This window comes from Sciscionella sediminilitoris (assembly GCF_000737195.2).
GTDB lineage: Bacteria > Actinomycetota > Actinomycetes > Mycobacteriales > Pseudonocardiaceae > Sciscionella > Sciscionella sediminilitoris.
Window position 1 is genome coordinate 1 of sequence record NZ_JALM01000028.1, and the last position, 56,847, is coordinate 56,847.

The following is a 56,847-nucleotide window of genomic DNA, read 5'->3' on the forward strand; positions in this document are numbered from 1 at the left end:
AGAAGGTACCGGACTTTCTTTTTTCGCCCGCTGTGCCGACGTGACTCAGCCGCAGTGCGAGGGGGTCACATCGGTGATGAGCCACTTGTTCTCGTGCACCACCGACAGCGTGAAGGTCCCCAGCTTCGGCCCCCCGTTGACCGGGAAGGAGCACGAGTCGATGGTGGTGCTGGTGGCCTGGTTCGGGGTTTCCGGCAGCCCCTTCAGGCTGACCTCCCGGTAGCTGTCCGGGTCCGGCACGGTGATCCGGCCGAGCGCCTGCGCGCAGTCCGGCGCCCCGTGCTGCTGGGCGAATTTCCGCGCGGCCTGGTCGTTGAACATCAGGCAGGCGTGCTTGCCGAGCTCGGCGGCCGACCCCGGGGAGGCCGCGGCCATCCCTACCTCGCGGTAAAGCTCGGCAACGGCGTCCTTCGGTGAGTCGACGCCGACCTTGACCTGCTGCTGTGGCCGGGCGAGCGGGAACTTGGCCTGGGGACTGTCCTCTTCTCCGCCCCCGCCGAAGTAGTGGTCGATGGCCCAGCTGGCGATCGCGATCACCACGATGAGCCCGACCACCCAGCGGACCGGGGCGCTGCGCAGGATGCGTTTCCACAGCGGCGGATTGGTGGCCCGTTCGACGCGCTCCTGAGACTGCTGCAGCGCGGTGAGTTGTTCGCGGACCAGGGCGAGCTCGGCCTGCACGCCCGGTTGCCCCGGCTGCTGCCCGGTGAACTGACCGCCCTGGCCCTGCGGCGGGAGCGGAGCGGGGTACCCGGGGTCGTACGGCACCGGGGGCGGTGCCTGCTGCGGCGGGTACTGCTGCTCCTGCCAGGCCTTCCACTGGCGGAACGCGGCGAGCTCGGCCTCGGTCGGCGGTTGCTGCGCCGCAGGCGGCTGCCCTGCCGGATACGGGGCCGAGCCGAACTCTGGGCCGAACTCCGAGCCGGGTTCCTTGTCGGTCACGGCTCCCATGATGCCGCTATCACCAGGGGTGCGCACCAGCCCCCTCGGGCGATGGCGTATCCTTGACTGGTTCCACCAGAGACCGCTGGTTTTCCCCAGGTGGGGAACGAAGGCCCGGAACAGGATCGGGCGGCCCGCGCAGGAGGACGAGGCAGACGCGTTCGTGCTGGATGTCGTTCCGCAGTGCGCGCCGGTTCTGTGCCAGACGCAGAGCTTCAGGCCCCGTGTTTCCGCGCCGGGGCGTTTTCGATTCTTCCTCCTCCGGGTTACTCGTCAGGCCGACACCTGAACCAGTACGGCCAAACCTATGAGAGGAGGCGCCATGGCGAAGCCCGAGAAGGTGGCGGCGGTTGCCGAAATCGCGGGCAAGTTCCGTGACTCGACCGCGGCCGTGATCACCGAGTATCGCGGGCTCTCCATGTCGCAGCTCACCAGCCTTCGCCGGGAACTCGGCGAAGGCGCCAGCTACCGAGTCGCGAAGAACACCCTGGTGAAGTGGGCGGCGGCGGACGCGGGCATCGAGGGTCTCGACGACCTGTTCGTCGGCCCGACCGCGATCGCCTTCATCACCGGGGAACCGGTCGAGGCGGCCAAGGCGATCAAGAAGTTCGCCAAGGCCAACGACGCGCTCTCGATCAAGGGCGGCTACATGGACGGGCGCCCGCTGACCGCGGGTGAAGTCAACGAGCTCGCCGACCTCGAGTCGCGCGAAGTGCTGCTCGGCAAGCTGGCAGGCGCCATGAAGGGCAACCTCACCAAGGCCGCGGGGCTGTTCAACGCCCCGGCCTCGCAGGTCGCCCGCCTTGCCGCCGCGCTGCAGGAGAAAAAGGAAGCCGCTTAAGACCGAACCGGTCGCCAAGCACCAGACCATTTCGGTCGCCAAGTAACAAAGGAGAACGCCATCATGGCGAAGCTGAGCAACGACGAGCTGCTCGACGCGTTCAAGGAGATGACGCTGCTCGAGCTGTCCGAATTCGTCAAGCAGTTCGAAGAGACCTTCGACGTCACCGCGGCCGCCCCGGTTGCCGCCGTGGCCGCCGCCGGCCCGGCCGGTGGTGGTGAGGAAGCCGCCGAGGAGAAGGACGAGTTCGACGTCATCCTCGAAGGCGCCGGCGACAAGAAGATCCAGGTCATCAAGGTCGTCCGGGAGATCGTCTCCGGGCTGGGCCTGAAGGAGGCCAAGGAGCTCGTCGAGGGCGTGCCGAAGCCGCTGCTGGAGAAGGCGAAGAAGGACGACGCCGAGGCTGCCAAGGCCAAGCTGGAAGAGGCCGGCGCGGCTGTCAGCATCAAGTGAGCACTGCGTAGTTCTGCTACGTGCGCGGGGCGGGTATCCACCGGATACCCGCCCCGTTTGTGTATGCATGAGATTACGAACCAGACACGGGCGTGCTTCCGAGCCAACTAGGCAGTAGGGTTCGTGACTCACCAGTAACTTATCCCGAGCCGGCTCGTTGCATCGTTGTGGCGAGGAATGCGGCCTAGGAGGAGGTGCCATGGGCGTTGAGGTACAGGTCGAGGACCTGACCAAGTCGTTCGGGAAGCAGAACATTTGGCGTGACCTGACCTTCACCCTTCCGCCTGGCGAGGTTTCGGCACTCCTCGGGCCTTCGGGTACCGGGAAATCGGTGTTCCTGAAATCGATGATCGGCCTGCTCAAGCCCGAACGCGGGCACTGCATGGTCGCCGGGGTGGACACGGTGCGGTGTTCGGAGCGCGAGCTCTACGAGATCCGCAAGAAGTTCGGCGTGCTCTTCCAGGACGGCGCGCTGTTCGGCTCGATGAACCTCTACGACAACGTGGCCTTCCCGCTGCGCGAGCACACCAGGAAGTCCGAGACCGAGGTCCGGCGGATCGTGCTGGAGAAGCTCGAGATGACCGGTCTGGCCGGGGCGGAGGGCAAACTCCCCGGTGAGATCTCCGGCGGTATGCGCAAACGCGCCGGGCTGGCCCGCGCGCTGGTGCTCGATCCGGAGATCATCCTGGTCGACGAGCCGGACTCGGGTCTCGATCCGGTCCGTACGACCTACATCAGCCAGCTGTTCCTGGACGTGAACGCGCAGATCGACGCGACCTTCCTGATCGTCACGCACAACATCAACCTGGCCCGCACGGTCCCGGACAACATCGGCATGCTGTTCCGTAAGGAGCTGGTCATGTTCGGGCCTCGCGAACTGCTGCTGACCAGCGAGGAACCCGCGGTGAAGCAGTTCCTCAACGGCCGGATGATCGGCCCGATCGGGATGAGCGAGGAAAAGGACTCCGCGACCATGGCCGCCGAACAGGCCATGGTGGACGCCGGGCACCATCCGGGCGGGGTGGAGGACATCTCCGGGGTTCCGCCGCAGATGAAACCCTCTCCTGGGGTTCCGCAGCGCGCGGGCGAGCAGCGGCGCAAGGACCGGGTCATGCAGCTGCTGCACACCCTGCCCGAGCAGGCGCAGCGCTCGATCATCGACAGTCTCAGCGACGAGGAACGCACCCGTTACGGTGTGCGGGAACGGGTGGTCGCGGGAACCGGAGCACGGGGCGGGGACACCAACGAGTTCCCCACCCAGGAACAGGGCACCGTTTCCGGTCAGCTGGCCGAGAACCAGGTCGCGGAGCTGCCGACGAGCCGGTGGCGCCCCACGCCTGGGCGACGCCGCAAGCCACGTCCCGGCCCACCGCAGCAGTGAGCGCTCGCAGGACTACGGGCGGAACGGGGCGGTAACAGGGGTATGGCTACCAAATCGGAAGCGAGGTTTCCTGGCGCGGGCGCACTGCGGCAGACCGGGAGCTTGTTCGCGCTCGGTCTCGATGTGGCGGTGCTGATCTTCAAGCGGCCGTTCCAGTTGCGCGAGTTCGTGCAACAGTGCTGGTTCATCGCGAGCGTGACGATCCTGCCGACCGCGCTGGTCACGATCCCGTTCGGCGCGGTGATCGCGCTGCAGCTCGGCTCGCTGACCCGCCAGCTCGGCGCGCAGTCGTTCACCGGAGCGGCCAGCGTGCTCGCGATCGTGCAGCAGGCCTCTCCCCTGGTCACCGCGCTGCTCGTGGCCGGTGCCGGTGGTTCGGCGATCTGCGCGGACATCGGTGCCCGCACCATCCGCGAGGAGATCGACGCGATGGAGGTGCTCGGCGTCTCCGCGGTGCAGCGGCTCGTGGTGCCACGGGTGCTCGCCTCGATGCTGATCGCGATCCTGCTCAACGGCCTGGTCAGCGTGGTCGGTGTGGCCGGTGGGTACACCTTCAACGTGCTGCTCCAGCACGGCACCCCGGGCGCGTACCTGGCCAGCTTCAACGCGCTGGCCCAGATGCCCGACCTCTACATCGGCGAGTTCAAGGCGCTGCTGTTCGGGTTTATCGCCGGTGTGGTCGCCGCCTACCGTGGCCTGCATCCGCCGCCCGGGCCGAAGGGTGTCGGGGACGCGGTGAACCAGTCGGTCGTGGTGACCTTCCTGCTGCTGTTCCTCGTCAACGGTGTGCTTACGCTTGTGTACCTGCAGATCGTCCCGACGAAGCTGAGTTAGGAGGTGAACAGTCGGTGAGTGCCCTGACCAACTTCGGCCGCAGCGCGCGCAATGCCGCCGGTGCCCCGTTACGGCTGCTCGACTCGCTCGGCGAGCAGATGTCGTTCTACCTGCGCGCGCTGGCCTGGACTCCGCGCGCGCTCAAGCGCTACACCAAGGAAGTGCTCCGGCTGCTCGCCGAGGTCAGCTTCGGTTCCGGTGCGCTCGCGCTGATCGCGGGCACGGTCGGCGTGATGATCGGGCTGACCCTGTTCACCGGTATCGTCGTCGGGCTGCAGGGCTACACCGCGCTGAACCAGATCGGCACCGCGGCCTTCACCGGCTTCATGTCGGCCTACTTCAACACCCGCGAGATCGCTCCGCTCGCCGCCGGGCTCGCGCTCTCGGCCACGGTCGGTGCCGGGTTCACCGCCCAGCTCGGCGCGATGCGCATCTCGGAGGAGGTCGACGCGCTCGAGGTGATGGGTGTTCCCTCGCTGCCTTATCTGGTGACCACCCGTATCCTCGCGGGCTTCGTGGCTGTTATCCCGTTGTACGTGATCGGCCTGATGACCTCGTATATCGCCGCCCGGCTGATCACGATCACCGTGTACGGACAGTCAGGTGGTACCTATGACCACTACTTCAACCTGTTCCTGCCACCGGAGGATGTGCTGTGGTCCTTCGGCAAGGTACTCGTGTTCAGTGTGGTGATCATCTTGACGCACTGTTACTACGGTTACACGGCAAGTGGCGGACCGGCCGGGGTCGGCGTCGCGGTCGGTAAGGCCGTGCGCACCACGATCGTCAACGTCACCCTGCTGGACTTCTTCCTCTCGCTCGCGATCTGGGGCGCGACCACGACCGTGAGGATCGCGAATTGACCGGAGTCCTGGCAAGTGTGCGCAAGAAACTACTCGGGTTGCTGCTCGTCGTGTTGATCTTCGCGTTCTTCGCGCTGACGATCGCGTTCTACAACAAGGCGTTCACCCCGGTGGTCAGTGTCAGCCTGCGCACCGACACCATCGGCAGCCAGATGCAGCCCGAGGCCGACGTGAAGGCGCACGGCACGGTGATCGGCGAGGTCACCTCGATCAAGGCGGACTTCGGCGGCGCCGACCTCGAACTGGCCATCAAACCCGAGTACGCCAAGCAGATCCCGGCCGACGCGACCGCGCAGCTGCTGCCCAAATCGCTGTTCGGGGAGCGGTACGTGAACCTCGGCTACTCCCCGGGGGACAGCGGCCCGGTACTCGCCGACGGGGACCGCATCGCGCAGAACAAGAGCGCCGGGGCGGTCGAGGTCGAGCAGGCGCTGAACAACTTCCTCCCGGTGCTCAAGGCGGTCGAACCGGAGAAACTCTCCGCGACCCTGGCCGCGGTCTCCACCGCCCTGCAGGGCCGCGGTGACCAGCTCGGCCAGACGATCACCCAAATCAACGACTACGTCAAGCAGCTCAATCCGCAGTTGCCCGCGCTCACCGACGACATCAGCAAGCTGGTCAAGGTCTCGAACACGTACAACGACGTGCTCCCGGTGGCCACGGACGCGCTGACCAATCTGCGCACCACCACCAACACCATCGCCCAGCAGCGGGACAACCTGGAGAACCTGTACAGCACGGTCTCGGGCACCTCGGCGAACCTGCAGAACTTCCTCGCGGCCAATCAGCACAACCTGATCGGGGTCGGCAAGAGCCTGCGCCCCACACTCGAGCTCATGCAGAAGTACGCCCCGCAGGTGCCCTGCTTCTTCCGCAGCCTCGCCCGGCTGGTGCCCAAGGCGGACAAGGCCTTCGGTAAGGGCACCGACAAGCCTGGCCTGCATGCGAACCTGCAGATCAACGTGAACCGCGGACCGTACAAGGCGGGCGTAGACACCCCGCGCTACGACGACACCCGCGGGCCGCGCTGCTACGACATCACCCCGAAGCCGAAGCCGTTCCCGCAGGTCTCCCCGGAGGGCGCGATCAAGGACGGTTCCTCGCAGCCGCCCATGCCGCGCACCCAGAGCGATGGCATGCTGCCCCCGGACCAGGCCGCGAAGCTGGTCACCACCCCGCAGTCGGCGCCATCGGACTCCTACGGCCCGCCGAACTCCAAGGCCGAGCAGGACCTGATCACCTCGCTGACCGCGCCCGCGCTCGGGGTGCCCGCCGATCAGGTTCCGCGCTGGTCCACCATGCTGATCGGGCCGCTGATGCGCGGTTCGACCGTCGACTATCCGGGGGCGGGTGCGAAATGAGGGGACTGCTCGCTCCGCTGATCAAGCTGCTCGCGTTCGTGCTCGTCACGGTGCTCGCGACCGGGCTGCTCGCGCTGACCATCGCCAACGCCACCTTCTCCGCCTCGAGCGACTACCGCGCCCGGTTCTCCGATGTCACCTCGCTCAACGCCGGTGACGATGTGCGCATCGCCGGGGTGAAGGTCGGCGAGGTCAGCTCCATCAAGATCGTGGACAAGGACTCCGCCGAGATCGGGTTCAGCGTGGACAAGTCCGTGCGCATCCCGGCCTCGGTGCACGCCGCGGTCCGCTACCGGAACCTGGTCGGGCAGCGCTACGTGGAGCTCGACCAGGGCAGCAACCTGGACAGCGGCGGGGACGCGAACGCCACCCTCAAGCCGGGCGATGTCATCCCGATGGATCGCACCAGCCCCGCGGTCGATCTGACCAAGCTGTTCAACGGGTTCTCCCCGCTGTTCCAGGCGCTCAACCCGCAGGACGTGAACAAGCTGTCCAGCGAGATCGTCTCGGTGCTGCAGGGCGAGGGCAGCACGGTCAACAGCCTGCTGGCCACCACGGCCTCGCTGACCTCCAAGATCGCGGACAAGGACGCGGTGATCGGCAAGGTGATCACCAATCTGAATTCGGCGCTGACCACGCTGAACGCGCACACCCCGCAGTTCACCGACCTGGTGGACACGGTGCAGCAGCTGGTCAGCGGGCTCGCCGAGGACCGCAAACCGATCGGGGACGCCGTGGACACGCTCGGCGGGCTGGCCGACACGGTTTCCGGATTCGTCGGCGATCTGCGCGATCCGGTGAAAAAGGATGTGCAGCAGCTGGGCCGGTTCGCGGACAACCTCAATGCGCACCAGCCGCAGGTGGAACATTTCCTGCAGTACCTCCCGGACAAGGTCGCCACGATTTCCCGCGCGGGCAGTTACGGCTCCTGGTTCCAGTTCTATTCCTGCACCACCAAGCTCGATGTGCGGATTCCCGGCCTGATGCCGAAACCGGCGAGCATTCCGATCGGTGACTCGACCCAAGCGAGGTGCAGGCAGTGAAATCCTTCTCCTCGCGCAATCCCATTCCGATCGGGATCACCAGCCTCGTGGTGATCGTGCTGCTCGTGGCCGCCGCGCTGAACTCGGACAATCTGCCGCTGATCGGTGGCGGCACCACCTACACCGCGAACGTGCGCGAAGCCGCGGGCCTCGCTTCCGGGGCGACCGTGCGCATCGGCGGGGTCAAGGCGGGCAAGGTCTCCGATGTCCGTCTGGACGGGGACCACGTGCGCGTCGATTTCCGGATCAAGGACGCGTTCATCGGGGACAAGAGCGAGGTCGCGATCAAACTGCAGACCCTGCTCGGGCAGAAATACCTCGACGTGGAATCGCGCGGTTCCAAGGCGCGCAGTCCCGGCGATCCCATGGGTGAGAACACCGCCGAGTCGATCTACTACGACGTGCAGGACGCGTTCAACGGGCTCGCCGACCGGGTTTCCGACATCAACACCGATCAGCTGGCGAACAGCCTGGAAACCCTGTCCGACACGTTCAAGGACACCCCGGCCAATGTGCGGTCCTCGCTGGACGGGCTCTCCCGGATCTCCAAGACGATCTCCTCGCGGGACGCCCAGCTGCAGCAACTGCTGAACAACACCAAGCAGATTTCGACCACGCTGGCCAGTCGCAACCAACAGGTGGAGAAGATCCTCGGTGACGGCAGCGCACTGCTCTCCGAGATACAGCAACGCAAGCAGGCGATCGACACCCTGCTGAAGATGGCCCAGCAGCTGTCCAAACAGGTCGACGGGCTGATCGACGAGAACGATGCGCAGCTCAAACCGGTGCTGGACAAGCTCAACCAGTTCACCGGGATGCTCAAGCGCAACCAGGAAAGCCTGGGGCGCGGGATGCAGAACCTCGCCCCCTTCGTCCGGGTGTTCAACAACGCGCTCGGCAACGGCCGCTGGTTCGACGCCTACATCTGCGGGCTGCTGCTTCCGCCGTCCATTCCCGGGGTGAACGGCGCCGACTGTTCCTGGCCGCACGAGGGGGACAAATGACGGCGAGCACGAAACTGCGGCTCGATCTCGCGCGCGGGATCGCGATCGGCTGCGTCGTCGCCCTGCTGCTCACCGCCGCGCTGTGGTGGGCCTTCTCCGCGGCGGCGGGCACCAAGGTCACCGCGTACTTCGCGAACGGGGTCGGCGTCTATCCCGGTGGCACCGTGCGGGTGCTCGGGGTCCCGATCGGCTCGATCGACGAGGTCACCCCGCAGGACAAGCAGGTCAAGGTGGCCATGACCGTGGAGGACGGGGTCACCCTCCCGGCGAACCCGACGGCCGTGGTGATCCTGCCCTCGGTGGTCAGCGACCGCTACATCCAGCTGCCGCCGTACCACGGTGGCGCCAAGGCCGGGAAGAACACGGTCATCGGGCTGGACCGGACCCGCACTCCGACCGAGATCGACGATGCCTACCGCACCCTCGACAAGCTGTCCCAGACGCTGGGTCCCAATGGTGCCAACAAGAAGGGCGCGCTCTCCGATGTGCTCAACACCGGGGCGGCGAACCTCGCGGGCAACGGGCAGAACATCGCGCAGACCCTGCAGGGCCTTTCCAAAGCGGCCGAAACCCTGAACAACAGCAAGGGCGATCTGTTCGGCACGGTCAAGGAACTCGCCAAGTTCACCACCATGCTGCAGAAAAACGATGCTCAGGTGCAGGACTTCTCCAAGCGGGTCACCGATGTCACCGGCTTCCTCGACGATGAGCGCGGGGAACTCACCGCGGCGGTCAAGGATCTCGCGCCGACCCTGGCCAAGGTCAAGGAGTTCGTCGGCAAGAACCGCGGCGGCATCAAGTCCAATGTGGACAACCTGACCAAGGTCAGCAAGACCATCGCGGACAACCGCGGATCCCTGGCCGAGACCATGGATCTGGCCCCGCTCGCGCTGAACAACCTGCTCAACGCCTACAACGCGTCCTCGGGAACCCTGGACGCCCGGCCCGCGCTGCAGGAGCTCACCGATCCGCCGCTGACCATGCTGTGCACGATGATCAAGAACTTCGACCACAGCAAGCTGCCCCAGGATCTCGGCAAGGCCTGCCAGTCGGTCGCGGACATCGTGCAGGGCATCATCCCGCTGCCGCCACTGTCCAGCGTGATCACCGCGCTGCGCCAGGGCAAACTGCCGCAGCTGCCCAAGCCCGCGCTGAACGCCCTGGAATCGGCGAGCCAGAACGAGGCGCCGAAGGGAGGCAAGTGATGACCGCGTCGAACTCTCGCGAAGATCCCCGTAAGGATCCCAGCATCGCGGCCTTCTCCGCCCGGCGTGCCGAACGGGCGCACCGGCACACCGAACGGGTGCGCGCAAGGAACGCGGCGGCCACCTCCGCGGCGCGGCCCGCGCCGAGCCGGAAAGCCAGGCGCACCAAGCGATTCGTCAGCGCCGCCGCGATCGGTGCCTCGGTCAGCCTCGCGCTCACCGGCTGCGGGCTGTCCAACGGCCTCTACGGGGTGCCGCTTCCCGGTGGTGCCGATCTGGGCAGTGATCCGCTCACCCTGCACGTGCGGATGGACAACGTCTACGACCTCGTGCCCCAGGCCGCGGTGAAGATCCACAACGTCACCGTCGGCAAGGTCACCGACATCGCGCTGGCCAACAAGCAGTCCGGCAAATGGCAGGCCGATGTCACCATCGAGACCAACCGCGGGCAGACCAAGCTGCCACGGAACGCGATGGGACAGCTGCGCCAGACCAGCCTGCTCGGCGAGAAGTTCGTCGAACTGGTCGCCCCGCCGGACGGTGCGCAGGGACAGCTCGCGGACAACGCGAAACTGCAGGAGGATCCGAGCTTCAACCACGTCGAGGTCGAGCAGATCTTCGGCGCGCTCTCCCTGCTGCTCAACAACGGCGGGTTGCCGCAGATCCGCACCATCTCCAACGAACTCAGCAACGCGATGAGCGGGCGGGAAGGCGATATCAAGGGCCTGCTGCGCAACCTCACCAAGCTGGTGTCCACTTTGGATAGTCACTCCGGGGACATCCTCAAGGCACTCGACAACGCGCAGAAGCTCTCCGGCACCCTGGATGCGCAGAAGGACCGGCTCACCGGGGCGATCGACAACCTGACGCCCGGCCTGAAAACCGTGCGCGACCAGCGCACCCAGCTGGTGAGCATGCTCAAGGCCATGCAGCGGCTCTCCGGGGTCACCATCGACACCATCGGCAAGACCCGCACCGACATGATCGCCGACCTCAAGGCGCTCGAGCCCAGCCTGCGCAAGCTCGCCGACACCGGGGACAACCTCGCGAACTCGCTGCCGCTGCTGGCCACCATCCCGTTCGGGGACTACGCGGCGCAGACCTTCCGCGGCGACTACGACAACCTGTACGCGAACATCGACCTCGACCTCGGTCACCTCATCCAGAACATGGGCCGCTCCAGGCAGAACTGGATCGGCCAGACCGGCCTGCTGCCACCACAGCTCGGCGGGGTCACCGGCGGAACCCCCGCGCAGCCGGGACAACCGGACGCGGGCACCGGATCCGGGACGTACCCGAACGACCCGAACTACGGCAAGCCACCGCAGCAGGTGCAGGGCCAGCAGCCGCAGCAGGAGGTCGGCCCGAACGCGCCGAGCCAGGGCAGCGGCAGCGGTGGCGGCGGTCTCGGCGGCATCTTCGGAACCCTCTCCGGCGGAGGTGCGTTCTAGATGGCGCGGCGTTGGAACCTTGGTCCAGTAGGACACCCGCCCCGCGGTGCCGGAGAGGTGGGATAGCGCATGATCACCAGAACCACCAAGATCAAACTGATCGTGTTCGTGATCGTGGCCATTCTCGGCGTCGGTTACGCGACCTGGCGCTACGCGGGCGGGGACCGGGTCATCGGGAACACCACCTACACGGTGCCGATGAAGCTCGGGGACACCAGCGGGATCTTCACCAACGCCGAGGTGACCTATCGCGGGGTGAAGGTCGGCAGGGTCGGCGAGGTCCGGCTGACCAAGACCGGGCTCGATGTGGACCTGGTCGTGGACCGCAGTGCGCCGCCCATTCCCGCGGAGGTGACCGGGACGGTCGCGAACCGCTCCGCGGTCGGTGAGCAGTACGTGGACCTGAAACCCAAGCAGGGAGCCAGTTCCACGGGCCGCACCCTGGAGAACGAGCCCGAGGACAAGCGCACCATCGCGGCGGCGGACACCGCGGCCCCGCTGCCCACCCAGGATCTGATCAACGATGTGAACGGGCTGGCCACCTCGGTGCCGCTGGATTCGCTGCGCACCGTCGTCGACGAGGCGTACACGGCGTTCAGCGGGACCGGACCGGATCTGCAGCGGCTGCTGGACGATTCGCAGAAGTTCGTCTCCACCGCGCGGGACAATCTGCCCGCCACCCAGCAGTTGCTGGACACCAGCAGGACCGTGCTCGGCACCCAGATCAAGGAGGGGTCGAACCTCAAGCAGTTCGCCGGGGATCTGCGCGGGCTTTCCGCCTCGCTCAAGGAATCGGATCCCGATATCCGCACGCTGATCGAGAAGACCCCGCCCGCTGCCCAGCAGGTCAACGGTCTGGTCAACGACAACGCGCAGAACTTCACCAGCCTGCTTCCGCAGCTGTGGACCACATCCGAGGTGCTGCGTACCCGGAACAAGGGCCTCGAACAGGTTTTCGTCACCTACCCGATGCTCGCCGGGGCCGGGGACACGATCCTCGATGCGAACGGGAACGCGAACCTCGGACTCGCGTTGAACCTGATGAACCCGGCCCCGTGTGTGCGCGGGTACGAGTCCACCAAGAAGCGCCCCGCCGCGGACACGAATCCCTTGCCGCAGAACAAACAGGCCTACTGCGCCGAGCCGACCGGGAGCCCGATCGACGTGCGCGGCTCGCAGAACGCGCCGTATGCGGGCAAGCCGGTCGAGGTCAAACCGGTGCAGGCGCAGCAGCAGCCCAAGGACTCCCCGGCCGGCCTGTTCGGGATCACCCCGCTCGGGCCGAGCCCGCAGGATCTGCCGAAGGCCCTGGACTTGGATTGACATACGTGCACGTGACAACGGCCGACTAGCATGGAGCGATGATGACGAGCAGTACCGGAATACGGGCACGAGCACGCAATCCGTACCTGATCGGTTCCGTCGTGCTGCTGGTGATCGCGCTCGGCTTTGCCGTCTACTTCGGACTGGCCTGGATCCGGGCGAGCACCAGTCAGGACACGCAGTACGCGACCGCGCGCGAGGACGTGCTCCGGGTCGGCGGGCAGACCGCGATCAACGTGACCACCATCGACTACCGCCGTCTCGACCAGCTCAAGGGTGAACTGGAGAATTCGACCACCGGGGATCTGCACGAGCAGGTCGGCAAGACCATCGACAAATACAAGAAGCAGATGGGCGACACGAAACTCATCACCCGTAGCGATCTGGTGGAAAGCGCGGTGGTCAATCTGGACACCCACGCGAACACCGCCAGCATCCTCGCGGTGGTGAATTCGACGAACGAAACGCAGCAATCGGGCGACAAGAACTCGGACGACAAGAACAAGGCCGCCCCGAAATCCCAGCGGTTGCCCATTACGGTCAATCTGACCCGGGCCGATGGGAATGCGCCGTGGAAAGCCAGTTCGGTCAGCGGCGCACCGGTCATGACCGGGGATTCGGGCAACTGAGCAAGGTCTGACAAGGACAGCGTTCGAGGACCAGTGCTCGGGAAAGGATGAACGTGGCACAACCGCCCCGCCGCCAGCAACCGCAGCCGGGTCCGCGCCGTAAGGTCGCGGGCCGGGCGAACATGCAGTCCCGCGGTTCGTCCTCCTCGACCGGACTGCGCAGGCCCTCGCCGAAACCGCGCCCGGAACCCGAAGAGACCGCGCTCGAGGAGAGCACGCCGGAAGAAACCGCGCCCGAAGCCGCGGCGCCGGTCGAGGCCGAACCGCAAACCGAGCAGACGGAACAGACCGAACAGACCGAGCCGGAGATCGCCGCGCCCATCGAGGAGGCGGGCAAACCGAAACCGGTCGGCAGCAAGGCACGCCGCGGCACCGAGACCATTTCCTACCCGCCGCAATCGGAGATGTCCGGCGCGGAGAAGAAGAATGAGCCCGCGGACCAGGCCGGGAACCAGGACAGGCCGCCGCGGCTGCGCGCCGCGGCCATCATCACCGTGATCGCCGTGCTGCTCGGCGGATTCGCCGTGTTCGCCGGGATCGCGAGCGCCAACGCGGGCGCGAACCTGGACGACAACACCGCGATCGTGGACAACAAGACCACCACCCAGGTCAAGCAGCAGGCCACGAACGCGCTGAACACCATGTTCAGCTTCGACTACAAGAACCCGGACAAAACCAAGAACGAGGCCAAGTCCCTGATCCTCGGCAAGGTCAGCAGCCAGTACGACCAGCTGATGCAGGTACTGCGGGACAACGGCGCGAAGAATCAGCTCTCCCTGTCGTCCGCGGTGCTTTCCATTGGTGTGCAACGGATCGAAGGCAACCGTTCGCGGGTCCTCGCGCTCATGTCGCAGACCTACTCCAAGGGCCAGGGCAAGGGCGGCCAGCAGATCCCGACGCTGGGCATGATCCGCGCGGACCTGGAGTTCACCAACAACGCCTGGAAGATCAGCGGGCTGAAGATGCTGTCCTCCTGAGCCGGTGCTCCCCGAGGAGGCCCGGCACTGGGCGGTCGGCGCACTCGGCGGAGGACGCGCGGTGGTCTCCGCGACGGGACTGCGGGAGGGCGCCAATCCCTGGCTGCTGCGCTTCGAACCGGCGGACCGGCTCGAAGCGGCGGTGCTCCGCCTCGGTGATCCCGCCGATCCCGGAGACCGCCGCCGGTTCGGCACCGAAGTGGCAGCGCTGCGGCTCGCCGGCCGGCACCGGTTACCCGCCGCGCGGCTGATCGCCGTGGATCCGGACGGCAGCTCGGCCGGTGCCCTCGCGATCCTGACCACGGTGCTGCCCGGGCACAGCCGGATTCCGCGGGTCGCCTCCGCCGAGCGGCTGCGCCGGCTGGGTGCCACGGCAGCCGCGCTGAGTGCGATCCCGGTGCGGCCCCGGCCCGAACTCCCCCTGCGGACCCGCTCCATCGCGGACGTCGACTTCGCGGCCCGGCGCCGCGCCCAGGGCAGCACGGCGCTGCTCGATGCCGCCCAGGAACGTCTGGGGCAGCTGGCGGAGCCGGCCGGTCCGACGGTGTTCGTGCACGGCGATCTGTGGCACGGCAATACGCTGTGGTCCGGTGATCGGCTCACCGGCCTCGTCGACTGGGACTGCGCGGGCGCCGGGGCACCGGGAATCGATCTCGGCGGGGTGCGCTTCGATGCGGCCCTGAACTTCGGGCTCCCCGCGGCCGAACAGGTGCTGCACGGGTGGCAGCGGGCCACCGGCGGACAGGCGCACCGGCTCGCCTACTGGGACCTGGTGGCGGCCTGCTGCAGCCTCGCCGATATGGCCTACACTCTCCCCGTCCTCCGCGACCAGGGCCGGGACGATCTCGACGCGGCAACCCTCGGCAGGCGCCGGGACGCGTTCCTCGAAGCCGCCCTGGCCGGGTGCGGCTAAGCGGGCCGCGTGGTGGTCAGGATCAGCTCCGCCGTACGCAGATCGGTGACCAGCCGGTTGAACAGCTTCGCGTGCGCCGCCGCGATGATGCTGCCCACCTTGTCCGCGCCCGCGGCCACCGCGATGGTGCGGGGCACCGCGCGCAACTGCTCGGGGCTGATCCGCACCATCCGATCGCTGCCGGGGAAGACGACCTCCTCCCCCTCGGGGCCGAAGAAGTTCAGGCAGATGTCCCCGACCGCGGTCTGCAGGCTCCCCGCGTCCATCGGGATGGCCGCGGACATCGAGCTGCGCGAGCTCGGCGGCGCACCGATCCCGATCAGCGCGACCTTCGCCCGCCCCCACATCTCGGTGACCTGACAGAACTCGGGATCCTGGGCCAGGGTGGCGCGCATGACCTTGGACGGCATCGCCTGGGCGAACAGGAAATGCGGCCGTGCCCCGGCCTGTTCGGCGATGGCGCGGACGATCTCGTTGGTCTGGTGCCACGGTTCGGGTTCGGAGACCCCGCCGACGGTCGGCGCCACCTCGATACCGGGCAGCGCGGGCAGGGTGGTCCTGCTGAGTTCGTAGACGGTCTGGCCGGAGGACACCAGCAGCACCTCGCCGGGAGACAGCGCGGCCTCGCGCAGCGCGGCGCCGACCGGTTCGGCGAGCGCGCTGATCGGCCCGTGCCCGAACGGGGCCAGCCAGACCCGTTCGATGCCCAGCACCTCGGCGAGCAGTTCCGGGTCCGGTTCCACGGCGGGCGAACCCGGCTCGTGCACGGTGATCCGGACCATGCCGATCCGCCGCGCCTCGGCGAGCAGCCTGCTGACCGTCGGCCGGGAGACCGCGAGCCGCTCGGCGACGCGGGCCTGGCTCAGCTCCTCGAGGTAGTACAGCCGCGCGGCCTGATGCATCAGCCGTAGGTCACGGTGTGTGTGCTGGTCGGAACCCATAGCGCCGTCCTCCCGGCCGTGCCGTGAACATATGTTCAAACCTGAACGGATGTGTTGACGGATGTTCAGACCATGGTGATGCTAGGTGCGGCAGAAGTCCAGAGGGTTCGCACGAGACCAGCGCGACCCGTGCCAATGGAGGTACCAGGTGTCGGACATCCCGGATCGGATGCGAGCGGTCGTGGTGCACGGTCCGCAGGATTACCGCCTCGAGGAGGTGGACGTGCCGCGCCCGAGCGAGGACGACCTGCTGTTGCGGGTCGAAGCCGTCGGCGTGTGCGCGAGCGATCTGAAGTGCTACCACGGAGCGGCGAAATTCTGGGGGGATGAGCACCGCCCGGCGTGGGCGCAGACCGGCCGCACGCCCGGCCACGAGTTCGTGGGAACCGTGGTCGGTGGCAGCGAGCAGGCGAGAAGCAGGCACCGGGTCGAGGTGGGCGACCGCATCGTGTGCGAGCAGATCGTGCCGTGCGAGGAATGCCGTTACTGCCGCACCGGCAAGTACTGGATGTGCGGGCCGCACGACATGTTCGGCTTCCGCAACTACGACGGCGCGATGGCCGAGTACATGCTGGTGCCGCCGAAGGCAAGGGTGCACAAGGTGTCCAAGGACCTGGCCCCGCAGCACGCCGCGTTCGCCGAACCGCTCTCCTGCGCGCTGCACGCGGTCGAGCGGGCGAACATCCAGTTCGGCGATGTGGTCGTGGTCGCGGGATGCGGCCCGATCGGGCTCGGCCTGATCGCCGGTGCCCGGCAGAAGAACCCGCTGACCCTGATCGCGCTCGATCTGGACGACGACAAGCTGGAGCTCGGCCGCAAGTGCGGGGCGGATCTGACGATCAACATCCGTACCGAGGACGCGGTCGCCAAGATCAAGGAACTGACCGAGGGCTACGGCGCCGATGTGTACCTCGAGGGCACCGGGCATCCCTCCGCGGTCGGCCAGGGGCTCGACCTGTTGCGCAAACTGGGCACCTACGTGGAGTACTCGGTGTTCGGCTCGGACGTCAGCGTGGACTGGTCGATCATCTCCGACGACAAGGAACTCGACGTGCTCGGCGCGCACCTTGGCCCGCACTGCTGGCCCGCCGCGATCAAGCTCATCGAGGACGGCAAGATCCCGGTCGAGGACATCTGCACCCACCAGTTCGGGCTCGAGGAATTCCAGCGGGCGCTCGATCTCGTCGGGGACACCGCCGGCTCCTCGGTCAAGGTGAGCATCCTGCCCAATGGAACGGCGGCCCGCTGATGAGCCAGAGCGCAACCCGCGAGACCTTCCTGGACCGCATCGGCATCCCGCACAAGCTGCGCTGGGGATTCCTCGCCGTGCTCGTCTTCATGACCGGGAACGGCACCGAGTCCAACTTCATCTCCCCGCACATCAGCGCGGTGCTGCACAGCCCGGAAGCCACCGTCGCGGTGATCATCTCGATGTACAGCGTCGCGGTGCTGGTCGGCAGTTACCTCTCCGGCGCGCTCGCCGATCTGTGGGGACCGCGGCGGGTGATGGTGCTCGGCTTCGTGATCTGGGTCGTGTTCGAGCTGCTGTTCCTGCTCAGCCTTTCGATCGCGAACTTCCCGCTGGTGTTCATCACCTACTTCCTGCGCGGTTTCGGGTTCCCGTTCTTCGCGTTCGGTTTCCTGGTCTGGGTCAACATCACCACCCCGGTCGCGCGCAACGGCACCGCGGTCGGCTGGTTCTACGTGATGTTCACCGGCGGACTGCCGACGCTGGGCTCGCTGTTCGCGCTGGGCATGATCCCGGCCTTCGGCGGGAGCACCGGCGGCGAGACCGGCGCGATGATCAGCTCCACGGTCCTGGTGCTGATCGGGTTCCTGATCATGTGGTTCGGGGTGCGCGATCCCCGTGGCAGGCAACGGATCGCGCCCGAGAACGAGTCCAGCATGCAGGTCATCACCGCGGGTCTGCGGCTGACCGTGCGCCAGCCCAAGATCCTGATGGGTTTCCTGGTGCGGCTGATCAACACCGCGCCCGAGTTCGGGATGTTCATCATCCTGCCCACCGTGATCGCCGATGAGCTGGGCTGGGGTCAGGCGCGCTGGCTGACCATGACGGTTCTGGTGTATGCCACCAACATTCTGGTGAACGCGGTGTTCGGCGCGGTCGGGGATCGCTGGGGCTGGCGGCGCACCGTGCAGTGGTTCGGGGTGTTCGGTTCCGCGGTCGGGCTGCTGCTGTGGTGGTACGTCCCGCACATGGTTCCGGCCGGATCCACTTGGGGCTTCTGGCTTTCCACCGCCGCGGGCTGTGTGTTCGGCTGCCTGCTCGCCGGGTTCGTGCCGATGGGCGCGATCATGCCCGCGCTCGCCCCGCAGCACAAAGGCGCGGCGATGGCCATGTACACCACGGCGGCGGGCGGGGCGAGCTTCCTCGGTTCCGGTGTGGTCGCACTGGTGCTGGCCATCGGGCTCGGCAACACGGGCGTGGTGTGGGCCTTCGTACTGCTCTACGCCGCGGCCTTCGTGATGGTGTCCTTCCTGAACGTGAAGCCGGACGACACCGCCAAGAGCCCGGCACTGGCAACGAGCGGAAAGGACTGAGTACGCGATGTTCGATCTGAGTGGCCGGGTCGCGCTGGTGACCGGTGCCGCGTCCGGCATCGGCCGCCAGATCGCGGAAACCCTCGCCGAACGCGGGGCCACCGTGGCCGGTGCGGACCTGAAAGCCGATTTCCCGGCCGTTTGCGCTTCCACGCATCGCCTCGAGGTGACCGATCCGGAATCGGTGCGCGCGGTGACCGCGGAGGTGCTGGCGCGGCACGGCGCGATCGACATCCTGGTCAACTCGGCGGGCGTGGCACGGCTCGCGCCCGCGGCCGAGGTCACCACCGCGGACTGGGACCTGACCATCGCGGTGAACCTCACCGGCACTTTCCTGATGTGCCAGGCGGTCGGCGCGGCGATGGCGGAGCGCGGCTACGGGCGGATCGTGAACCTGGCCTCCCAGGCGGCGAGCGTGGCGCTGGACAAACACGTCGCCTACTGCGCGAGCAAGGCGGGGGTGAACGGGATGACCCGCACGCTGGCCCTCGAATGGGGGCCGAGCGGGATCACCGTGAACACCGTCTCGCCGACCGTGGTGCTCACCGAACTCGGCCGCGCCGCCTGGGACAACCCGGCGGGCGAGGCGCATCGCGCGGAGATCCCGACCGGGCGGTTCGCCGAACCGGAGGAGATCGCCGCCGCGGTGACCTACCTCATCTCGGCGGAGGCGGCGATGGTCAACGGCACCGAACTGCGAGTGGACGGCGGGTTCACGATCCGCTGAGCCGCACCGGAATCAGCCGGTTGTGCCTCAGCACTTGCCCAGGGTGCCCTCGAGGGCCTTTTTCTCCTCGGCCTTCACGGTCAGCTTGTACTTGTGCTTGATCGCCACGAAGCTGGCCGCGTAGTCGCAGCGGTAATCGGCGTTCGAGGGCATCCACTCGTCCGGGGTCTTGTCGCTCTTCTCCTCGTTCGAGCTCCCGGAGACCGCGATCAGCTGCGGGTCCTTGAGGTCGTTCGCGAAGGCCTGGCGCTGGTCCTGGGACCACTTCGCGGCCCCGGTGCGCCAGGCGTCGGCGAGCGGGACGATGTGGTCGATCTGCACCTCGGAGGCCTTGCTCTCCTTCTGCCCGTCGTAGGCGCTCGTCCAGGTACCCGAGGTCGGGTAGCAGTCGTTGCCCACCTTGACGTTCTCCCCGTCGCGCTTGAGCACGTCCTCGCGGGTGTTGCAGTTGCCCTCCTGCGCGATCCAGTGCGGGAACTTCTCCCGGGAGTAGCCGTCCATGGAGCCGTCCGCGGCCACGGTGAGCGAACCGAGGTAACCGCGGGCGGTCGCGGCATCCGGGATCCCGGGCGGGGTGGCCGATGCGGGAACGGCGAGCCCGAAAAGGCTGATGCCCGCCGCTGCGGTTAGTGAAATGGTGGCGGTACGTAAGCTAAGTTTCGTCATCTTTTGACGATCGCGCATGGATGTGACGCGCGCAATACTTTCGGGTGACTCACCGACGAACGTAGGGGGTCATCACGCGGTCACCAGCCGTAGATCCTCGGTGTGCCGATACCAGGACCAGCGCTCGAGCGGCCGCGGGTGCGGCTGACCGTCGGTGACCGGCTGACACGGGGCGCAACCGAACTGCACGGCTCGCCCGGTCGCGGTGCGGGTCCTGCGGAACCGCCTGCGCACGGTGACTTCCACGCCTGCACCGCCGGGGCGCACCAGCACGGTGCCCGCCTCCCGGTAGAGCACGGCGGTGCTGTCGCAGTACACCGTGGCTCCGGTCACCTGCGCGCTCGCCGCGCCGACCACGACCCCGCCGTGATCGTCGCGGATCAGCGGAATGCTGGTCACCGCAGCGGTGCGCACCGTGTCCGGATGGGCGCGAACCGCGACCTCGGATTCGCCGGACGGCAGGTAGGCGACCGCGATGTGCTGGAGCTTTCCCTTGCGCAGCAGGCGGATCGCGACCGCGGCGAGATCGGCGTCGGTGCCGTGCACCACGAGACGCTCCACGTCCAGTGCTGGATCGATGTCCGCTTTTCCGGACAGTGGCCCGGACAGTTCCGCCGTTCGCATCATTGACACGAGAAGAGAGGGTACGCTTGTCGACCGGTACAGCTTGTTTTCGCAAACCGATCAATATCAATGGGAGTTTGACATGCCTGCCATCGTGCTCATCGGCGCCCAGTGGGGCGACGAAGGTAAGGGCAAGGCCACCGACCTGCTCGGCGACCAGGTGCAGTGGGTCGTGCGCTATCAGGGCGGCAACAACGCAGGGCACACGGTCGTGCTCCCGGACGGTCAGGACTTCGCGCTCAAGCTGATCCCCTCGGGCATTCTCACCGAGGGGGTGACGAACGTGATCGGCAACGGTGTGGTCGTGGATCCGGGCGCGCTGCTCGACGAGCTGCGCGGTCTCCAGGAGAAGGGCGTGGACACGAGCAGGCTGCTCATCTCCGCGGACGCGCACCTGATCATGCCGTACCACATCGCCATCGACAAAGTCACCGAGCGTTATCTGGGCAGCCGCAAGATCGGCACCACGGGCCGCGGGATCGGGCCCTGTTACCAGGACAAGGTCGCCCGCGTCGGGGTGCGCGTGCAGGACCTGCTGGACGAGAAGATCCTGCGCCAGAAGGTGGAATCGGCGCTGGAGGTGAAGAACCAGATCCTGGTCAAGGTGTACAACCGCAAGGCACTGGATCCGGCCCAGGTCGCCGACGAGGTGCTCGCGCAGGGTGAGCAGTTCGCTGAGCGCATCGCGGACACCAGGCTCGAGCTGAACAAGGCGCTCGAGGCGGGCGAGACCATGCTGCTCGAGGGGTCCCAGGGCACCCTGCTGGACGTGGACCACGGCACCTACCCCTTCGTGACCTCGTCCAACCCGACCTCCGGCGGGGCGAGCGCCGGATCGGGCATCGGGCCGGGCCGGATCAGCGCCGTGCTCGGCATCCTGAAGGCCTACACCACCCGGGTCGGTTCCGGGCCGTTCCCGACCGAGCTGACCGACGAGATGGGCGAGCACCTGCGCAAGGTCGGCGGGGAGATCGGCGTGAACACCGGGCGCGATCGGCGCACCGGCTGGTTCGACGCGGTGATCGCGCGCTACGCGACCCGGGTCAACGGCATCACCGATTACTTCCTCACCAAGCTGGATGTGCTCTCCGGACTGGAATCGGTGCCGATCTGCGTGGGCTACGAGGTGGACGGTTTCCACACCGAGGACATGCCGATGACCCAGACCGATGTGCACCACGCGGTCCCGGTCTACGAGCAGCTGCCCGGTTGGTGGGAGGACATCAGCGAGTGCCGCCGGTTCGAGGATCTGCCGAAGAACGCGCAGGCGTACGTGCACCGGATCGAGGAACTGTCCGGGGCGCGGGTTTCCGCGATCGGTGTCGGTCCGGGGCGTGACCAGACGATCACCCGGCACGACATAATCCGATGAATTGATTCGCAATTCGCGTGTTTCCGTCCCCGAGATAATCCCTTCCTGTGGACGAAACACGCGTCCGATTGACACCATGTGCGGCGCGCTGGTGCGATCGGTTGCGTGATTTCCCGAGAATTCCCCGAAAACGGCGCCTCGTTCGGCGGTGACCGGTGATGGCGAGCGTCACCGCCGTCGCCGATCAGGTGCGCCCGCAACGCAACCGCCCGGGCCGCACCCGCCGCCGCGTCCGGATTCCCTTGCTGCGCTTGGCAAGCCCGGTCGCGATCGTGCTCATCTGGCAGCTGGCCAGCAGCACCGGGCTGCTGCCGAGCCGGTTGCTCGCCTCCCCGGTCGCCGTGGTGCGCGCGGCGGGCGAGCTGATCGCGAACGGGGAGCTGACCTCGGCGCTGGGGATCTCGGTGCTGCGCGCGTTCCTGGGTTTCCTGATCGGCGCGGCGCTCGGCGGTCTGTTCGGTACTCTCGCCGGGCTTACCAAGGCCGGGGACATCGGCATCGATCCGCCCATGCAGGCGCTGCGGACCCTGCCGCATCTGGGCATGATCCCGTTGTTCATCACCTGGTTCGGGGTCGGCGAGGCGCCCAAGATCGCGATCGTCGCCTTCGGGGTCGCGCTGCCCATCTATCTGCACGTGTACGCCGGAATCCGTGGTGTGGACCGGAAACTGCTCGAGGCCACCCGGGTGCTCGGCTTCTCCCGCGCGCAGCGGCTGCGCCATGTGGTGTTCCCGGCATCCACCGAACACGTCATGGTCGGGCTGCGGCTGGCCTTCGCGAGTGCCTGGCTCTCGCTGATCGTGGGTGAGCAGATCGCCGCGGACACCGGGATCGGGTATCTCATCAACAATGCGCGCGATTTCCTGCGCATCGACGTGATCCTGGTCGGGCTCGCGGTGTACGCGATCCTCGGCCTGCTCACCGATGCCGGGGTGCGGCTGATCGAGCGGAGGGTGCTGCGATGGCGGTGACGGTACGCGGACTGCGCAAGACCTTCGGCGAGCGCACCGTGCTCGACGGCGTGGATCTGACCGTGGCGCGCGGGGAATTCGTTGCCCTGCTGGGGAAAAGCGGATCGGGCAAGTCCACCCTGCTGCGAGTGCTCGCGGGGCTGGACGGCGCGGTCGAGGGGATCGCGGATGTGGCGGGCAGTGTCTCGGTGGCCTTCCAGGAGCCGCGACTGCTTCCCTGGCGCAAGGTCTGGCGCAATGTGGTGCTGGGGACCGAGGGCTCGCGCGAGCAGGCGGTGCGCGCACTCGGCGAGGTACACCTCGAAGAACGCGCCGACGCTTGGCCTGGCACCCTTTCCGGGGGTGAGGCACAGCGGGTTTCCCTTGCCAGGGCGCTGATCCGGGAACCCTCGGTGCTGCTGCTTGACGAGCCGTTCGGGGCGCTGGACGCGCTCACCAGGCTGGCCATGGGCGGGCTCGTGCAGGAATTGTGGCGCACGCACGGGCAATCGGTGCTGCTGGTCACCCACGATGTCGGGGAAGCGCTCACCCTCGCCGACCGGGTGCTCGTACTCGAGGACGGGCGGATCTCCGCCGAACACCGCATCGATCTCCCCCGGCCGCGCGCCGAACGCGAACTGCTCGGGCTGCGGGACACCCTGCTCGCCGAACTCGGGGTGGAACAGCATGCGCTGGCTTAGAGGTCATCTCACAATGACACTACCTGCTGCGCGGGGCCAGCGCGGCGCTGGCACGGCCTCCGGCGCCGGCAGGCACGGCGCGCGTTGTCGTCAATCACCGCAGAAACCCACTGCGGCTCAATACTCCGCCTTGCGGCTCATCCACTGCCTCGGGTACGGGTGTCCCGCCGGGGCACAGTCCCGCTCGCGACGGAGGCCATCATGAAACGACCTCTTAGCTGCATCGCGCTGCTCCTGCTGCTTTCCGGCTGTGCCACGAAAACCGAGGAACGCGGGCTCGTGCTGCACATCGGCGACCAGAAAGGGCAGACGAAGGCGCTGCTCGCCGCTTCCGGGCTGCTGCGCGAATTGCCGTTCACGGTGCGGTTCTCCACCTTCACCTCCGGTCCGCCCGAGGTGGAGGCGGCGAACGCGGGCGCGATCGACACCGCCTCGGTGGGCAACACCCCCGCCCTGATCGCGGCCGCGGCGAACGCGGACGTCTCCATGGTCGCCGCCGCACAGGGGGCGCCGAGCGGGGACACCATCCTGGTGCCGCGGAATTCTCCGGTCAGGGACCTGAAGTCGTTGCGCGGCAAGACCATCGGCGTGGCGAACAGCACCTCGGCGCACGGGCATCTGCTCGCTCAGCTACGCAGGGCCGGCCTGTCCAAAGAGGACGTGCACATCGCCTATCTGCAACCGGCGGACGCCTTCGCCGCGTTCAGCCAGGGCGATCTGGACGCCTGGGCGATCTGGGATCCGTACACCGCACAGGCGCAGATCCGCGAGCACGCGCGGGTGCTGCTGGACGGGACCGGTGTGGCGAACGCGCTCAACTTCCAGGTGGCGAGCCGGAAAGCGCTCGCCGATCCGCGCAAGGCCGAGGCGATCCGCGCGCTGGTGATCGCCACCGCCAAGGCGCAGCGCTGGACCCAGAGCCATCCCGAGCAGTGGGCCCGCGCCTATGCGCACGACACCGGGCTCCCGGTCCCGGTGGCCCGCCTCGAGGTCAGCCGCGGGGTCAAACTTCCGGTTCCGCTCACCGGGGACACCGTGCGATCCGAACAGCAGCTCATGGATGTGTTCGTGGCGAACAACTCCATTCCGCAGGGCATCCGGTTCGGCGATTTCGTCGACGACCGCTACCACAAGGATCTGCAACCATTCCAGGAGAAAGGCATCCGGCAATGAGCATCGAACTGCACTGGTTCCTTCCCACCCACGGGGACGGCCGGTTCATCGCGGAGCGCCCGCACGTCTCCCCGATCGCGGCGGCGAGCCCGCGCCAGCCGGACATCGACTACCTCGCCCAGGTCGCGCAGGCCGCCGAACATCTCGGGTTCACCGGAATGCTCACCCCGACCGGTTCCTGGTGCCAGGATGCCTGGCTGACCACAGCGGCCCTGCTCGCGCGTACCAAGCGGATCAAGTTCCTTGTCGCCTTCCGCCCCGGCGTGCTCAGCCCGACCCTCGCGGCTCAGATGGCCGCCACCTATCAGCAGGTCTCCGGTGGCCGGTTGCTGCTGAACATCGTCACCGGCGGGGAATCGGTCGAACAGCGCCGGTTCGGTGACCACCTCGATCACGATCAGCGTTATGCGCGCACCGACGAATTCCTCAGTGTGCTGCGATCCGCCTGGTCCGGGACACCCGCCGATTTCCACGGCGAGCACTACGAGATCGAGGGCGCGCGCACCTACTCCGTTCCGGACCCCGAGCCGCCGATCTACTTCGGCGGATCCTCCCCCGCCGCCCTTCCGGTCGCCGCCAAACACGCCGACGTCTACCTCACCTGGGGCGAACCGCCCGCTGCCGTCGCCGAGAAGGTCGCCAAAGTGCGCGCCATCGGCGAGAAATACGGGCGGCGTCTGCGGTTCGGCATCCGGCTGCACACCATTTCCCGGGATCGCTCCGAACAGGCCTGGGCCGTGGCCCAGGACCTGTACGACGCCTTCGATCCCGCCGATGTGGCCCAGGCCCAGGAATCCTTCGCACGCAGTGAATCCGTCGGCCAGCAGCGGATGGCCGCGCTGCACGGCGGCGACCTGGGCGACGACGCCCGCTCCCTCGAGATCTACCCCGGGCTGTGGTCCGGAGTCGGCCTCGTGCGCGGCGGCGCCGGGACCGCGCTCGTCGGCAGCCACGCCGAAGTAGCCGACCTCATCGAGCAGTACACCGAGGTGGGGATCGAGGAATTCGTGCTTTCCGGGTACCCGCACCTCGAGGAGGCCTACTGGTTCGGCGAGGGAGTTCGCCCGGAACTGGCGCGACGCGGGCTGGTGGGGGCCGACTCCGAGCCGGAGCGGCCGAACCTGCGCGTGGCGGCGCTGTAGTCGGCCGAAACTGACCCAGGGTGCGTGGGATCGGGCGATCGCATCGATCCGGGCTTCTTCCGCCGCGAGATCGCCTCGATAATCAGCTGTTCTGCGCCATCGGTTCGCTCTCCTTCGCCGATTCCTCCTCCAGCAACGTGCGCTCATCGAACGGCTGCGCACCACTGAGTACCGAGCTCATCCGCTGCCGGTCGATCTCGTGGGTCCAGGTCCCGATGATCACGGTGGCGATGGCGTTGCCCGCGAAGTTGGTGAGGGCGCGGGCTTCGGACATGAACCGGTCGATGCCGACGATGAAACCGACCCCGTCGACAAGGTCGGGCCGATGGGACTGCAGGCCGCCTGCGAGGGTGGCCAGTCCCGCTCCGGTGACGCCCGCGGCCCCCTTGGAGGCGATGACCATGAACAGCAGCAGGCCGATCTGTTCCCCGAGCGCCAGCGGTTTGTCGAGCGCTTCGGCGACGAAGATGGAGGCCATGGTGAGGTAGATGGCGGTGCCGTCCAGGTTGAAGGAGTATCCGGTGGGCACGGTGATCCCGACGACGGGTTTGCTCACCCCGAGGTGCTCCATCTTGGCGATCAGCCTCGGCAGCGCGGCCTCGGAGGACGAAGTGGACAGGATGAGCAGGAATTCCCTTGCCAGGTAACGGAAAAGCCGGAACACGTTGACCCGGGCGACGGTCCAGAGCACGGTGCCGAGCACGCCGAACACGAACACGAGGCAGGTGAGGTAGAAGCCGACCATGATCACCGCGAGGCTGCCGATCGCCTTCCATCCGGTGGCACCGACGACGGCCGCGATGGCGCCGAACGCGCCGACCGGGGCGACCCACATGATCATCGACATGATGCGGAAGACCAAGCGCTGAATGTGTTCGATGCCTCGCCGGATCGGTTCGCCGCGGGGGCCGAGTTTCTGCAGCGCGAATCCGGCGAGCAGGGCGACGAGCAGGGTCTGCAGCACCTGTCCCTCGGTGAGCGCGGAGAACAGCGATTTCGGGATGATGCCGAGCAGGAACTCGGTGGTGTTCTCACCGCCTTCGATCTGTTCACGCCCGGAGCTGGCGATGTCCTTGGTCAGGTGCAGCCCGTCACCCGGTTCGAGCACATTGCCGATCAGCAACCCGATCACGAGCGCGATCGCGGACATGACGAGGAAATAGCCGATCGCCATTCCGCCGACCTTGCCGACTTTCGCCGCCCGCGCGACCGAACCGACGCCGAGCGTGATCGTGCAGAAGATGATCGGCGAAATCATCATCTTCACCAGATCCACGAATCCGGTGCCGAGCGGTTTGAGGTCCTTTCCGAACGCGGGAAAGAGCAGACCAACCGCGACACCGAGCGCGACCGCGACGATCACCGCGAGATACAGATAATGCGTGCGGTCCAGCTTTTTGGCTACCCCAGCCGATTTCGGCACCGTTGCCTCCAGTCATAGATGAAACGCCTGGGGAACTATTGGCCACCCGGCGCGGTGCCGTCACGATTGTGTTCATATCGTTCACGGATGCGGATGAGTGTCGCCAGACAACTACTCCTGCTGCAGGTGGTGGTCGTGGTACTGCTCGTCGCGGCGGGATCGGTGCTCTCCGTGCTCGACGCGCGACGGGCCGCGCAGGATCGGGCGCGCGAGGTGGTGCGCACCGTCGCCGAATCGCTCGCCGATCTGCCCGAGCTGCCCGCGGACACGAAGGAGCTGCAGCCGCTGGCCGAACAGGTTCGCGCGGACACCGGGGTCGACTTCATCACGATCATGCGCCCCGACGGGGTGCGCTACACCCATCCGAACCCGGGCCTGATCGGGAAGCGGTTCCTCGGGAACACCGCGCCCGCGCTCGCCGGGCACACCTTCACCGAGACCTACACCGGAACACTCGGCCCTTCGATGCGTGCGGTGGCGCCGGTGTTCGACCGGCGGCATCAGGTGCGTGCCCTGGTCGCGGTCGGCATCACGATCCGCGAGGTCACCCAGGAACTCCGCGATCGGTTGCCGGTACTGCTCGGGGTGGCCGCGGTGGTACTGGTTGCCGGGCTGGCGGGCAGCTACCTGGTCAGCAGGCGGCTGCGGCGCCAGACCCGCGGGCTCGCCCCGGACGAGCTGGCCCGGATGTTCGACTACTACGAGGGCGTGCTGCACGCGGTCACCGAAGGGCTGGTGCTGTTCGACCGCGAGGGCAGGCTCGCGCTGTGCAATGACGCGGCACGCGAACTCCTCGCACTCGAGGGCGATCCGCGCGGGCGCACCGCCGCGGAGCTCGGGTTCGCCGGGGAGCTGGCCGGTGCGGTGGTCTCCGCCGAACCGCGCACCGATGAGATCCACGTGACCGATACCGGCGTGCTCGTGGTCAACGTGGCCCCGGTGCACGCGCGCGGGCGACGTCTCGGCACCGTGGTCACCCTGCGGGATCACACCGAGCTGCAGGCCCTGACCGGGGAGCTCGACGCGGTGCGCGGCTTCGCCGAATCGCTTCGCGCCCAGGCCCACGAATCGGCGAACCGGCTGCACGCCGTGGTCTCCCTGGTCGAGCTCGGCCGCCCGGAACGGGCCGTCGAGCTGGCCACCGAGGAACTGGCCACCGCGCAGCAGCTCACCGACCGGGTCGTCGGCGCGGTCACCGAACCCGTGCTCGCCGCCCTGCTGCTCGGCAAATCGGCGGAGGCGAACGAACGCGGGGCAGAACTGAGCGTCACCGAGGACACCGAGGTCGGTGAAGGGCTGCTGGAACCGCGCGAACTGATCACCGTGCTGGGTAACCTGATCGACAACGCCATCGACGCGGCCATCGAGAACGCCGCTGCGGCCCGGCCACGGGTGGAGGTGACCGTGCGCGTGCACGAGGGCGAACTGCTGCTGCGGGTCACCGACAGCGGGCCGGGGGTGGACGCGGAGCAACTTCCGCAGCTGTTCCGCCGCGGCTGGACCACGAAATCCGGTGGCCGTGGCCTCGGGCTCGCGCTCGTCGGCCAGGTGGTGCGCAGCAGGGGCGGATCGATCGAGGTGCACGGCGCGGAGTTCAGCGTGCGGATTCCCGTGGAGCGGCGATGATCGCCGTGCTCATCGTGGAGGACGAACCCGAGGCCGCACGGGCGCACGAGGACTACGTGTCGCGGGTGCCCGGATTCACCGTCGCCGGGGTGGTGCACTCCGGGGCCGAGGCGCTGCGGTTCTGCGCCCGCGAACACGTGGACCTGGTACTGCTCGATTTCTACCTGCCCGATATGCACGGCCTCGCCGTCTGCCGTGCGCTGCGCGGGGTGGACGTCATCGCGGTCACCTCGGCGCGCGATCTGGCCGTGGTGAAGGACGCGGTGTCCTCCGGGGTGGTGCAGTATCTGCTCAAACCGTTCGCTTTCGCCGCACTACGGGAGAAACTGACCCGCTACGCCCGGTTCCGGGAACAGGCCGCGCGCACCGGAGAGGTCAGCGATCAGGCCGAGCTCGACGGGATGTTCGCCGCGCTGCGCACCCCCGACCATCACGCCCTGCCCAAGGGCATGAGCCGGAGCACCCTGGACGCGGTGCGCGCGGTACTCGGCACCGCCGGAGAAGGGCTCTCCGCCGCCGCGGTCGCCGAGGCCATCGGCGCCACCCGGGTCACCGCGCGCCGCTATCTGGAATACCTCGCGGACAACGGGATCGCGCGCCGGGCACCACATTATGGTCAGGTCGGGCGGCCGGAGGTCAGGTTCTTTATAGTTGATCCTCGTGGTTGACTCCGTTTCCCGTTTCGACGGCTTCGCCGAGGAATACGACCGTGTCCGGCCGAGCCCGCCCGCCGCACTGTTCGAACTGCTGCGCCAGTACACCGGCCGGGAATCCCCGACCGTGGTGGACCTCGGCGCGGGAACCGGACTGTCCACCGAGCCATGGCAGGACATCGCCGGACAGCTCTACGCCGTGGAACCGAATGCCGAGATGGCCGCGATCGCGCGCGCCCGGGTCCCGGGGCTGACCATCGCCGACGGGACCGCCGAACACACCGGACTGCCGGACGCGTGCGCCGATCTGGTCACCGCGAGCCAGGCGCTGCACTGGTTCGACGCCGAACGGGCACTGCCCGAGGTCGCCAGGATCCTCAAACCCGGCGGGGTGTTCGCCGCCTACGACTGCGACTGGCCGCCGACCGTGCACCCCGAGGTGGACGCGGCCTATCTGGAGTTCGAGCGCAAGCACTACGCGGCGCAGATCGAGCTGAACCTGTTGCCGCGCAAGGCGAACAAACACGAGCACGCGCAGCGGATGCGGGACAGCGGCCAATTCCGGCTGGTCCGCGAGATCGCGCTGCACGCGCAGGATTCCGGCGACGCCGCGCGGTTGTGCGCTGTCGCGGAGAGCCAGGGCGGCACGGTCGCCCTGCGCAGAGCGGGCGTCGGGGACGAAGGCATCGGCATGGACGTGCTCGCCGCGGCGGCCCAGCGCCACCTCGCGGAACCGCGCACCTGGTGGTGGACCTACCGCGTGCGCCTCGGCGTGGTCTAGCGGTCCAGCGAGGCCTCGTCCTCGTCCAGTTCCCGCTGCACCCGGCGGAACACCTCGTCATCGATATCGCCGTTGTCCCGCGCTTCGATGAAGGTCGTGCGCTCCACCTTGATCATCTCGCGGCGGATCCGGCGGAACTTCGACATCGGGGTTTCCTCGTCCTGGCGGCCGAGCTGCTCCCACACCCCGTTGGCGCGCAGTTCGGCGGCGGCGCGCAGCCGGTCGATCAGTTTGGTGTGTTTCCCGGTCTGGTCGAGTTCGTCGAGCCGGTCGATGGAGCGTTTGGCCGCGGTGTGCCGGATCTGGGCTTCGGCGAGCCGGTCCTCGTGCTCCTCGTTGCCTTCCACTCCGAGCCGGTTGATCAGCCAGGGCAGGGTCAATCCTTGCAGCACCAGGGTTCCCACCGTCACCACGAAGGCGCACAGCAGGATCACCCCGCGTTGATCGGCCGCCATCGCGATGGGCAGCCCGACCGCGGGGGCGAGCGAGACCACCCCGCGCATCCCGGCCCAGGACAGCACGGTGACATGTCTCCAGCTCGGGCGCGGATCGTTGCGGCGCAACAGTAATCGCGGAATATAGGTCGCGGGGAACAGCCAGGCGATGCGCACCACGATCGTCACCACCAGCAGGACGAGCGCGACGAGGAACACCGAGACGGACACCCCGCTCGCCTCCACGGCGTTGCGCAGCTGTAGTCCGATCAGCGCGAACACCATCGATTCGAGCAGCATCTTCACCGCGTCCCACACCGCGGCGTCCTGCAAACGGGTGGCATAGCCCGCCTTGGTGGAGTTGTGCCCGAGGTAGAGCCCGGCCGTGACCACCGCGAGCACGCCCGAGGTCTCCAGGTCCTCCGCGATCAGATACGCCCCGAACGGCACCAGCAGGCCCATCGCGCTCTCCAGGATCGGGTCCCCGATCCGCATCCGCACCTGGTGCACGAGGTAGCCGATGACCAGCCCGATCACGATGCCGCCCGCCGTGGCGAGGGCGAACATCCACAGCCCCCTGCCGAACGAGAACCCGGTGCCGATCGCCGCGGCCACCGCGACCTTGTAGGTGGTCAGCGCGGTCGCGTCATTGCCGAGGCTTTCCCCGGAGAGCAGGGTCATCAGCTTGCGCGGCAGCCCCAGCCTGCGCCCGATCGCCGTGGCCGCGACCGCGTCCGGCGGTGCCACGATCGCGCCGAGCACCAAGGCCGCGGGCAGCGAGAGCGAGGGAAGCAGCCAGTAGGCGGTCAGCCCCACCGCCGCCGCGGTCACCAGTACCAGTCCCACCGCGAGCAGCGCGATCGGGCGGATGTTCGCGCGCAGGTTCACATAGGAGGACTCCAGCGAGGCCGAGTAGAGCAACGGCGGCAGGATCAGCGCCAGGGTGAGCTCGGGGTCGATGTCGAAGGCGGGCAGCCCGGGGATGAACGAGACCGCGAGCCCGGCGGCGAGCAGCACCAGCGGGCCGGGGATCTTATAGCGCCGTGATGCGGCCGTCACCACGAGTGAACCGGCCAACAGCAGCAGCATCTCCACCCCGGACATCGGGTCTCCTCCTCGTACGGCGGACTAGACTGAGCTCATGAGCTGTGTGCATGTGCAGGCACTCCCCGAGCTGCGCATCGATGCCGGGCAGGGATGCGCCGATTGCCTCACGCTAGGTGAAGATACCTGGGCACACCTGCGTGCCTGTTTAACCTGTGGCCATGTGGCGTGCTGCGATTCCAGCGAGCACCAGCACGCGAGCGCGCACCACGCGGCGACCGGCCACCCGGTGATGCGTTCGGTGGAACCCGGGGAGAGCTGGCGCTGGTGCTACGTGGACGCGCGGCTGGTGTAGAGCACTTCTGAGAACCCCATGCCCTGCTGCGCTGCGACATCGGCGAAGTACCTTCGCGTGCCAGCGCGGCGCCTCGCGGCGTTGTCCTCCTCCCGCGCAGCGCCGCTGCGCTGTCGTCGTCCGCCTTGCTGATCTCGGGTGCGGGTGCCCCGCGGGGCACCGTCACGCTGCCTCCCGCTCGCGACGGGCGAGGGTTCCCAGAGGCACTCTGGCGCATGTCCTAGGCTGGCCCCGTGCGCGTTCTGGTGATCGGGGCCGGTGCTCGCGAGCACGCCCTCGTACTCGCGATGTCCCATGACCCCACGGTGACCGCCCTGGCCTGTGCCCCGGGCAATGCGGGCACCGCGGCCGTCGCCGAGCAGCCGGCGATCGCCGATCCGAACGACGCGGCCGCCGTGGTGGAGCTCGCCCGCGGCTGGTCGGCCGATCTGGTCGTGATCGGGCCGGAGGCACCGCTGGTCGCCGGGGTCGCGGACGCCGTGCGCGCCGCGGGCATCGCCTGCTTCGGCCCCTCCGCATCCGCGGCCCGCATCGAGGGTTCCAAGGCCTTCGCCAAGGACGTCATGCACGCGGCCGGGGTACCCACCGCACGCAGCGAGGTGGTGGACAACCCCGCGCGGCTGGACAAGGCGCTCGCCGGATTCGGCCCGACCTATGTGGTCAAGGACGACGGACTCGCGGCGGGCAAGGGGGTCGTGGTCACCGAGGACATCGAGGCGGCACGGGCGCACGCGCTGACCCTGCTGGACGGCGGCCACCCGGTGATCCTCGAGTCCTTTGTGGACGGACCGGAGGTCTCGCTGTTCTGCCTCGTCGACGGGGAGACCGTGGTCCCGCTGCTACCCGCGCAGGACTTCAAGCGCGTCGGGGACGGCGGGGTCGGCCCGAACACCGGCGGAATGGGTGCCTACGCGCCGCTGCCCTGGGCCGAACCCGGGCTCGCCGACACGATCGTGCGCACCATCGTGGAACCCACCGTTCGCGAACTCGCCGCGCGCGGGGTTCCGTTCAACGGGCTGCTCTACGCCGGGCTCGCGCTCAGCTCGGACGGGCCCCAGGTCATCGAGTTCAACGCGCGCTTCGGGGATCCGGAGACCGAGGCCGTGCTCGCCCTGCTGCGCAGCCCGCTCGCCGGGGTGCTGCACGCGACCGCGACCGGAAAGCTCGCCGAACTCCCGCCACTCGAATGGGCGGAGGGGACCGCGGTCACCGTGGTGCTCGCCGCCGAGGGCTACCCGGGCACCCCGCGCGTGGGCGACCCGATCACCGGGGCCGAGGCCGAGGGCGTGCTGCACGCGGGAACCCGCCGCCGCGAGGACGGGGCCATCGTTTCCTCGGGGGGCCGGGTGCTCGCCGTCGTCGGTTCCGGGGACGATCTCGACGCCGCCCGTGCCCAGGCCTATCAGCGCATCGAGGGCGTGCACCTGACCGGCGGGCACTACCGCACGGACATCGCCGAATTCTGAGAACCCCGACGGAACCCCGGCGGGTTCCGCTGCGTCGAACGACCGGTACGGCTGCCCGCTCCTTGGTAGCCTGCTGACTGGTACGCAAGCTCGGGGCAGGGGAAGGTGGTGTCGATGGCCGATACGCACACCGCCGATCCGCTGCAGCGCGCGCTCGCCGCGGTGGAGAACGCCGAGCTGCGGGCCACCGCGAGTGCCGAACGGGCCTTGGCGCCGAGCGGGATGCGCGACATCCAGGTCGACAAGGACAACGTGCTGCAGGTCGCCGAGGTCGTGCAGGAGGTACTGGACACCGAGGGGCGCAAGGTCCGGGAACTGCTCGGCGAGATCGGGATCCTGGCCCCGGGCGACGACCTGGTCAGCAAGGGGATGGCCGAAGCCTGGGACAAACGGCTGCGGACGAACCCGGACTCGCACGTGAACCGCATCCAGGGCTACCTGGACAGCCTGGCGCGACTGGTGGACCGGCTGGCCGAGGCCGCGCGCAGCTACGGGTTCAACGAGGAGGAGATCGCGGGCGCCCTGAACAAGGTGGGCAGGCAGTGAACGCCGACATCCCGGACTATCGCTGGGCGGGCTGGTCCAACTCCGAACTCGCACGCGAGATCCGGGCGATGCGCTCCGGAAAGGGCGTCGACTCGCTCTCCCTGGCCATCGGCAATCTGTTCGAGGCCGCGCAGGCGATGGCCGCCATCGAGGACAAACTGCGCACCCAGCTGGGCAAGCTCGGGGTCGTCTGGGGAGCGGGGCTCGCCGCGGAGCAGGCCGGTGCCACGCTCGGCGGGGCCGCCGAGCACGCGAGCCAGGGGAACGCCCGCACCGAGGCGATGCGCGCCGGGCTGGACCACACCACCGAGTCCTTCGTGCGCACCAGGAACGGCATGCCGGATCCGGACGAGCTGGACGGCCCCGCCGAGAAGGGGATGCAGACGATCGTGACCGGGTCCGGGGACTGGACGCGGGCCGCGCAGCGATCGCACGAGGCGCGGCAGCGCGCGGTCGACGGGCTGACCGGGTACACCGACGCGAGCCGGACCTCGGTCGCCCAGTCCGAGTCCACGGACGACCGCGAACCCCGGCAGCAGGGCGGCGGGTCGGGTTTCGACGCCGCTGCCGCCGTCGCGGGTATCGGTGGTGGCGCGGCCGGGGTCGCCGGGCTGCAGGGCCGCGGGGAACAGGTCGTGTACGGCAAGGACCGGGGACCCGCGCAGCCGCTGACCGGGCGCGGCGAACCCGACGAGGACCACGTGCGCAGATTCGCCGTCGAGGACACCGACCTGTTCAGTGAGGAACGTCCGGTCGCGCCCCCGGTGCTCGAGGGTCCGGTCGAGGAAGACCAGAAGGACGAGCGTGCCTGATTCCATCGTGCTCTCCCCGCTCGAGTTCGATGTGGCCTGGGAACTGGAGGGGCACCGCGAACCGCGCCCGGCGATCCGGGTACCGAGCCCGGGCCGCTACGAGTCCGAACGGGCCGAGCTCGTGCGATCCGCGCTCGACTCGCTCGGTGCGCGCGGGCTGGCCCGCCGGGGCCGGATCGACGGGGACCTCGCCGACCGGCTCGCGCTGCTCGCGAACTACCGGCTCGCCGTGGACACCTGGGTGTACGCCGAGCGGTGGATCACCGCGCTCGCCGTGACGAACCGGCACACCGCGCAGCTGGCCGTGGTGGACTCCGATGAGGTGTGGCTGATCCCGGCGCGGGAGAACGCGCTGGTCGAGGCCGCCGTCTCGGTGGCGGGCAGCGCCCCGCAGGGCGAGGGATCCTCGGTGAGCGTTCCCGAGGAGCTGCTGGTGCGGGTGGACGCGGAGACCGGGGGTGATCCGGAGGCGATGATCACCAAACTGGAGCGGGACGGCGTGCGGCTGAACTCGGCGCAGACCATCGCGCAGATGGCCGGGGACATCTCGGTGCGCGGCCAGTTCGGTGCCGAGTGCCGGGCCGCGGACGGTGGGCTGCGGCGCGCGAACCGGGTCGTCGGGTTCCATGACAACCCGTCTGGGCGATTTGCCCAAATCACCGGTCAGGCCAAGGACGGCACCACCTGGTTGACCATGACCCCGGCCGACAACGAGAAACTGGTCATGTGCGTTTGCGAATTGCTGGATGAGCTGTGAGCAGGCGAATTCGGGCTTAGAGTATTAGCGAAACCGGGCGAACGACGGGGAACCAGTGCCGCCCCGCCCACGTCCGAGGAGAAGACTTCGAAGCACCAGTAAGGGGGCCGAGCGCCATGGTGGACAAGTACTTCAACAAGGCCGAGTTCGAGACGATGCGACAGTCGATCGCCAAGTTGAAGACGGAGTACGAAAAGGTGGGGGACGCTCCGGACGCCCGCATGCAGCGGCTCGACCACAAGGCGTTCGGCGAGAACGAGCACTCCGGAACCACCGGCAAGGCGGTCACCGATCACCTCGGCGGGGTCAAGGAGAGCTACGGGACCGCGCGGAACCGGCTGCACGAGGTCGAGCAGGCCCTGGACGGGATCTACCAGGCGCACCTGGAAGCCGAGAAGGTCAACAAGGACAACCTCACTCCGAAGGACTGACGGGGAGCAGGACAGATGGCGGATGTAGATATCCCGGGCGCCGAGGACATCAAGGCTCAGGTGCAGCGCTGGCGCGGGGTGAACACGGCCGAGTTCAAGGATGTGCAGGGCAGCCTGGAGACGGCGGCCGAGCAGGCGGGGAACTCGCACAAGCAGCTGCAGGGCACGATCAGCAGCCTCGAATCGGCGTGGCAGGGCAAGGACGCGGACTCCTACAAGGGGTACATGCAGACCTTCGCGAACGCCTCGAAGGCCGCGCACGAACTGCTCAACCAGGGCGTGGAGAGCATCCGGGCCGCCGTCAAGGAGCTCGACGACGCCAAGGGCGAGATGGACGCCGCGATGAACCAGGTGGAGAGCTCCTACAAGCAGAAGCTCTCCGCCGAGGAGACCGAGGCGGCCAAGCATCCCGACCAGAACGGCGGCAAGCCGACCGAGGCGAAGAAAGCCGAGCTCGGCAAGGCGGCCGCGGACGAGAACCGGGACAAGATCACCCAGGCCGAGCACAAGGCCCAGGATGCGATGAAGAAGCTCTCCACCGAGCTCTCCAAGCAGACCTCCACCATGAAGGACACCTACAACAACGTGCCCAGCCCCGGCGGAAGCGGCGGGTCCTCGCTGAAGACCTCCTCGGTCAGCGGCGGCAGTGGGTACGGCGGCTTCTCCGGTGGTGGCGGCTCCGGCGGTGGCGGCGGAGGCGGCGGTATGGGCGCCTCGGGTGGACCGCCTGCCGGTGGCCCGCCGCCGGGCAACGTGCAGCAGTGGATCGACCAGGCCATCGCGGAGCTGCGCAAGGCGGGGGTTAACGTCTCGGACGCGGACAAGAAGATCATCTGGCAGATCATCGAGAAGGAGTCCGGCGGCAACCCGCACGCGATCAACAACTGGGACTCGAACGCGGCCAAGGGGACCCCCTCGAAGGGGCTCATGCAGTGCATCGACCCCACGTTCCAGTCGAACAAGCTGCCCGGGCACGACGACATCTACAACCCGGTGGACAACATCTGCGCCGGGGTGAAGTACTCGATCAGTCGCTACGGTTCGCTGTCCAATGTTCCCGGCGTCAAGGCGATGGCGCACGGCGGAGGGTACGTCGGCTACTGATGTGACAGGCTTGGGTTCTCCGCGAGTCTTAAGGAGCCAGGCCATTGTTACGAGTCGCCGAACGGGCCGCCGTCGCGCCGTTCCACGTCATGGAGGTGCTCTCCGCGGCAGGGCAGCGTCAGCGTGAGCGCGGTGACGTCGTCTCGCTCGCCGCTGGGCAGCCGTCGATCCCCGCGCCCGCGGTGGTGCGGGAGGCGGCCGCGCGCGCGGTGACCGAGCACCGCCTCGGGTACACCGAACAGCTCGGTATCCCGGAACTGCGTGCCGGGATCGCCGGACACTACCGGCGCAGCTACGGACTGAGCGTGGAGACCGAGGACGTCGTGGTGACCACCGGCTCCTCCGGCGCGTTCACCATGGCCTTCCTCGCCGCCTTCGACGCGGGTGACCGGGTCGCCCTGCCCAATCCCGGGTACCCCTGCTACCGCAACATCCTGAGTGCGCTCGGCTGCGAGGTCGTGGACCTGCCGTGCGGAGCCGAGCAGGGCTATGTGCCGACCCCCGAACTGCTCGACCGGCAGCAGGACCTCGCCGGGCTCGTGGTGGCCAGCCCGGCCAATCCGACCGGGACGGTGCTCGGCGCGGACCGGCTCGCCGAACTCGCCGGGTACTGCCGGGACCGCGGCATCCAGCTCATCTCGGACGAGATCTACCACGGGATCACCTACGGCGCGGACTCCGACTGCGCCTGGCGCACCTCCCGCGAGGCCATCGTGGTGAACTCCTTCTCCAAGTACTGGGCGATGACCGGCTGGCGCATCGGGTGGATGCTCGTGCCCGCGCGACTGCGCCGCGCCGTGGACACCCTGGTCGGCAACTTCTCCATCTGCGCGCCCGTGCACTCCCAGCTGGCCGCCGTCGCCGCCTTCGAACCCGCCGCCTACGCCGAGGCCGATGAGGCCGTGCGCGGATACGCGGGGAACCGGAAGATCCTGCTCGACGGGCTCGGTGCACTCGGGCTCGACCGGTTCGCGCCCGCCGAAGGAGCCTTCTACGTCTATGTCGACATATCCTCATTGACCTCGGATTCGATCGACTGGTGCCGCAGGCTGCTCGCCGAGACCGGGGTCGCCGTGGTGCCCGGAGTGGACTTCGATCCGGTACGCGGGAACGAATTCGTCCGTCTTTCGTTCGCAGGTACGAGTACGGAAATCACCGAAGGCCTGCGCCGTATCGGAGAGTGGCTGCCAGTGCACTCACCGGGACAGCGCTCCGGGTTCTCCGGGTGAAGTTCAGGGTCATACCTGTGGTGGGCCCGATCCGGCTCGTGGAGACTGGACGGCAGCAACGGCTGCGAAGTTTCGGAGATTGAAGGTTGACATGGTGCTGAAGGTGCTCGGTGGGATCCTGGTCGTCTGGGTGGGATTCATGGTCCTCGGCGCAGTGATCAAGGGCCTGTTCTGGCTGGTCATTGTCGGAGCGGTGCTGTTCGCGGGTACTGCGGCGTACGGCTACATCAAGAACAAGTCCCGCAAACAGATCCATTAGCGAATTGTCGTTGGGGCTTGGGCGCGGTGCGGGTGGCGGAACCCCGCCGCGGTGTGAGTTGAGAGGGTGGTGAAAGCGGCTGTGCCGCCGGTGAGCACGCTCTCGACGCTCCCCGAAACCCCGAAAAGGTGACGGAACGGCGGGTAGCGACTACGGTCGGCCCCGCGGTCCGAGCACGCGGACCGGGAGTGTGAAGGGAGCAATCATGGAATTCGGAGACCTCGCGAACAAGGCCAAGGAGTTCGCCGGAGAGCACGGCGACAAGGTCGAGCAGGGCCTGGACAAGGCGGGCGAGTTCGCGAAAGAGAAGTTCGGTCACGAGGAGCAGATCGACAAGGGCCTGGACAAGGCCAAGGACTTCCTCGGTGGCCAGGGCGAGCAGGGCGGCCAGGGCGGCGAGCAGCGCTGAACCCGGCCGCGCCTCAGGCCGGGTTCGCGGTGTTCTTGCGGACCCGGCTTGCGGCCACCGTCCCGCGCCGTTCCAGGTAGCGGGAGAGGTAACCGAGCGGGATGGTGAGCACGAGGTAGCACAGGCCCGCGACGATCACCGAGGTCAGGGATTTGAACTCGGTGAGCCCGACCTGACCCCACTTGGTGAGCTCGTACTCGTCGATGGTGAGCCCGAGCGCGTAGACCAGTGAGGAGTCCTTGGCGAGCAGGATGAGCTCGTTGGTCAGCGGGGGAAGCACGATCCGGAACGCCTGGGGGATGATCACCGTGCGGTAGGCCTGCGGGCGGGTCATGCCGAGCGAATCGGCGGCTTCGACCTGACCCTGCGGCACCCCGGTGATGCCGGCGCGGATGGTCTCGGATGTGTAGGCGGCCCCGACGAGGCCGAGCGCGAGCATGACCGCGAACCAGTTGTCGTAGCGGGCGTTGAACGCGATCGGCACCCCGTAGCCGAGCGCGATGAACACGAGCAGGGTCGGCACCCCGCGGAAGACCTCCACATAGGCGGTCGCGAGCCAGCGATACGGGGCGACCTGGGACATCCGCATCAGCGCGATGATCAGCCCGAGCGGGAAGCCGAAGGCGAAACCGAGCACCGTGTAGAAGATCGTGTTGACCAGCGCGGTGGACAGCACCCCGGGGAACTGCCCGGCGATCGCGACCGGATCGAAGAACGTGACACCGATCTGGCGCCAGTCGGCGAGCAGCGCGAGCACGAGAATCGCCGCGAGCAGCACGAGGTATTGCACGGCGCGGATCGCGCGTGCCCGTGGCGTTTTGGGAGCGCTCATTCTCAGGTGAACCATTTCTTGTAGAGGCGCGCATAGGTGCCGTCGGCGTAGGCTTTCCGCAGCACCCGGTCGATTTCCGTGCGCATCGCGGTATTGCCTTTGCGCACGCCGAATCCGAGTTTCTCCCCGGTGTCGAACTGCGCGGTGGCGACCAGGCCGGGGTTCTGTTTGGCGAAGTCCAGCAGCGGCCCGTTGTCCTGCATCGCGCAGGCGACCTTCCCGGTCTTGACCCCGGTGAACTCCACCGTCATCTCGTCGAACTGCACCACCTGCAGCGGATTACCGTGCGCGGCGTTCCATTTCCGGGTGTACTCCTCGCCCGTGGTGCCGACGAGAACGCCGATCTGCTTGCCGCGCAACGCATCCATACTGTTCGCCGGTTCGCTGGCCCGGCACAGCAATGCCTGCTTCGCGTCGAAGTACGGGATCGAGAAGTCCATGTTCTGTGCGCGCACCTTGGTGATCGTCATCCCGCCGGTGCCGATATCGCACTGGTTCGAGTTGTACGCGGTCCCGGACTGGATGCCCTCGAAGGAGGTGTCGATGATCTTCTGCGGCAGCCCGAGATCGCGGGCGACCAGATCGATCAGGTCCACGTCGAAACCGACGATCTCCCCGTGCTTGACCGACTGGAACGGTGCGAAGGACAGGTGCGTGCACACGGTGAGCTGGCCGGACGCCACGAGCGGGACTCCCTTGGGGCCCTTGACGTTCGCCGCCCGCGCGCAACCGGCGAGCACCAGCACGGCGGCGAGCAGGACGAGGACGCGCTTCATAGCACCTTCGCGAGGAAGGACTGGGTGCGCTCGTGCTGCGGATTGCTGATCACATCGCGGGGTTTGCCCTTCTCCACGACCACTCCGCCGTCCATGAACACCAGCGAATCGCCGACCTCACGGGCGAATCCCATTTCGTGGGTGACCAGCACCATGGTCATCCCGTCCTCGGCGAGCCCGCGCATCACGGCAAGTACCTCGCCGACGAGTTCCGGATCGAGCGCGGATGTCGGTTCGTCGAAGAGCATCAGTTTCGGTTTCATGGCAAGGGCCCGCGCGATCGCGACCCGCTGCTGCTGCCCGCCGGAGAGCTGGTTCGGGTAGGCATCGGCCTTGTCCGCGAGCCCGACCCTGGCGAGCAGTTCCTCGCCCTGCTGCTTGGCTTCCGCCTTCGGTACCCCTTTCACCTGGACCGGGGCCTCGATGACATTGCCGAGCGCGGTCATGTGCGGGAACAGGTTGAACCGCTGGAACACCATGCCGATCTCCCGGCGCTTCTCGGCGACCTCGTGCTCACGCAGTTCGTGCAGCTTGTCTCCGTGCTGGCGGTAGCCGACGAGTTCCCCGTCCACCCACAGCTTGCCCGCGTTCACCTTCTCCAGGTGGTTGATACAGCGCAGGAACGTGGATTTGCCCGAGCCCGAAGGCCCGATCACGCACATCACCTCGCGCGGGGCGACCTCGAGATCGATGCCCTTGAGGACTTCGAGGCGGCCATAGTGCTTGCACACGCCCTCGGCGCGCACCATCGGTTCCTGGGTGGGCTGCTCACTCATCGCGCTGCCTTCCTGAACGAGAACATCCGTTCGGCGAATCCCGGCTGCGTGGCGATTCCGCTCACGCCGCGCGAGTACCGCTTCTCGATGCGGGACTGGAAAATGCTCAGAATCGAGGTGAGCAGCAGATACCAGATGGCGGCCGCGATCAGCAGCGGAATCTGCTTGAGGTTGTCCGCGTAGATCTGCTGCGCCGCGGTCATCAGTTCGAAGTAGCCGATCACCACGACCAGCGAGGTGGTCTTGAGCATGGCGATCGTCTCGTTCCCGGTCGGCGGCAGGATCACCCGCATCGCCTGCGGCAACACGATGCGCCGCAAGGTCTTCCCCTGTCGCATGCCCAGTGCCGACGCGGCCTCGCGCTGTCCCTCGTCCACCGAGGAGATCCCGCCGCGCACGATCTCGGCCATGTAGGCGGCCTCGTTGAGCCCGAGCCCGAGCAGTGCGGCGACGAACGGGGCGATCAGCGTATTGGTGTCCACACTGAACGTTCCCCAGCCGATGCGCGGGTAGAGCAGGCTGAAGAAGTTCCAGAAGATCAGCTGGGTGATCAGCGGGGTGCCGCGGAAGAACCAGATGTACACCGCGGCCGCGCCGGAGACCAGCGGGCTGCGGGAAAGCCGCATGATCGCCAGGATGATCCCGCCGACCACCCCGATCACCATGGAAAGCACGGTGAGCACGAGGGTGTTGCGCAGCCCGGTGAGAATCCGGAAATCGAAGAGATAGCGCCACACCGTCGGCCACTCGAAATTCTTGTTGGTGACGATGCTGTAGATGACGCCGATCGCGATGAGCGCGATGATGACCCCGCCGATCCAGCGGCCGGGCCTGCGTACCGGAACCGCCTTGATCGGATCCTGGTGCTCAGTGTTCATGAGTAATCCGTAACCTTCGGGTTCACTTCGGCCTTCTTGATCGCGCCTTCGTCAAGGCCCCACTTTTCCAGGATCTTGCGATAGGTTCCGTCGTCCATGAGCGATTGCAGGCTCGCCTGGACCGCTTTCGCCAGGCCCGTATCGTCCTTCGGGACGGCCACACCGTAGGGCGCGTTCGCATAGGATTTGCCGACCTGTTCGAGCTTGCCCTCGGACTGCTTGATCGCGTAGGCGACGACGGGGGAATCGGCGAGCTCACCCTGCACCCGCTTCGCCGCGAGCGCCAGGTTCACATCGGTCTGCGCCTGGAACTGCATCATCGTCGCGGGCGGCTTGTGCTGCTGCGCGCAGCGTTTGTTGCGCGCGTTGAGGTCGTCGACCTGCGTGGTGCCCTTCTGCACGGCGATGGTGGTCCCGCACAGATCGTTATCGTCCAGCCGGTTCGGATTGCCCTTGAGCGTGCCGAGCGAGGTTCCCGCGATGTAGTAGGAGACGAGATTGAGTTCGGCGAGCCGGTCGGCGCTGATGCTGAACGAGGAGATCGCCGCCTCGTATTTGTGCGCCTTGATGCCGCCGAGAATCCCGTCGAAGCTGGAGTTCTGGAATTCCGCCTCGAGGCCGAGCCGTTTCGCCATGGCGCGCCCGATATCCACGTCCATTCCGACAAGCGCCCCGGAATCCCGGAACTCGTTGGGCGGATAGGTCTGGTCGTTCGCGATCAGCAGCTTGCCGTCCTCGGCGTCCTTGGCCGGGACGAGGCTCGCCAGCTTCGGGTCCTTGCTCACCGGAGGGAGCACGGTCTTCGTGGAATGCCCGGTCGGTTCCCCGGTTCCGCCGATACCGCAGGAGGTCAGTGTGAGCGCGGCGACCACGAACGGTAAACATCGGGTGACTAGTCGGCTAGTTCCTCGCGAAGACACGGGCGAATCCTGCCACCTCCAAGCGGGTGATGGGGAGAGGCGGAAGGCGTGTTCTTCGTGTTCCGCATCTGCGGACTCGGTCCCGCGCACGATATGCGCAGACGCGGAGCATGTTGTGTCCGAACTCCGAGGAGGGCAGGCTTGGGGGTGGCTGTGGTCCCGATCACTACTCCCACCACCAGGAGGGTCCATGCGCATCACGATGACCGTCGACGGAACGTCCTATACCGACGATGTCGAGCCCCGAACCCTGCTTGTCCAGCATCTTCGGGAAAATCTCGGCAAGGTGGGCACCGTCATCGGCTGTGACACCAGCAATTGCGGTGCGTGCACCGTGCATCTGAACGGTCGCTCAGTGAAGTCGTGTTCGGTGCTCGCGGTCCAGGCCGACGGCGCCGAGATCACCACCATCGAGGGGCTCGAACGGGACGGTCAGCCGCATCCGGTGCAGCGGGCCTTTCACGAGAACCACGCGCTGCAGTGCGGATTCTGCACGCCCGGGATGATCATGCAGTCCATCGATCTGCTCGGCGACACCCCGGATCCGAGCGAGGAACAGGTGCGCGAAGGACTCGAGGGCAATCTCTGCCGCTGTACCGGTTACCAGAACATCGTCAACGCCGTGCGTGCCGCGGCGGGTGAGCTGGGGGCGAAGCAATGACCTCGACCGTGGAACCCGAACTCGGCAAAGCCCGCACTCGCAAAGAGGACGCGCGGCTGATCAGCGGTCGCACCAGGTGGACCGACAACATCACGCTGCCCGGGATGCTGCACATGGCCATCCTGCGCAGCCCGGTCGCGCACGCCAGGATCGGCAGGATCGACACCGATCAGGCCCGGGCGAGCTCCGGAGTGGTCGCCGTGTTCACCGGCGCGGACCTCGCCGCCGAGCAGGGTTCGCTGCCGTGCGCCTGGCCGATCACCCAGGACCAGAAATCCCCGAACGCGCCCTCGATCGCGGAGAGCACGGTGAACTTCGCCGGGGAGGCGGTCGCGGTCGTGGTCGCCCGCAGTGCGGCCGAGGCGCGGGACGCGGTGGACCTCATCGATGTGGACTACGAGGATCTGCCGGTGGTGCTCGATCTGGAGGCCGCGTCCGGTGACGAGGAGGTCATCTATCCGGAGCTGGGCACGAACCGCAGCGCGAACTGGGTCTTCGACTCGGCGCAGGCCGGTTCCGGTGGCGATGTGGAGGACGCGATCCGGGACGCGGATGTGGTGGTGCGCCGCAAATTCCGCCAGCAGCGGCTGATTCCCGCGTTCATGGAGCCGCGTTCGGTGCTCGTGGACCCGACCGGGCCGCAGACCACGCTGTACTCGGCCACCCAGGTGCCGCACATCGTGCGCCTGATGCTCGCGATGAGCCTCGGCGTCCCCGAGCACAAGATCCGGGTGATCGCCCCGGATGTGGGCGGTGGCTTCGGCGGCAAGCTCCAGGTCACCCCGGAGGAATTCCTCACCTTCCTGATCGGGCGCAGGCTCGGCAAACCGGTGAAGTACACCGAAACCCGCACCGAATCGCTGCTCGCCGCGCACCACGGCAGGGACCAGATCCAGCGGCTGACCCTCGCCGCGCGCGGGGACGGCACGATCACCGGTCTCAAGGTGGAACTGCTCGCCGATATGGGTGCCTATCTGCGGCTGGTCACTCCCGGCGTGCCCATCCTCGGCGCGTTCATGTTCAACGCGATCTACAAGATTCCCGCGTATCACTTCTCCTGCACCAATGTGTTCACCAACAAGGTGCCCACCGATGCCTATCGCGGGGCGGGCCGCCCGGAGGCCACTTTCGGGATCGAGCGCATGATGGACGAGCTCGCCGTGGAACTCGGCGTGGATCCGCTCGAGATCCGGGAGAAGAACTGGATCAAACACGAGGAATTCCCGTACACCACCGTTTCCACGCTCACCTACGATTCCGGCAACTACGAGGCGGCCACCGCGCGGGCCAAAGAACTGTTCGGCTACCAGGAACTGCGCGCCGAACAGGCCCGCAGGCGGGAGAACGGGGACCCGGTGCAGCTCGGTATCGGCCTCTCCACCTTCACCGAGATGTGCGGGCTCGCCCCGTCCCGGGTGCTCGGCTCGCTGAACTACAGCGCGGGCGGCTGGGAACACGCCGAGGTGCGGATGCTGCCGACCGGAAAGGTCGAGGTGGTCACCGGTTCCTCGCCACACGGGCAGGGACACGACACGGCGTGGTCGCAGATCGTCGCCGACCGGCTCGGGGTGCCCTTCGAGGATGTCGAGGTGCTGCACGGGGACACCCAGATCTCCCAGCGCGGCATGGACACCTACGGTTCGCGTTCCCTGGTTGTCGGCGGGATCGCACTGGTCAAGGCGCTGGACAAGGTGATCGAGAAGGCCCGCCCGATCGCCGCGCATCTGCTCGAGGCCGCCGAGGACGACCTGGAGTTCACCGCGGGATCCTTCGGGGTGCGCGGGACGGGCGCCGCCGGGGTCACGATCACCGATATCGCGCTCGCGGTGTTCGCCGCACACGATCTGCCGGACGGGGTGGAACCCAATCTCGACTCCGAGGCCAGTTATGACCCGGAGAACTTCTCCTTCCCGCACGGCACTCACCTGTGCGCCACCGAGGTGGACACCGAGACCGGCGCGGTGCGCATCCGCTCCTATGTGTGCGTGGACGACATCGGCAAGGTGGTCAACCCGCTCATCGCCGAGGGACAGGTGCACGGCGGGCTCGCCCAGGGCATCGCGCAGGCGCTCTACGAGGAGGCGGTGCACGACGAGTTCGGCACCCTGACCACGGCCTCGCTCGCGGACTATCTGGTGCCCTCGGCGATGGATCTGCCGCGGTTCACCACGGACATGACCGAGACCCCGGCGACCTCGAATCCCTTGGGCGTCAAGGGAGTCGGTGAGGCGGGCACGATCGCGTCCACCCCGGCCGTGGTGAACGCGATCCTCGACGCGGTGCGCCAGTTCGGGGTGCGTGATATCGAGATGCCCTGTACCCCGCAACGGGTCTGGCAGGCGATCCAGGGAGGTTCGAAGTGATTCCCGCACCCTTCGACTACGCCGCACCGTCCACTGTGGAGGAGGCGGTCACCGCGCTCGCCGATGCGGGCGAGGACGCCAAGGTGCTCGGCGGCGGGCAGAGCCTGATGCCGGTGCTGCGGATGCGCCTCGCCGCCCCGACCACGGTGGTCGACCTCGGCCGGATCCCCGAACTACGCGGAATCCGCGAAGAGGCCGATGCGCTCGTGATCGGTGCCATGACCACCCATGATGAGGTGTGCCGGGACGAATCGGTGCACGCGCACGCCGCCCTGCTCGCCGAGGCGACGCGCACCGTTGCCGATCCGCAGATCCGGCACCGGGGCACCTTCGGCGGTTCGCTGGCCCACGCGGATCCCGCCGGTGATCTGCTCGCGCCCGCGCTCGCCCTGGACGCGAGCATGACGATCGCCGGACCGGACGGGCGCCGCACCCTGCCCGCGGCCGAGTTCTTCGTGGACTTCTTCACGACCGCGCTCGCCGAGAACGAGATCCTCGTCGAGGTCCGGGTGCCCAAACACACCGGATGGCAGGCACACTACGAGAAGTTCAACCGGGTCGCCCAAGCCTGGTCGATCGTCGCGGTCGGGGCCGCGCTGCGGATGGAGAACGGCACCATCGCCGAGGCGAAGGTGGGACTGACCAATATGGACACCGTTCCGGTACGCGCGCGTGCGGTGGAGGCGGCGCTGGTCGGCGGCCCTGCGACGGCCGATGCGGTGCGGGCGGCCGCGCGCAGTGCCGCCGCCGAGGCGAATCCGGGTACCGATGCCAACGCCGATGCGGCCTACCGCACCCAGCTGGCCAGGGTGCTCACCGCGCGCGCGGTGACCGCGGCCGCGCGAACCTAGGAGGAATGCTTGCGGTTAAGCCATGAATTCTCCGTTCCCGCGCCCATCGACGTGGTGTGGGCGGCGCTGCTCGATCCCGAGCGGGTCGCCCCCTGTATGCCGGGCGCCACGCTCGAATCGGTGGAGGGCAACGAGTTCCGCGGCACGGTGAAGGTCAAACTGGGACCGGTTTCCCTGCTGTACAAGGGAACCGGAAAATTCGAGCAGACCGAGGAGGCCACGCGCACCGTGGTCATCGCGGCCAGCGGGAAGGACTCCCGGGGGAACGGCACGGCCGCGGCCACGGTCACCGTGACACTGAGCGAATCCGGCGCGGGAACCAGCGGCGCGGTGGAGACCGACCTCAACATCACCGGGAAACCCGCCCAGTTCGGCCGCGGCATGATCGCCGAGGTCAGCGGGAAGATCCTGGCCTCCTTCGCCGAATGCCTCGCGGACAAGCTCGCCACGCCGGAGGCGGCAACCGGACAGGAGGAGCCGGAACCGGCAGCGTCACCGGACGAGCCCGCGCCGCAACCGAAACCGCAGGGCGAGGCCATCGATCTGATGGACTACGCGGGCGGCACGGTCGCCAAACGCGCGCTCCCCGCGGCGCTGGCAGCCGTGCTGCTCGCGGTGCTGTTCTCCGTGTTGCGCCGCAAACGGGCGCGGCGCGGGAGCGAATAGCTCACCGGGTGGTGCCGAGCGCGGCGATGTAGATGGCCGCGGGATTGCCGGGCGGCCAGTCCGGGAACGGATCGATCGTGTCCACCTGCACGAACCCGTTCCGCTCCCAGAACGCGCGCGTCGCCACATAGGGCTGGTATCCGGCGCGCGCGTCGAGGGTCTTGACCTCCAGCACCAGGAGCCCGTCCGCGGCCAGTTCGCGCACGAGATGGTCGAGCAGCCGCGTGCCGACGCCGTTTCCCCGCCGCGGCCCGGCGACGGCCAGCCACCGGATTTCCGCGGCGTGGGCCGAACGCCGGTCCACGATGGCGAAACCGGCGAGCCCGGTGCCCTCCTCGGCGACCCAGGCCGGGTGTTCCCGGAGCTCGGCGGCGATCTTGTCCGGGACATCCTCGGTGAAGTATTCGGGTAGTCCCCGCACGATGGCGACACAGTCGGCGGTGTCGGCGGGCACGGCCCGGCGGACGGTGCACACCACGTGATGCTCGCAGGCTCCGCAACGGGACGCAATCGGGTTTCTACAGCCTGCGGTACTGCTGCGCCTTGTTCCGGTCCCGGACCGCGATACCGTTGTCCTGCAAGCGATCCCGCAGCACCTCGGCCTCGGCGGCATTGTTCGCCCGCAGTGCGGCCTTGCGCTCTCGCAGCAGTGCGTTCGCCGTGTCCTCGAGATCGGGGTGGCCGTCGAGCCAGTCGCGGTACTCGGTTTCGTGCGGATCCACGGTCAGCAACTGCGGATATCCGCGGTCCCGCAGCCGTTCCGCGAGCACGTTCTTGGCCAGATCGGTTGCCGGGGAACGGAAAAGCTCCCGCCCGTCGCGCTCGATGAGCACGAGATCCTTGCCGTCCACGAGGATCGAGCCGATCTTGGCGCGCGCGATGAACCGTTCCTCGCCGTCCCGCGCGGTGTGCAGCCCTTCCTCGGTGATGGTGACGGCCAGTGCCTCGCGTTTGGCGATCTCGGCGAGCACGATCCCGCCGGCCAGCCCGAGCACCGCCAGCAGCGGGACCAGCCACACCGTGGGAATGTTCGCGGCGACCCGCAGGGCGGCGGGCGCGGAGGAGAACACCGACGCGATCCAGTGCACCACCGGTTTGAGCACGAAACCGATGCCGAGGCCGACCGGGAGACCGATGATCCGGAAGAACCACAGCCAGCCCTGCGGAATGCTCACCCGGTCCTGCCCGGGAAGTGTCGTGGTCATGTCCTGTCTCCCAAGCTCGTGTCATTCCCCAGGAACCGTGCGACGATCAGCTTCAGCATGGGCACCGGATCGGTTTTCGCATCCGGATCCGCGTTCAGGTAGGCGGCGTCGATGATCGACCGGATCCAGGTGGCTGCCTCGCCCGCGTCGAGCTCGGGGTCCACGGAACCGGCCGCCGCGGCTTTCTCGATCAGTTGGGTGAATCCGGTGTGCACGATCGCTTCGTTCGCCATGACCACCCTGGCCAGTTTGGGGTCATCGTCGATCACCCGGAGTAGCTCCACCAGCAGGCCATGTGCCAGGTCCTCGCGGGCGGGTTCGGCCAGTGTTCCGACGATGTCCAGGATCGAGGCGAGCGGATCGGTGGTGTCGGCGTGCCCGGCGAACAGGGCCTCGCTGTCCGGGATGTCCTGCTCGAAGATGGCCCGGAAGATGGCGTGCTTGTCCGTGAAGTAGTAGAAGAGGCTGCCGGTGCTGATCCCGGCCGCCCGCGCGATCGAGGCGGTCGTGGTCTTGGCGAACCCGCGCTTGGCGAACAGCTCGGCCGCCGTCTCGACGACGAGGGCGCGCCGTTCCCGGTGTCGCGCTTCGTCCACCGTGCGTGCCATGCCCGAATAATAGACTGACTGGTCGAACTATGAAAAATCCCCTGCTCACCGACCGTGGTGACACGGGTGTGTTCAGGCGGAGGCGGTGCCCTCGATGGTGAGTTCCCCGGGGAAACAGATCCGGCAGAAGTCCACCCCGAACGGAGTCAGCGCGATGCTGCGCCGGACCGTGCGTGCCGCCCTCCCGGCCTCGCGCACCGCCTCGGTGACCGTCGGCTGCACCTCGACCACCTGATACCGGGCGGCGTCCACGGGCTCCTTCCAGAACCAGATGAGGCCGAGCCGTTCGAGGTTGTTGAGATAGGCGGGGACTTTATCGGTTTGTCGACATCCGGCGAGTTCGCCGATCATCGAGAGGCCGTAGGCGACCTGGGCGGAACCCACGCCGAACGGCCGCCCGGTGCGCACGTCGATCGCCGGCTGCGCGCCGTCGGTGGCGAACACCCGCAGTATCCGCGCCTCGTCCGGGGCGAGTTCGTCGATGATCCGGGCATAGGCCGGGTGCACGTACTCCGCGGATTCGGTGAAGCTCACATCGGCCGAGCGCTGCAGCAGCGCGGCCCCCTTGGCACGCAGGGCCGAGGCGTTCACGTAGCCGGGGCGCGCGCCCGCGGGGAGATTGTCCGCGGGGAGCCCGAGCGCGGTCCGGGAGACGGCGCGCAGCTGCTCACCGGCGCCCTGGGCCAGTTCGGCCGGGGACTGGCCCTCGATCGCGGCGCGCACGATCGCCACCCCGACCGTCGCCGAGGCCTCGGCCAGCTTGCCCGCCGTGCGCAGCAGCTCGTTCGCCGAGTTCCGTGCGCGCTCACTCGCGTCCTGTACGAAGTTCATGACGCGCCAAGGATAGCCGTACCGGACAATGGTGTTACACACCGAATATCGCGAGGTGCACGAGCCCGGCGGCGAAACCGAGCACCGCGCCGTGCACGAAAAGCAGCCACTCGTCCTGCTTGATCGCCGAACGCAGCAGCTCGTTGAAGTCCGAGAGGTCGAGCTGGTGCATCCGCATCGCCACGAACCGCCGGATCTTGCCCGACTGCGAACGGTTGAGCGCGTCGTCGGAGAACACCAGGGGCGCGAACTCGCTGGCCTCCTCGGCCATGCTGGACCGGATCCTGCGGAACCTGGTCGGCCCGATCGCCGCCTCGGCCGCGGCGCGCGCGGGCCCGATCGCGTCGTCGATGGCCGGGCGCAGGGCGCTCGCGAGCAGGGCACGGGTGCGATCCGAGCGCGGTCCGTGCAGCAGCTCGTCGCCGACGTTACGCAGCGTGATGACATCCTCGGCGATCGTCTTCGCGTACTCCTCGGAGATCTCCGCCTTGCGCTTGATGAACAGGCCCTGGCGCCAGGGCACCAGCCGGTTCGGATAGACCGGCTCGAAGATCATCATGATGCCGACGTAGTTGGCGATGTAGCCGATGATCACGCCGCCGATCGGCAGCACCCACCAGTACGGGAGCGCGTGCACCACGGCCACGAGCGCGAAGCCCATAGGAAAACCGAAATAGAACCCGAAATTCTGCATGAATCGCAGCTCTTTACGGCCCATGTTCCGGAAAATGTCGTTCAACAGCGCAGGATGTTCGGACAGATAGCGGATCACCATCAGCTTCGCGTCCACCAGCTGCTCGATGTTGTCCCCGATGTCCTTGGTGAGCCTTTTGAGGATCTTGGGCAGTTGCTGGTCCACCCTGCGGTACACCGCGACCCGCACCACCGGGGGCAGGTCGTGCCACAGTTGCGGCTCCTCCTGCTCCATGATGCGGTTGACAACATCGCGGATCTCCGCTCGTGCCACCGTTATGAGGTGTTCGGCGATCGTGTCCGGTTCGAGTTCGCGGTAGAAATCCCGGATCCCGCCCACCTTGGCCAGGCTCTTGTCCACCGCGATACTGGCCATCTTGGCCGCGCGCGAGGGCACGATGCCCTGCCAGCCGAACCGGCCCTCCTCATCGATCGCCGGGATCACCTGCACCCGGCGCGGCAGGAACGGGTACAGCAGGCGCAGGCCGGGCATCCGGACGCCGTGGAAGCGCAGCGGGGCGAACAGCATCAGCACCCCGGACCAGTTGGTCACGTACCCGATCACCCCGGTGAACAGCGGAATCGAGATCAGGTCGGTGAGCAGCTTCTGGTCCACCACGCCTCCCCGAGAGGTTCCGCCGAACGAGTTGCGTCACTCTAGCCCAGGCCGCCCAGCCGACTACCTGGTGTGGGATGCGGTTACACACAGCATCTAGCGCGAGGCGAGGCACAGCAGTTATCGTTGTTGTATCGGATACGTGTCATTTCCCACGAGCTTGCGAAGACATATTTCGATAACGCCAGGTTCACATTATCGTTGTCTTGCCCGGTGATCCCGGGGACCGCAACGCGAGCGGTGGCGCCGGCGCCCATCTGGGGCTTGCCGGATCACGCAACAACACGCACGATGGTGTGCTGATCGCGGCCATTCGATGAGGCATGACCGCGCGCAGGGGCATGCCCTGACCGGGCCTATACCTGCGCAACCATCCCGACTGACCATCGCGGTCGACCCGGCTTTCGTTAGCCGGGCCGCCGCGTATGAGCCCTAGGAGGCGGCCAGCCGTGACCCGCCAAGTAACCGGTCTTTACGACCCGCAGAATGAGCACGACGCGTGTGGTGTTGCTTTCGTCGCCGATATGACCGGCAGGCGAACCCATGACATCGTGCGCAAGGCGCTGACCGCCTTGTGCAATCTCGAGCACCGCGGTGCTCGTGGTGCCGAGCCCGATACCGGTGATGGCGCCGGAATCATGCTGCAAATTCCGGATGATTTCTTCCGCGAAACAGTGGATTTCGAACTGCCGAGTGCAGGCGGTTACGCCGCGGGCACGGTTTTCCTGCCCGCGGACGCCCAGCGGCGGGCGCGGGCGATCGAGACGATCGAGCGGATCCTCGCCGAGGAGAACGCCCGTTTGCTCGGCTGGCGGGAACTGCCCGTCGACACCGATCACGTCGGTCCCACGGCCAAGAGCGTGATGCCGCATTTCGCCCAGTTGTTCCTCGCCGCACGCCAGCCGGAGGTGGTCGGTCTTCCGCTGGAGCGGCTGGCCTACGTGGTGCGCAAACGCGCCGAGCACGCGCTCGCCGAGGACAAGGTCTATTTCCCCAGCCTTTCCGGGCGGACCATCATCTACAAGGGCATGCTCACCGAGCCTCAGGTCGAGCGGTTCTTCCCGGATCTGCGCGATGAGCGGGTGACGAGCGCGATCGGGCTGGTGCACTCGCGGTTCTCCACGAACACCTTCCCGTCCTGGCCGCTGGCGCACCCGTACCGGTTCGTCGCGCACAACGGGGAGATCAACACCCTGCGCGGCAACAAGAACTGGATGAACGCGCGCGAATCCATGCTCGCCACCGAGCTGATTCCCGGTGAGCTGGAGCGGATCTTCCCGATCATCACCCCGGACGCCTCGGACTCGGCGACCTTCGACGAGGTGCTGGAGCTGCTGCACCTCGGCGGGCGAACCCTCCCGCACGCGGTGCTGATGATGATCCCGGAGGCGTGGGAGAACCACGAGGAGATGGATCCCGCGCGCAAGGCGTTCTACGAGTTCCACTCCACCCTGATGGAGCCCTGGGACGGGCCCGCGCTGGTGAGTTTCACCGACGGAACACAGATCGGTGCGGTGCTCGACCGCAATGGGCTGCGCCCGGCGCGCTACTGGGTCACCGACGACGATCTGGTCGTGCTCGCCAGCGAGGTCGGCGTGCTCGACATCGCCCCGGAGAAGGTGGTGCGCAAGGGCCGTCTGGAACCGGGCCGGATGTTCCTCGTGGACACCGAACAGGGCCGGATCGTCGAGGACGAGGAGATCAAGGGCGAGCTCGCCCGTGCGCACCCGTATTACCAGTGGGTGAAGGGCGGACTGCTGCACCTGACCGAGCTGCCCGAACGGGAGCGCGAGGTTCCGCAGCACGCCACGCTGGTGCGCAGGCAGCAGGCTTTCGGGTACACCGAGGAAGAGCTCGAGACCCTGCTCGAACCCATGGCGCGCACCGGAGCGGAACCGATCGGCTCGATGGGCAACGATTCCCCGCTCGCGCCGTTCTCCTCCGGATCGCGGCAGATCTTCGACTACTTCACGCAGTTGTTCGCCCAGGTGACCAATCCGCCGCTGGACGCGATCCGCGAGGAACTGGTCACCGCGCTCGGCAGCCAGATCGGTTCCGAGCCGAACCTGCTGGACGCGAACGCGGAATCCTGTCACCGCATCATTCTTCCGTTCCCGGTGCTCGACAACGACGAGCTCGCGAAGCTGGTGCACATCAACGATGACGGGAAACGCCCGGAATACCAGTCGGTCACCGTGCTCGGCCGGTACGAGGCCAGTGGCGGTGGTGCGGCGCTGCGCAGGCGTCTTGATGAGATCTGCACCGAGGTCTCCGAGGCCATCGAGGACGGCGCGAAGCTGATCATCCTCTCCGATCGCGGGGTGGACGAGAAGTACGCGGCCATTCCCTCGCTGTTGCTCACCGGGGCCGTGCACCACCACCTGGTCCGGGAAAAGACCCGCACCCAGGTCGGGCTGATCGTGGAATCCGGGGATGCCCGCGAGGTGCACCACATCGCGCTGCTGATCGGCTACGGGGTCGCCGCGGTGAACCCGTACATCGCGATGGCCACCGTGGAGGATCTCGCCCGCCGGGACCTCGTTCCGGGCGTGGATGTCAAGCAGGCACCGCGAAACCTGATCAAGGCGCTCGGCAAGGGCGTGCGCAAGACGATGTCCAAGATGGGCGTATCCACGGTCGCTTCCTATGCGGGCGCCCAGATCTTCGAGGCGATCGGGCTCGGCGAGGAGGTCATCGAGCACTGCTTCAAGGGCACCACCTCGCGCCTGGGCGGGATCGGTTTCGACGAGCTCGCCGAGGAGGTCGCGATCCGGCACCGCAGGGCCTTCCCCGCGGACGGATTCCAGGCCAACCACCGCGAACTCGAGACCGGCGGCGACTACCAGTGGCGCCGTGAGGGCGAGCCGCACCTGTTCAACCCGAAGACCGTTTTCAAGCTGCAGCACTCTACCCGCAGCGGGAAATACGAGGTTTTCAAGGAATACACCGATGCGGTCAACGACCAGGCCCGTGAACTGAAGACACTGCGCGGGCTGTTCGAGTTCGAATCCGACCGGGAACCGATTCCGGTCGAGGAGGTCGAACCGGTCTCCGAGATCGTGAAACGGTTCGCCACCGGGGCCATCTCCTACGGGTCCATTTCCATGGAGATGCACCAGACGCTGGCGATCGCGATGAACCGGCTCGGCGGGAAGTCGAACACCGGGGAAGGCGGCGAGGACCCGGAGCGGCTCTACGATCCGGAGCGGCGCTCCGCGGTCAAGCAGGTCGCCTCCGGCCGGTTCGGGGTCACCAGCGAATACCTGGTGAACTCCGACGACATCCAGATCAAGATGGCCCAGGGCGCGAAACCCGGTGAGGGTGGCCAGCTTCCGGGGAACAAGGTGTACCCGTGGATCGCGCGCACCAGGCACTCCACGCCCGGTGTCGGGCTCATCTCCCCGCCGCCGCACCACGACATCTACTCGATCGAGGACCTCGCGCAGCTCATTCACGACCTGAAGAACGCGAACCCGAACGCGCGCATTCACGTGAAGCTGGTCAGCGAGGTCGGCGTCGGCACCGTGGCCGCCGGTGTTTCCAAGGCACACGCGGATGTGGTGCTCATTTCCGGGCACGACGGGGGAACCGGCGCTTCGCCGCTGTCCTCCATCAAGCACGCGGGCGGCCCGTGGGAGCTCGGCCTCGCCGAAACCCAGCAGACCCTGCTGGCGAACCGGCTGCGGGACCGGATCGTGGTGCAGACCGACGGTCAGCTCAAGACCGGGCGAGATGTGGTGATCGCCGCGTTGCTCGGTGCCGAGGAATTCGGTTTCGCCACCGCCCCGCTGGTGGTCTCCGGCTGCATCATGATGCGGGTGTGCCACCTGGACACCTGCCCGGTCGGGGTCGCGACGCAGAACCCGAAGCTGCGCGAGAAGTTCTCCGGAAAGGCCGACTACGTGGTGAACTTCTTCGAGTTCATCGCGCAGGAGGTGCGGGAAATCCTTGCCTCCCTTGGCTTCCGCTCCATCGAGGAAGCGGTCGGGCACGCCGAGGTGCTGAACAAGAACGCCGCGTTCGAGCACTGGAAGGCGTCCGGGATGGACCTCTCCCCGATCTTCGCGGTCCCGGAGATGGCCCCCGAGGGCAGGCGTAACCAGCAGACACTGCAGGACCACGGGCTCGACCGGGCGTTGGACAACACCCTGATCCAGCTCGCCGAGGGCGCGCTGGCCAGCGGGGACAAGGTGCGCCTCGAACTGCCGGTACGCAACGTGAACCGCACCGTCGGCACCATGCTCGGTTCCGAACTGACCCGCCGCTGGGGCGGTGTCGGGTTGCCGGACAACACGATCGACATCACCTTCACCGGAACCGCGGGGCAGTCGTTCGGCGCGTTCGTGCCGCACGGCATCACGATGCGCCTGTTCGGCGATGGGAACGACTACGTCGGCAAGGGACTCTCCGGTGGCCGGATCATCGTGCGGCCGGACAAGCTGGCGAACTTCGCCGCCGAGGACCACACCATCGCGGGCAACGTGATCGGCTACGGCGCGACCGGCGGGGAGATCTTCCTGCGCGGCCGGGTCGGCGAACGGTTCTGTGTGCGCAATTCCGGGGCCACCGCGGTGGTCGAGGGTGTCGGCGACCACGGCTGCGAATACATGACCGGTGGCCGGGTGGTCGTGCTCGGCGGGATCGGGCGGAACTTCGCGGCCGGAATGTCCGGCGGAATCGCCTATGTGCTCGATCTTCCCGCGCACCGGGTGAACCCGGAAATGGTCGACATCGAACCGCTCGACGACAACGACGTCGAATTCC

General features: G+C 67.6%; 56 protein-coding genes (1 of these 56 only partly in view). 40 read left to right on the top strand and 16 right to left on the bottom strand.

From position 1 onward, the window contains the following. Positions 1 to 45: 45 nt before the first annotated feature. Complete coding sequence (locus AD72_RS13605; RefSeq protein ID WP_156365177.1) at positions 46 to 942, bottom strand: hypothetical protein; 897 nt, start codon at positions 940 to 942, stop codon at positions 46 to 48. A 322-nt stretch (positions 943 to 1,264) separates the two neighbouring features. On the opposite strand from AD72_RS13605, the gene rplJ reads away from it, so the two are divergent. The 14 genes from rplJ to AD72_RS13680 all read left to right on the top strand — a co-directional run bounded on the left by rplJ (position 1,265) and on the right by AD72_RS13680 (position 15,220). After that, positions 1,265 to 1,783 (top strand): 50S ribosomal protein L10, encoded by a 519-nt coding sequence (gene rplJ / locus AD72_RS13615; RefSeq protein WP_031466859.1) that lies wholly within the window; start codon positions 1,265 to 1,267, stop codon positions 1,781 to 1,783. Positions 1,784 to 1,846: 63 nt separating this feature from the next. Beyond that, positions 1,847 to 2,236, top strand: a complete 390-nt coding sequence (gene rplL, locus AD72_RS13620) for a 50S ribosomal protein L7/L12 (RefSeq protein ID WP_031466860.1) — start codon at positions 1,847 to 1,849, stop codon at positions 2,234 to 2,236. A 199-nt stretch (positions 2,237 to 2,435) separates the two neighbouring features. Then, positions 2,436 to 3,617, top strand: a complete 1,182-nt coding sequence (locus tag AD72_RS13625) for an ABC transporter ATP-binding protein (RefSeq protein ID WP_031466861.1) — start codon at positions 2,436 to 2,438, stop codon at positions 3,615 to 3,617. Between the two features lie 42 nt (positions 3,618 to 3,659). Next, positions 3,660 to 4,451 carry an MlaE family ABC transporter permease gene (locus tag AD72_RS13630; RefSeq protein ID WP_031466862.1) on the top strand — a complete coding sequence of 264 codons (792 nt, stop codon included), beginning with the start codon at positions 3,660 to 3,662 and terminating at the stop codon, positions 4,449 to 4,451. Positions 4,452 to 4,549: 98 nt separating this feature from the next. Further along, the gene (locus tag AD72_RS13635) at positions 4,550 to 5,314 is read left to right on the top strand and encodes an MlaE family ABC transporter permease (RefSeq protein ID WP_083933871.1); all 765 of its coding nucleotides are present in this window, start codon (positions 4,550 to 4,552) and stop codon (positions 5,312 to 5,314) included. Next, positions 5,311 to 6,675, top strand: coding sequence for an MCE family protein (locus AD72_RS13640; protein ID WP_031466864.1), 1,365 nt, complete (start codon positions 5,311 to 5,313; stop codon positions 6,673 to 6,675). The genes AD72_RS13635 and AD72_RS13640 overlap by 4 nt, the downstream gene beginning before the upstream one ends. Continuing rightward, entirely contained in the window at positions 6,672 to 7,718 is a 1,047-nt protein-coding gene (locus AD72_RS13645) for an MCE family protein (RefSeq protein WP_031466865.1), read from the top strand. Before AD72_RS13640 ends, AD72_RS13645 begins: the two co-directional genes overlap by 4 nt. Then, positions 7,715 to 8,722 (top strand): MCE family protein, encoded by a 1,008-nt coding sequence (locus AD72_RS13650; RefSeq protein ID WP_031466866.1) that lies wholly within the window; start codon positions 7,715 to 7,717, stop codon positions 8,720 to 8,722. Before AD72_RS13645 ends, AD72_RS13650 begins: the two co-directional genes overlap by 4 nt. Further along, complete coding sequence (locus AD72_RS13655; protein WP_031466867.1) at positions 8,719 to 9,927, top strand: MCE family protein; 1,209 nt, start codon at positions 8,719 to 8,721, stop codon at positions 9,925 to 9,927. Before AD72_RS13650 ends, AD72_RS13655 begins: the two co-directional genes overlap by 4 nt. After that, entirely contained in the window at positions 9,927 to 11,378 is a 1,452-nt protein-coding gene (locus tag AD72_RS13660; RefSeq protein WP_051898576.1) for an MCE family protein, read from the top strand. The genes AD72_RS13655 and AD72_RS13660 overlap by 1 nt, the downstream gene beginning before the upstream one ends. Positions 11,379 to 11,447: 69 nt before the next feature. Continuing rightward, a complete protein-coding gene (locus tag AD72_RS13665) occupies positions 11,448 to 12,701 on the top strand; it encodes an MCE family protein (RefSeq protein WP_037345757.1) in 1,254 nt (417 codons plus the stop codon). Positions 12,702 to 12,742: 41 nt separating this feature from the next. Then, positions 12,743 to 13,330, top strand: coding sequence for a hypothetical protein (locus AD72_RS13670; RefSeq protein ID WP_156365178.1), 588 nt, complete (start codon positions 12,743 to 12,745; stop codon positions 13,328 to 13,330). Positions 13,331 to 13,383: 53 nt separating this feature from the next. Then, positions 13,384 to 14,307 carry a hypothetical protein gene (locus AD72_RS13675; RefSeq protein ID WP_156365179.1) on the top strand — a complete coding sequence of 308 codons (924 nt, stop codon included), beginning with the start codon at positions 13,384 to 13,386 and terminating at the stop codon, positions 14,305 to 14,307. Between the two features lie 4 nt (positions 14,308 to 14,311). Then, entirely contained in the window at positions 14,312 to 15,220 is a 909-nt protein-coding gene (locus AD72_RS13680; RefSeq protein ID WP_031466872.1) for a phosphotransferase family protein, read from the top strand. Here the strand turns inward: AD72_RS13680 and AD72_RS13685 are convergent. Further along, positions 15,217 to 16,122, bottom strand: coding sequence for a sugar-binding transcriptional regulator (locus AD72_RS13685; protein WP_231644826.1), 906 nt, complete (start codon positions 16,120 to 16,122; stop codon positions 15,217 to 15,219). The genes AD72_RS13680 and AD72_RS13685 overlap by 4 nt on opposite strands. Positions 16,123 to 16,309: 187 nt before the next feature. Here AD72_RS13685 and AD72_RS13690 point away from each other — a divergent pair, with 187 nt between their 5' ends. Genes AD72_RS13690 through AD72_RS13700 form a run of 3 tightly spaced genes read left to right on the top strand, consistent with a single transcriptional unit; the run spans position 16,310 to position 19,450 of the window. Continuing rightward, on the top strand, positions 16,310 to 17,410 hold the full coding sequence (locus tag AD72_RS13690; protein WP_031466874.1) for an alcohol dehydrogenase catalytic domain-containing protein: 1,101 nt from the start codon (positions 16,310 to 16,312) through the stop codon (positions 17,408 to 17,410). After that, the gene (locus tag AD72_RS13695) at positions 17,410 to 18,723 is read left to right on the top strand and encodes an RbtT/DalT/CsbX family MFS transporter (protein ID WP_031466875.1); all 1,314 of its coding nucleotides are present in this window, start codon (positions 17,410 to 17,412) and stop codon (positions 18,721 to 18,723) included. The genes AD72_RS13690 and AD72_RS13695 overlap by 1 nt, the downstream gene beginning before the upstream one ends. A gap of 7 nt (positions 18,724 to 18,730) precedes the next feature. Further along, on the top strand, positions 18,731 to 19,450 hold the full coding sequence (locus tag AD72_RS13700) for a GolD/DthD family dehydrogenase (protein ID WP_031466876.1): 720 nt from the start codon (positions 18,731 to 18,733) through the stop codon (positions 19,448 to 19,450). 27 nt (positions 19,451 to 19,477) lie between these two features. On the opposite strand, the gene AD72_RS13705 is transcribed toward AD72_RS13700, so the two are convergent. Further along, complete coding sequence (locus tag AD72_RS13705) at positions 19,478 to 20,116, bottom strand: HNH endonuclease family protein (RefSeq protein WP_031466877.1); 639 nt, start codon at positions 20,114 to 20,116, stop codon at positions 19,478 to 19,480. 72 nt (positions 20,117 to 20,188) lie between these two features. Continuing rightward, on the bottom strand, positions 20,189 to 20,749 hold the full coding sequence (locus AD72_RS13710; protein WP_156365180.1) for a hypothetical protein: 561 nt from the start codon (positions 20,747 to 20,749) through the stop codon (positions 20,189 to 20,191). A 73-nt stretch (positions 20,750 to 20,822) separates the two neighbouring features. Between AD72_RS13710 and AD72_RS13715 the strand changes: the two genes are divergently transcribed. From AD72_RS13715 to AD72_RS13735, 5 genes are all read left to right on the top strand, one after another. Further along, positions 20,823 to 22,112, top strand: coding sequence for an adenylosuccinate synthase (locus AD72_RS13715; protein ID WP_031466879.1), 1,290 nt, complete (start codon positions 20,823 to 20,825; stop codon positions 22,110 to 22,112). A 158-nt stretch (positions 22,113 to 22,270) separates the two neighbouring features. Further along, on the top strand, positions 22,271 to 23,083 hold the full coding sequence (locus AD72_RS13720; RefSeq protein WP_031466880.1) for an ABC transporter permease: 813 nt from the start codon (positions 22,271 to 22,273) through the stop codon (positions 23,081 to 23,083). Further along, positions 23,074 to 23,763, top strand: a complete 690-nt coding sequence (locus AD72_RS13725; RefSeq protein WP_031466881.1) for an ABC transporter ATP-binding protein — start codon at positions 23,074 to 23,076, stop codon at positions 23,761 to 23,763. The genes AD72_RS13720 and AD72_RS13725 overlap by 10 nt, the downstream gene beginning before the upstream one ends. Positions 23,764 to 23,964: 201 nt before the next feature. Further along, positions 23,965 to 24,936 carry an ABC transporter substrate-binding protein gene (locus AD72_RS13730; RefSeq protein WP_031466882.1) on the top strand — a complete coding sequence of 324 codons (972 nt, stop codon included), beginning with the start codon at positions 23,965 to 23,967 and terminating at the stop codon, positions 24,934 to 24,936. Then, a complete protein-coding gene (locus AD72_RS13735; protein WP_031466883.1) occupies positions 24,933 to 26,078 on the top strand; it encodes an LLM class flavin-dependent oxidoreductase in 1,146 nt (381 codons plus the stop codon). The genes AD72_RS13730 and AD72_RS13735 overlap by 4 nt, the downstream gene beginning before the upstream one ends. Positions 26,079 to 26,160: 82 nt before the next feature. Here the strand turns inward: AD72_RS13735 and AD72_RS13740 are convergent, their stop codons facing one another. Then, positions 26,161 to 27,501 (bottom strand): cation:dicarboxylate symporter family transporter, encoded by a 1,341-nt coding sequence (locus tag AD72_RS13740; RefSeq protein ID WP_031466884.1) that lies wholly within the window; start codon positions 27,499 to 27,501, stop codon positions 26,161 to 26,163. 93 nt (positions 27,502 to 27,594) lie between these two features. Here AD72_RS13740 and AD72_RS13745 point away from each other — a divergent pair, with 93 nt between their 5' ends. The 3 genes from AD72_RS13745 to AD72_RS13755 are packed head-to-tail and all read left to right on the top strand — an operon-like array spanning position 27,595 to position 30,561. Further along, positions 27,595 to 29,127 (top strand): ATP-binding protein, encoded by a 1,533-nt coding sequence (locus AD72_RS13745; RefSeq protein ID WP_082468935.1) that lies wholly within the window; start codon positions 27,595 to 27,597, stop codon positions 29,125 to 29,127. Then, positions 29,124 to 29,795: a response regulator gene (locus AD72_RS13750; protein WP_031466886.1), complete on the top strand. Its 672-nt coding sequence runs from the start codon at positions 29,124 to 29,126 to the stop codon at positions 29,793 to 29,795. Before AD72_RS13745 ends, AD72_RS13750 begins: the two co-directional genes overlap by 4 nt. Beyond that, a complete protein-coding gene (locus AD72_RS13755) occupies positions 29,788 to 30,561 on the top strand; it encodes a class I SAM-dependent methyltransferase (protein ID WP_031466887.1) in 774 nt (257 codons plus the stop codon). Before AD72_RS13750 ends, AD72_RS13755 begins: the two co-directional genes overlap by 8 nt. Here the strand turns inward: AD72_RS13755 and AD72_RS13760 are convergent. Then, the gene (locus AD72_RS13760) at positions 30,558 to 32,099 is read right to left on the bottom strand and encodes a Na+/H+ antiporter (protein ID WP_031466888.1); all 1,542 of its coding nucleotides are present in this window, start codon (positions 32,097 to 32,099) and stop codon (positions 30,558 to 30,560) included. The genes AD72_RS13755 and AD72_RS13760 overlap by 4 nt on opposite strands. Positions 32,100 to 32,136: 37 nt before the next feature. Between AD72_RS13760 and AD72_RS13765 the strand changes: the two genes are divergently transcribed. The 10 genes from AD72_RS13765 to AD72_RS13805 all read left to right on the top strand — a co-directional run bounded on the left by AD72_RS13765 (position 32,137) and on the right by AD72_RS13805 (position 39,407). Then, complete coding sequence (locus AD72_RS13765; protein ID WP_037345765.1) at positions 32,137 to 32,394, top strand: UBP-type zinc finger domain-containing protein; 258 nt, start codon at positions 32,137 to 32,139, stop codon at positions 32,392 to 32,394. 233 nt (positions 32,395 to 32,627) lie between these two features. Next, positions 32,628 to 33,860, top strand: coding sequence for a phosphoribosylamine--glycine ligase (gene purD / locus AD72_RS13770; protein WP_031466890.1), 1,233 nt, complete (start codon positions 32,628 to 32,630; stop codon positions 33,858 to 33,860). A 114-nt stretch (positions 33,861 to 33,974) separates the two neighbouring features. After that, the gene (locus AD72_RS13775) at positions 33,975 to 34,406 is read left to right on the top strand and encodes a hypothetical protein (RefSeq protein WP_031466891.1); all 432 of its coding nucleotides are present in this window, start codon (positions 33,975 to 33,977) and stop codon (positions 34,404 to 34,406) included. Beyond that, positions 34,403 to 35,218: a hypothetical protein gene (locus AD72_RS13780; RefSeq protein ID WP_031466892.1), complete on the top strand. Its 816-nt coding sequence runs from the start codon at positions 34,403 to 34,405 to the stop codon at positions 35,216 to 35,218. Before AD72_RS13775 ends, AD72_RS13780 begins: the two co-directional genes overlap by 4 nt. Beyond that, on the top strand, positions 35,211 to 35,975 hold the full coding sequence (locus tag AD72_RS13785; protein WP_031466893.1) for an ESX secretion-associated protein EspG: 765 nt from the start codon (positions 35,211 to 35,213) through the stop codon (positions 35,973 to 35,975). Before AD72_RS13780 ends, AD72_RS13785 begins: the two co-directional genes overlap by 8 nt. Positions 35,976 to 36,091: 116 nt before the next feature. Continuing rightward, positions 36,092 to 36,406: a hypothetical protein gene (locus AD72_RS13790; RefSeq protein WP_031466894.1), complete on the top strand. Its 315-nt coding sequence runs from the start codon at positions 36,092 to 36,094 to the stop codon at positions 36,404 to 36,406. Between the two features lie 15 nt (positions 36,407 to 36,421). Next, on the top strand, positions 36,422 to 37,510 hold the full coding sequence (locus AD72_RS13795) for a transglycosylase SLT domain-containing protein (protein ID WP_037345768.1): 1,089 nt from the start codon (positions 36,422 to 36,424) through the stop codon (positions 37,508 to 37,510). 44 nt (positions 37,511 to 37,554) lie between these two features. Next, positions 37,555 to 38,739, top strand: a complete 1,185-nt coding sequence (locus tag AD72_RS13800; RefSeq protein WP_031466896.1) for an aminotransferase class I/II-fold pyridoxal phosphate-dependent enzyme — start codon at positions 37,555 to 37,557, stop codon at positions 38,737 to 38,739. Positions 38,740 to 38,830: 91 nt separating this feature from the next. After that, complete coding sequence (locus AD72_RS37170) at positions 38,831 to 38,998, top strand: hypothetical protein (RefSeq protein WP_031466897.1); 168 nt, start codon at positions 38,831 to 38,833, stop codon at positions 38,996 to 38,998. Positions 38,999 to 39,203: 205 nt separating this feature from the next. Then, positions 39,204 to 39,407, top strand: a complete 204-nt coding sequence (locus AD72_RS13805; protein ID WP_031466898.1) for an antitoxin — start codon at positions 39,204 to 39,206, stop codon at positions 39,405 to 39,407. 13 nt (positions 39,408 to 39,420) lie between these two features. On the opposite strand, the gene AD72_RS13810 is transcribed toward AD72_RS13805, so the two are convergent. From AD72_RS13810 to AD72_RS13830, 5 genes are read right to left on the bottom strand one after another with little or no spacing between them, the layout of a single operon-like run. Beyond that, complete coding sequence (locus AD72_RS13810; RefSeq protein WP_020499567.1) at positions 39,421 to 40,239, bottom strand: amino acid ABC transporter permease; 819 nt, start codon at positions 40,237 to 40,239, stop codon at positions 39,421 to 39,423. A gap of 2 nt (positions 40,240 to 40,241) precedes the next feature. Beyond that, positions 40,242 to 41,015, bottom strand: a complete 774-nt coding sequence (locus AD72_RS13815) for an ABC transporter substrate-binding protein (RefSeq protein ID WP_031466899.1) — start codon at positions 41,013 to 41,015, stop codon at positions 40,242 to 40,244. Then, a complete protein-coding gene (locus AD72_RS13820) occupies positions 41,012 to 41,764 on the bottom strand; it encodes an amino acid ABC transporter ATP-binding protein (RefSeq protein WP_156365184.1) in 753 nt (250 codons plus the stop codon). Before AD72_RS13820 ends, AD72_RS13815 begins: the two co-directional genes overlap by 4 nt. A gap of 23 nt (positions 41,765 to 41,787) precedes the next feature. Continuing rightward, a complete protein-coding gene (locus AD72_RS13825) occupies positions 41,788 to 42,669 on the bottom strand; it encodes an amino acid ABC transporter permease (protein ID WP_031466901.1) in 882 nt (293 codons plus the stop codon). After that, positions 42,666 to 43,541: an ABC transporter substrate-binding protein gene (locus AD72_RS13830; protein WP_031466902.1), complete on the bottom strand. Its 876-nt coding sequence runs from the start codon at positions 43,539 to 43,541 to the stop codon at positions 42,666 to 42,668. Before AD72_RS13830 ends, AD72_RS13825 begins: the two co-directional genes overlap by 4 nt. 238 nt (positions 43,542 to 43,779) lie before the next feature. On the opposite strand from AD72_RS13830, the gene AD72_RS13835 reads away from it, so the two are divergent. Genes AD72_RS13835 through AD72_RS13850 form a run of 4 tightly spaced genes read left to right on the top strand, consistent with a single transcriptional unit; the run spans position 43,780 to position 48,130 of the window. Then, positions 43,780 to 44,250 (top strand): (2Fe-2S)-binding protein, encoded by a 471-nt coding sequence (locus AD72_RS13835; protein ID WP_037345773.1) that lies wholly within the window; start codon positions 43,780 to 43,782, stop codon positions 44,248 to 44,250. After that, a complete protein-coding gene (locus AD72_RS13840) occupies positions 44,247 to 46,613 on the top strand; it encodes a xanthine dehydrogenase family protein molybdopterin-binding subunit (protein ID WP_031466904.1) in 2,367 nt (788 codons plus the stop codon). Before AD72_RS13835 ends, AD72_RS13840 begins: the two co-directional genes overlap by 4 nt. Continuing rightward, positions 46,610 to 47,464: an FAD binding domain-containing protein gene (locus AD72_RS13845; protein WP_031466905.1), complete on the top strand. Its 855-nt coding sequence runs from the start codon at positions 46,610 to 46,612 to the stop codon at positions 47,462 to 47,464. Before AD72_RS13840 ends, AD72_RS13845 begins: the two co-directional genes overlap by 4 nt. Before the next feature lie 9 nt (positions 47,465 to 47,473). After that, positions 47,474 to 48,130, top strand: coding sequence for an SRPBCC family protein (locus AD72_RS13850; RefSeq protein ID WP_031466906.1), 657 nt, complete (start codon positions 47,474 to 47,476; stop codon positions 48,128 to 48,130). 1 nt (position 48,131) lies between these two features. On the opposite strand, the gene AD72_RS13855 is transcribed toward AD72_RS13850, so the two are convergent. From AD72_RS13855 to AD72_RS13875, 5 genes are all read right to left on the bottom strand, one after another. Further along, entirely contained in the window at positions 48,132 to 48,605 is a 474-nt protein-coding gene (locus AD72_RS13855; protein WP_197284962.1) for a GNAT family N-acetyltransferase, read from the bottom strand. A gap of 43 nt (positions 48,606 to 48,648) precedes the next feature. Further along, entirely contained in the window at positions 48,649 to 49,335 is a 687-nt protein-coding gene (locus AD72_RS13860) for a YqeB family protein (protein ID WP_051898580.1), read from the bottom strand. Beyond that, positions 49,332 to 49,943, bottom strand: a complete 612-nt coding sequence (locus AD72_RS13865) for a TetR/AcrR family transcriptional regulator (RefSeq protein ID WP_031466909.1) — start codon at positions 49,941 to 49,943, stop codon at positions 49,332 to 49,334. The genes AD72_RS13860 and AD72_RS13865 overlap by 4 nt, the downstream gene beginning before the upstream one ends. Positions 49,944 to 50,015: 72 nt before the next feature. Continuing rightward, the gene (locus AD72_RS13870) at positions 50,016 to 50,774 is read right to left on the bottom strand and encodes an Abi-alpha family protein (RefSeq protein WP_197284963.1); all 759 of its coding nucleotides are present in this window, start codon (positions 50,772 to 50,774) and stop codon (positions 50,016 to 50,018) included. 34 nt (positions 50,775 to 50,808) lie between these two features. Next, positions 50,809 to 52,083: a DUF445 domain-containing protein gene (locus tag AD72_RS13875; protein WP_037345786.1), complete on the bottom strand. Its 1,275-nt coding sequence runs from the start codon at positions 52,081 to 52,083 to the stop codon at positions 50,809 to 50,811. Between the two features lie 425 nt (positions 52,084 to 52,508). On the opposite strand from AD72_RS13875, the gene gltB reads away from it, so the two are divergent. Further along, positions 52,509 to 56,847: the 5' portion of a glutamate synthase large subunit gene (gene gltB / locus AD72_RS13880; RefSeq protein ID WP_031466912.1), read on the top strand. Its footprint extends 200 nt past the window's final position; only the first 4,339 of its 4,539 coding nucleotides appear in the window; it begins with the start codon at positions 52,509 to 52,511; the stop codon falls past the right edge of the window.

Bases quoted from the DNA above. Each gene is read 5' to 3' on its own strand.
- rplJ (WP_031466859.1), top strand. From the start codon at position 1,265: ATGGCGAAGCCCGAGAAGGTGGCGGCGGTTGCCGAAATCGCGGGCAAG.
- rplL (WP_031466860.1), top strand. From the start codon at position 1,847: ATGGCGAAGCTGAGCAACGACGAGCTGCTCGACGCGTTCAAGGAGATG.
- AD72_RS13625 (WP_031466861.1), top strand. From the start codon at position 2,436: ATGGGCGTTGAGGTACAGGTCGAGGACCTGACCAAGTCGTTCGGGAAG.
- AD72_RS13630 (WP_031466862.1), top strand. From the start codon at position 3,660: ATGGCTACCAAATCGGAAGCGAGGTTTCCTGGCGCGGGCGCACTGCGG.
- AD72_RS13635 (WP_083933871.1), top strand. From the start codon at position 4,550: ATGTCGTTCTACCTGCGCGCGCTGGCCTGGACTCCGCGCGCGCTCAAG.
- AD72_RS13645 (WP_031466865.1), top strand. From the start codon at position 6,672: ATGAGGGGACTGCTCGCTCCGCTGATCAAGCTGCTCGCGTTCGTGCTC.
- AD72_RS13655 (WP_031466867.1), top strand. From the start codon at position 8,719: ATGACGGCGAGCACGAAACTGCGGCTCGATCTCGCGCGCGGGATCGCG.
- AD72_RS13660 (WP_051898576.1), top strand. From the start codon at position 9,927: ATGACCGCGTCGAACTCTCGCGAAGATCCCCGTAAGGATCCCAGCATC.
- AD72_RS13665 (WP_037345757.1), top strand. From the start codon at position 11,448: ATGATCACCAGAACCACCAAGATCAAACTGATCGTGTTCGTGATCGTG.
- AD72_RS13670 (WP_156365178.1), top strand. From the start codon at position 12,743: ATGACGAGCAGTACCGGAATACGGGCACGAGCACGCAATCCGTACCTG.
- AD72_RS13685 (WP_231644826.1), bottom strand. From the start codon at position 16,122: ATGCATCAGGCCGCGCGGCTGTACTACCTCGAGGAGCTGAGCCAGGCC.
- AD72_RS13695 (WP_031466875.1), top strand. From the start codon at position 17,410: ATGAGCCAGAGCGCAACCCGCGAGACCTTCCTGGACCGCATCGGCATC.
- AD72_RS13700 (WP_031466876.1), top strand. From the start codon at position 18,731: ATGTTCGATCTGAGTGGCCGGGTCGCGCTGGTGACCGGTGCCGCGTCC.
- AD72_RS13705 (WP_031466877.1), bottom strand. From the start codon at position 20,116: ATGACGAAACTTAGCTTACGTACCGCCACCATTTCACTAACCGCAGCG.
- AD72_RS13715 (WP_031466879.1), top strand. From the start codon at position 20,823: ATGCCTGCCATCGTGCTCATCGGCGCCCAGTGGGGCGACGAAGGTAAG.
- AD72_RS13720 (WP_031466880.1), top strand. From the start codon at position 22,271: ATGGCGAGCGTCACCGCCGTCGCCGATCAGGTGCGCCCGCAACGCAAC.
- AD72_RS13725 (WP_031466881.1), top strand. From the start codon at position 23,074: ATGGCGGTGACGGTACGCGGACTGCGCAAGACCTTCGGCGAGCGCACC.
- AD72_RS13730 (WP_031466882.1), top strand. From the start codon at position 23,965: ATGAAACGACCTCTTAGCTGCATCGCGCTGCTCCTGCTGCTTTCCGGC.
- AD72_RS13735 (WP_031466883.1), top strand. From the start codon at position 24,933: ATGAGCATCGAACTGCACTGGTTCCTTCCCACCCACGGGGACGGCCGG.
- AD72_RS13745 (WP_082468935.1), top strand. From the start codon at position 27,595: ATGAGTGTCGCCAGACAACTACTCCTGCTGCAGGTGGTGGTCGTGGTA.
- AD72_RS13750 (WP_031466886.1), top strand. From the start codon at position 29,124: ATGATCGCCGTGCTCATCGTGGAGGACGAACCCGAGGCCGCACGGGCG.
- AD72_RS13760 (WP_031466888.1), bottom strand. From the start codon at position 32,099: ATGTCCGGGGTGGAGATGCTGCTGCTGTTGGCCGGTTCACTCGTGGTG.
- AD72_RS13765 (WP_037345765.1), top strand. From the start codon at position 32,137: ATGAGCTGTGTGCATGTGCAGGCACTCCCCGAGCTGCGCATCGATGCC.
- AD72_RS13775 (WP_031466891.1), top strand. From the start codon at position 33,975: ATGGCCGATACGCACACCGCCGATCCGCTGCAGCGCGCGCTCGCCGCG.
- AD72_RS13790 (WP_031466894.1), top strand. From the start codon at position 36,092: ATGGTGGACAAGTACTTCAACAAGGCCGAGTTCGAGACGATGCGACAG.
- AD72_RS13795 (WP_037345768.1), top strand. From the start codon at position 36,422: ATGGCGGATGTAGATATCCCGGGCGCCGAGGACATCAAGGCTCAGGTG.
- AD72_RS37170 (WP_031466897.1), top strand. From the start codon at position 38,831: ATGGTGCTGAAGGTGCTCGGTGGGATCCTGGTCGTCTGGGTGGGATTC.
- AD72_RS13805 (WP_031466898.1), top strand. From the start codon at position 39,204: ATGGAATTCGGAGACCTCGCGAACAAGGCCAAGGAGTTCGCCGGAGAG.
- AD72_RS13810 (WP_020499567.1), bottom strand. From the start codon at position 40,239: ATGAGCGCTCCCAAAACGCCACGGGCACGCGCGATCCGCGCCGTGCAA.
- AD72_RS13815 (WP_031466899.1), bottom strand. From the start codon at position 41,015: ATGAAGCGCGTCCTCGTCCTGCTCGCCGCCGTGCTGGTGCTCGCCGGT.
- AD72_RS13820 (WP_156365184.1), bottom strand. From the start codon at position 41,764: ATGGTGCGCGCCGAGGGCGTGTGCAAGCACTATGGCCGCCTCGAAGTC.
- AD72_RS13825 (WP_031466901.1), bottom strand. From the start codon at position 42,669: ATGAACACTGAGCACCAGGATCCGATCAAGGCGGTTCCGGTACGCAGG.
- AD72_RS13835 (WP_037345773.1), top strand. From the start codon at position 43,780: ATGCGCATCACGATGACCGTCGACGGAACGTCCTATACCGACGATGTC.
- AD72_RS13840 (WP_031466904.1), top strand. From the start codon at position 44,247: ATGACCTCGACCGTGGAACCCGAACTCGGCAAAGCCCGCACTCGCAAA.
- AD72_RS13860 (WP_051898580.1), bottom strand. From the start codon at position 49,335: ATGACCACGACACTTCCCGGGCAGGACCGGGTGAGCATTCCGCAGGGC.
- AD72_RS13865 (WP_031466909.1), bottom strand. From the start codon at position 49,943: ATGGCACGCACGGTGGACGAAGCGCGACACCGGGAACGGCGCGCCCTC.
- AD72_RS13870 (WP_197284963.1), bottom strand. From the start codon at position 50,774: ATGAACTTCGTACAGGACGCGAGTGAGCGCGCACGGAACTCGGCGAAC.